Here is a 57,671-nt window from a genome sequence, read left to right on the forward strand (position 1 = left end):
CCAACTCCATCGAATCCTCAAGCTGTGCATAATAAGTCTCGCTAACAAGGTCGCCACCAAATGGATATCTTTTTTCTAATACATCATCTAACATTTCTAATACGTTAATCATAGCCTCATCATTAAAGGTGACATAATCTGAATAATTCCCTCGGGCTGGGTAGACTTGAGCAAAGCCTCCTGTTTCATATTGAAGCTTGAATAGGAAATCAAAGCCTTTCTCAATACTCTCTTTATAGCGCTCATCTTTTGTCTCTTGATAAATCTGGGCGAGGAGCAAAATTTCACTTATTGTCGCATCATTATCAATTGTTCCTAATTCTACACCATTGTTCACCCATTCCGAACGGGGTTCCTGACCATCCCATGGTCTCGTATAAATTTGTGGGAAGTTTTTTGTCCAACCTCCATGTTCCATCTGCCATGTTAATAGATTATCAGCTTCTTGAATCGCTCGGTTTAAATCACCTGAAAACCGCGTCTCTTCTAATTCTAACTCCATCTCACCATATTCATCCCATTCATCTAAGCTGTTTAACACTATTACTGTTTGACCAAATTGATTGACAGTTTGAGCTGCTTTATCGATATTTAGAGTTGTAAATCCAGGCGTTAATAAGGACCAGGTCCTTGTAGGAGCGACCACTTCAAGATCCTCTATTTGAAAGTCTTCCACATATCCATTCAAAGTAACAGCCATAAGGTGGGAATTAAGGACATGGACTCCAACAATTCCAAGCTGCTCAATATCTGATTGTTCAACCAAATCAATGAGCTCCTTCGCTTCACCTCGTGTTAAAATATTTCTATTTGTTGACGGAGTAATTTGATCGTCAAGTTTTGATAAAGCATGCTCTGCTTCTTGAATGGTTATTTGTTGAGTAGGCAGTATTTGACTGTTCACAACTAAATCATCCATATAACCTTGTTGCAATGCTGTAGCTGCCACATAATAGTACCAATCTTCCTCAGTAATCTCCCATGCTATCGAATCTAAGCTTAGATTCTTGAATTGCTCTTTCTTCACGAAGCCTAATTTTTCATTAACAAGAGCCATAAACTCTAGACGAGTTAGCTTTTTGGAATCATTGATAGAACCTTGTTCAGCAATCATCCCACTGTTTTGTAAATCCTTTAAGAGAGCTTCACTCAAGATTTCTTCAAGTAAAACTTTTTCAGACTCAATAGGTGTTTCACTATCACCTTCTTGTTGCTTATAAATTCTTAAATGGTCAACATTCGCACCACCACTCGGAGCATTTCCAACAGCCTTTATCGTGTTAGTTCCTTCTTTTAAAAACGAGCTCATTGTGGCATATTCCCAAATATTCCATGCCCCAGTAGGATCAAAAGCTAACTCTTCTTCCATTCTCTCTCCGTTAATGATTATTTCTTTTGGGCGTAAATCTGTTCCTCCATGGGCATAACGAAACCCTAGGAAATAATCGCCTTCAGCGGGAACTTCAACAGTCCACTCTATCCATCCTCCTGGAGCATTCGGTACATAATCGACAAAACCTGTTCCGGTATAGCCTGCATGTTTATTATCAATAATTGAGGTATCATTAAAATCTGCCTCTTCTGCTTCAAAAATTTGGTCAAAGCCAAAGTTAACTTTAAGATGGTCTACATTTGCACCACCACTTGGTGCTATTCCTATTGCTCGAACCGTATTTTCACCAGCTTCAAGATTAGCTGTCAAACTTGTATACGCCCAAATTGTAAATCCGCCTGTAGGCTCGAATGCTAAGCCTTCATCAACGACCTCACCATTAATGACAATTTCCTTCGGACGTAAATCGGTCCCTCCATGAGCATAACGAAAGTCAAGTTCATACTCACCAGCAACAGGTACATCAATGGTCCACTCTATCCATCCCCCTGGGGCATTTGGTACGTAATCGACAAAACCTGTCCCTGTAAAACCATTATGCTTATTGTCAACAATCGCGTGGTGGAGTTCTGCAAATTCCGCCTCATAAATGCCATTAACCCCATCCTCGATCGGAATTTCTGGCTCAGGAGGTTCTACCTCAGTTGGTATTTGCCCAGTCATTTTAAAATCATCAACATAATGTCCATGCATCGATGAATTCGGTGTGAAGGATTCAACAAAATTCAAATAAGACATCGGTTGATCAAACGCAGCTTCCTCCAGGACGATCTCATCATTAATCAAAATATCTAGTGTTTGTTTCTCGATATTGAGAAGAAGTTGAATATGGTACCATTCCCCTGCTTCTGCTTCGATTAAAGGTTGAAAGCCTGCTCCCGTTCGAAAATTGATAGCTCCTCCGTTTGTCTCAATCGTCGCAGCCGTTCCATCTCCTTTTACTCTCATAACCTTTGTGGCACTCGTATAAGTAGGTTGCATAAATCTCATTTCAACGGAAACATCACCTACAAGGCGAGGGGTTGATTTCGTTAAAGCCACATGGGTTTGTTCACTTGTATCATCCAAAAACACAAGTTGATTTTCTTCCTTACTGGGTTCTTGAACAATACGTACCGTTCCCCCTGCTTCACTCACATCCATATGAGAGGGCACCTCACCAAGCTGGTCAGATTCAAAATCTGTATGAAAGTCATAAAATTCTTCACGTTCTAGTTCCTCGGCACTAACTGTCATTGCTGCTCCAAGCGAACCAAATAAACTCGAAAACACAAGAATAAATACTAGAAATAAATGACTGCAAGCTTTAGTCTTTTTATTCATTCATTTTTCTCCCTTCTTTTATATGAAAGTTGATGCTGATGCTGATATGCGGAGCTTTGCTTGCCGCTACCGAAAATCATGATCCACGACAACCGCGTGGCGCTGAACTAACTGGCACACCAGTGGATTTCAGCCCGCCACTACGTCCCACGGGGGTCTCAACATGTTTTCGTCCGCTGGGTTACTACCGTCATGTACTCACCTCCCAATTAAAACGCAATATGTAAACGTTTACATTCGGAAGTGTAACATAAAGTTTTCTGAAAAATGTATCGAATTTATAATTACATGAGCGAATTCATCGTTTTCTACTAACTTCTAAGGAAATGATTATCACTGAAATGCATCGTTTTAACACAAGTAATTATCCAAAGAAATACTCAATATTACTCATGATTTGTTAAGGTATCTTCGTTTTTTTATATGATTCATTTATAAACTTTATATAATATTCCTACTTTCTTATAAATGGATGTATCATTTGAATAGGCTTACCTTTTTTATAGGTCTTTTTTGATAGTGTTAGTTTTTGTTCAAGACCAAAAAAGCCACAGGGATTTCCTGTTGCTTTTTTATGAAAGTTATTTAATGCTGATGTACGAATCTCAATAAAAGGAAAGTGCCTATTTCCATGTTTTGATAGTGTGAATTAAGCTCTGCCATGTGGGTTTACAGTAACACGTTCATGAAGTATTTATTCTCTATTACCTAAAACATACTGTTCGTACGATCGGTTGGATTTATTACTTGACCATACCTTGTACTCGCTACCTTTATCAGTTAACTAGTTATAAATTCATTTTGTGCTTATACATACTATCTTTTTACAGGCAGTCATTGCTTCGAACCGCTTACATTGTAATCCAAGTTACTTATTATGTGACTTCAATTGCTTCAAGATGCGAGACGGCATCATACAGATCGTTTACCGTAATAGTTGGTTTTATCGATACTGGATGAGTTTGTTTCGTTCGATTCACCCAAATCGTTTTCATTCCTATATCAATGGCTCCTGCAACATCAATGGTTAATGTATCGCCAATATAGACAACTTCTTCTTTTTTGCATTGAGTTAATTGAAGTGCTTCTTCATAGATTTTACCTTTTGGTTTATAAGAGAGCACATCTTCACTCGTCACGACACCATCTACTTCAAGTCCGTGGTAATCAAGAGCCTCCATAATTTCAACTCGATCAATGTTTGAGACAATAAATATGGGCAGCTTTACTTTATTTAGGAAATAAATAGCATCTTGATAAATGGCTGGCCTACGCCATTGTTCAAACATTTTTTCCCCTAAAGATTGTGCATCTAACGGAGCTTGAAAATGGATCAATGTTCTCCTTAACGATTCTATTTCAATTTCTCTTTGCGTCTGAAACTGGATACCCGTACACTTGTTAAATAAATGGTAGAATTGATTCCACCAATATAGAGACACTTCCTCAACACTTACTGATTGAATGGGAGTCGCGCTCTTAATTTCCAAGCTCACCTCATGAATAACTAAACCTACATCATGTACAATTGTACCGTAAAAATCAACTAAACACGCTTTAAGGTTCAAACATGATCCCCCTTCATAAAATCTTTTAAGTCATAATATAAGTTTTTTAATATTTCTTTGTCATAATTAATTCGTCACTTCTTCTATAAATCCTTTTATCATTTATCTTACATTTAAGATATTAGGTAATCAGCAGATCAAAAAATGACGAAGCAACAAGATGCTCCGTCATCTTAAAGGTAAACTATGCCCTTTTTATGAGAGCTTTTTTTACCTCCCTTATCTCCTCTGAGAAAGCTTCACCGCTTACTCTCAGATTCTATTACAATAAACTCATGTTTGACAGATCTATAATTCAGTAATTTCTGAATTTTGGAGCCGGTCATTCATCCTCAAAAACCGATGCTAAAACGTCGCAATCTAACGCATGTAAGACCTACTACATTAATCCCTTTTCCACCAGGTTCATCATGGGTTTTAAGTTGAATTTAAAAAAAATAGATTTAAGAGCATCGCAACGAAAAGTGATGCCTCATTTACTAAAAAAAGGAGTTGTATTAAACTCCTTTTTTCCTTTTACCTTTAAAACTATCTAATGTTTTCCTTGTGCGATCTAAAAATTGAATCGTTTCGTCATACTCTTTGGAGGCGTAGCACATAAACAGAATATCAATCATATGAAGCTGAGCAATTCTTGACGCTGTTGCTCCACTCCGAAACGTTGACTCATTACCTGCGGTTATATAAAGATTGATGTCAGCTAAGTTCGTGATCGAAGAATTACCATACTTTGAAATACTAATTGTTTGACAGTGGTTCTCTTTAGCAATTTCCAATAGTTTAGTAACCTCTTGTGTGTTTCCGGAAAACGAAATACCGACAATCACATCCTCAGGGCCTTTATTAGCAATGGCTGTGGCTGCAACATGAACATCAGAATAAGAATTGACTTGCTTATTAATTCGCATAAATTTTTGTTCGGCATCTTGTGCGGCAAGATTAGAAGCACCAAAACCAACAAATATGATGGACTTGGCATGAATTAATACCCTCACTGCTTCTTCTAATTGTTCAAACTTCATAATATCGACCGTTTCTTTTAGAGTTTGTAACGTATTTGCATTAACTTTTGATACGATATTTCTAAAATCCTCATCACGCTCGATATCCCGATTACCTTCCACCGAATCAACCTGTAGGTCACCAGCAATTCTTAATTTCAATTCTTGAAATCCACTAAATCCTAGTGACTTACATAATCGAATTACAGCGGCACTGCTAGTCTCACTTTTCTCCCCTAAGGTCATAGCTGTCATTAAAATGGACTCTTCCGGATTTTTAATTATAAACTGAGCTAGCCTCTGCTCAGATGGCGGTAGACCACTTAACGTATCCTTTAAAATAACTAATCCGCCTTTCATATGACTCATCACAATCCCCCTCATTTTAGCTTCGTCAATTCATATGCATTCGCTTCATAAGTTGTTATAACAATTATTTTATCATGAAATAAGGAGATAGTCCTATGATTGTCTTGATTAAATGCGGATATTATCAAATTTATAATAGTGATGTTTAATGCAGTGACAGTTACCCTAAAGGCGATGTGCGGAGCACTGCTCGTCGCTCTCGAAAATCATGCTCCTCACACTTTCTTCTTTGTTAGTGACGAAGTGTTCCGAGCTTCGCCATGTGGATTTTGTATGAAAGTGTAACTTAGGAACGTTGGGTTGTGCCTTTAAATTTGCTCGTCATTTTGCTTCCTTACGAATTCATTCGACTATTAGGTCATTTCGTTTTCAAAAATGGACCAAATACAAAGACCAAATAGTATATTCCCCTTGAGAAATGAGTTGCCCCATTGACTTTCACACAATACAGAACTCAGCACCTACCCTTTTATAGAACCTGAAGTTGCACTGTTAATAAAGTGCTTCTGCAAGAGAAGGAAGACAATTAAAATCGGAATAAGAGCAATAATCGATCCTGCCGCAACCTCTCGAGTGCTTGCCTCAAATGCTCCTTCTAACCGATACAACCCTAATGTCAAAGGATACATCGATTGATCCCTTAATATAATCAATGGCCATAAAAAGCTATTCCAAGCAGCAATGAAACTTAAAATGCCAAGAGTTGCCATCATTGGTTTGACCATCGGCAACAAAATGTTGAACCATATTTGAAAAACATGGGCTCCATCAATGACAGCAGATTCCTCGATTTCTCTTGGAATCGATAAAAACGCTTGTCTCATTAAAAATATACCAAAAGCATTCACGGCTGTCGGAAAAATAACCCCTGCAAATGTTCCGACTAAGTTCAGTTCATTAAGTATTAAATAAATAGGAATCATCGTCGCTTCAGTCGGAATCATCATTGTAGCAATGATGATAATAAAGACCAATTTCTTCCCTCTAAAATTCATTCGAGCCAATGGAAAACCAGCTAACGTAGCGATAACAATAGGTAACAATACACCAAATGATGTAATGATGACACTATTCCACAAATAAAGAGGAATCGGTAATGTAGTCCACACTTGTATGAAGTTATTAAATGTAAAGTCACTTGGAATAAAAGAAGGAGGCATCGTAAATAAAGACTCATTAGGTCCTTTAAATGCCGTCGAAACCGTCCATACAAATGGAATAATCGTAAACAACGCGATACAGGTTAATAAAAAATAAGACACAACATGACGTTTAAAATGTAACTTCTGATAAAATCTAGTTTTTTTATGAAGGTCTTTACTTAATTTTGGCTCCACTAAACTCGTCCCTCCCCTTTTTTGTCCTGAATTTTCATATTCACTAACGTGATTAGTAAAATAATCACAAACAATACCGTTGCAATCGCACTAGCATAACCGAAATTAATCTGCTCAAATGCTTCTTGGAAGACTAAATAAACAAGTGTCGTAGTCGCATTCACGGGTCCGCCTCCGGTCATAACAAGCATTAAAGTAAATTCCTTAAATGCTCCCATCGTTGAAATGACACTGACAAAAAAGATAATCGGTTTCATAGCTGGAATCGTAATACTCCACTGCTTCCTCCCAAAGCCCGCTCCGTCCATTTCTGCGGCCTCATATAACTCATTCGAAACAGATTGTAACCCAGCTAAATAAATCAACATGTAATACCCTAAGCCTTGCCAAACTGTAACGATAGCGACCGAAATCATTGCCATACTAGAGCTCGTTAACCAACTGACCGGTCCAACACCAATTAAGCTGAATAAAAAGTTAAAAATGCCATCTGTTGCAAACATCCACTTCCATAGTAGAGCCGTAATAACAACGGAAACAAGCACAGGGAAATAAAAAGAAAGCCGATAAAGTTTAATACCTACTAGTTTTTGATTAACAAGAACGGCTAAAAATAAAGAAAAAATCGTAATAGCCGGTGTTACTAATATCCAATATAAAAATGTATTTTTTAAAGCCGTCCAAAATTTACTATCACCAAATAGAGCTTGAAAATTTTCTATCCCTACCCATTGCGGTGGACTAAATACGTTATAATCAGTAAAGCCAAGATAGATGACCCAAAATATTGGAATAATACTAAATACAAGCAACAATAATAATGCAGGTAATAAAAATAGCCATGCATGCCATGCTCTGTAAATCATATTCGCACCTCAAATCCCCTAAAATATAGAAAAGGTCAGAGTATGCACAAGAGTATGCCTCATACTCTTATACATAGCCGACCTTTTCGCACTGATTTCATTAGTTTAAAATATCGTTCACACGTGCCTCAGCATCGTCTAATGCTTGTTGTGGGTCTTTACCGTTGATTAGCATTTCCACGTACTCTTCATTCAAAATCGTATTAATTTGATTCGCATTTTCAATCGGAGGTGCCATATCCACGGCTTGATCCATAGATAATGCCGATAAATAACGACCTTTTTCTTCTGGATCATCAGAATCCTCTCCCGCAAAGAAGAATTCATCTTCAGCTGCCTCAGCGTTACCAGGTAAAATCGCAGCTAACGTCGCAAATTCAAGTTGGTTTTTAGGATTTGTAATAAATTCAACAAAGGCTACCGCCACATCTTTGTGGTCACTCTGATTAGATATAACTAGATTTTGAATAGCTGAGTACATCGTTCCGGCATCACCTATAAATCCAGGTGCGGCTTCAGAAATCTCGTAAATGGCTGGGGCTGAATCCTCAATTTGACGATAAAGCTGAGGACCTGAAGACCACCAAGCTAATCGACCATCTGCATACCATTCACGAGCCAAACTATTATCTAATAAAATATCATCTGGGATTAATCCTTTTTCATGATAAGCTTTACGTTCTTCCAGTAACTCTAATGCACGAGGCGTGTTAAATGCAGCTTCACTACCGTCTTCTGTCACTAAATCGATACCCATGGTTGGAAATAGTATCCATAAATCTTGCCATGCAGTTGTTGTATAAGCCCCACCAATTGCTCCTGTTTTCTCATAAATAACTTCTGACATTTCCCAAGCCTCTTCTATCGTCGCCGGTGGTTCCTTAAAGCCAGCCTCAGCTAAGATTTCTTGATTGTACAAGACTCCACCAGAAGTATAATACCAAGGAACCGCATAGGAAGTGCCTAACACTTCACCAGAACTCCACAATCCTTCAGGATAAGTGCTTTTAAAATCAGCAGCTGCTTCATCCATGTCTAATAAAGCTCCGACTCCTGCTAATTTCTTCGTGAAGCGCGGATTTAAGTTCACGACATCAGCCATATTGCCACCAGATGCCTCCGTTAACGTTTTTTGTTCAATTTGGGCTGCTGGGACATCCTCCCATCTCACTGTTGCATGTGGGTGTTCCTTCTCAAATTCTTCAATCATCCCCATAATGTAATCGTCAAATGTTGGGCTTAGTTCCATCGTATTAAAGACGATCTCACCTGAGAGTTCTCCATCACTCCCCCCATCATCTGAACTATCGGTACTACAGGCTACCATTGCTGTAAATGAAATAAGTGTAACAAAACCAATTATTAGCTTTTTCACAGTAAAACCTCCTCCTAATCCCTAAAAAATAGTTTGTAAAAATTATGTAAATGTTCAAAATATAATTTCATCATATATATTAAAGTTTTAAAAATCAACACTATTGTAAAATTTTATTTCAACAAATTCAAAAAATATATTACTATCTTCTTGTCCATATAACGATATCAACAGTTACTTACATAATAAAATCTAAATTAATTAAAATAATATTTTAAAATGAACTGACCCATATTACTTCTTTATCTACTAAATATAAAGATTTTTCTTGTGATATAGTTATAATAAATCTTATAACAAGAAATGAGGAGATTGATATATGCCCCTATATTTTGCCTATGGAAGTTGCATGGATGTTCAAGATATCGCTCGAGATGTAGAGAAAGCTAGATTCGTAGGACCCGCCAAGTTAGAGAACTACCGACTTGCTTTTACAAAATATTCTAAAAATAGGCAAGGTGGTGTAGCCGATATCGTTAAATCTGAAGGTGGCTCTTTAGAGGGTGTTGTCTTTGAGGTTCCTAATTTTATCGCCCTTGACTACCGTGAAGGAGCTCCCACATTTTATGAGAGAATAAACGTTTCTGTCTTTCTTTATCAGGTAAAAAAATGGCTCAATGTCTCTACTTATACAGTCGTTCATAAAGAAGCAACTGAAATTAAACCGGGTGACTACTATGCTTCACTCATCTTAAACGGAGCTAAAGTTTTAACGTCCGAATACCAAAGACATCTCAAGAAACAGCTAGAATCATTCCATTAATCCCCCCATAAATCATACAATTTTATCCTTTCTTTACAATAAAACTACATTCTATTTACATTGCTCTTGTAAGCTTTTTATAGGCTAAAAGCATCAGGAGGAATGAAGGGTGAAATTAACATTACATACACGGTTATTGACTATTTTTTTATTACTTCTATTAATATCTACTTCGATTGTTGGGATAAGCTCTTATAAAAAAGCTGAAGATTTAGCTGTAACGATGGCTGAAAATCAGCTTTTACGAGAGGCTGATTTAATTCAATATATAGCACAGAATTTAAATTTTGTTTATATCAGTGACCATGACTATTTCACGCAGCAGCTTGAAATAAATATACGAAATCAACAAAACAAACTTACTGACAATCAACTACCAACTGAATTTGCCTATATGGTTGATGGGGTTATTAAACCATTTCAAGTTAGTGAACATACGCTACCTACTATACCTGAAGTCATAAAAGAACAAATAGAAACAGAACGTCAAGGGCTTTTGCACACATCTATTGATGGCCAAGATCTTACAATTACGTATAAGCAACTTCCTGAGATTGATGGGACATATATCATGCTCACTCAATCTGATTCTTATATGGAGCCTGTGTCTCAGATTGCAACGTTTTCTGTCATTATGATTATGATTAGTTTTCTCATCGCTGCTGTAACAGTTCATTTTTTTGTACGTTCTATGACGAAACCACTACTAAGTCTTCGCTCTGTTATGAAAAACGCCCGAACAGGTTATTTAGAACGTGTTCACTCGCAAGTGTCCAAGATTCCTGAGATACGTTCTTTACAAAATAGCTATAATGACATGATTGTCCAAATAAGCGAGCTGATTTCAGAGTTGACGAGTACGACAACTGAACTTGATGGTAATAGTCAACAGCTAAAGAAGTCAGCTAATGAAACATTATCATCCAGTCAGCAATTATTAGCAGCGATCCACACCGTCCAATCAGGTGCAGAACAAACGGCTATTAGCTCTCAAGAAAATGTCCACAGACTTCTCGATACGAAAACGAAGTTGCATAATATGGATGTGCAAATGAAACAAGTGGGAATGAGTTCTGTCGAAATGACTTTACAAGCGAACAGCGGCAATGAAAACATGTCCGAGCTTTTATTTTTTATTGAGGAATTGATGAAGGATTTCCAACAGTTTACCGAAACGATGTTAGACGTAAAGCAACATTCTAATTCGATCACATCCAATATTACGGTTATTGAAAAAATCACAGAGCAAACGAAATTACTCGCTCTTAATGCATCCATTGAAGCAGCACGCTCAAGTAAAGAGGGACATGGTTTTTCTGTCGTTGCTAAGGAAATACGAAGTCTTGCTGAACAATCAACGACTTCTACTCAACAGATCACCTCAATGACTGCTAATATGGAGAGAATAACAACCTTAGCTAGCGATCACTGTTACAACATTTTGAAAAAAGTAGAAACAAGCAAAACGAAGACGGTACAAACGCAAGGCTCTTTTTCAAAGCTCATTCATGAAATAAAACAAGTTAATGAGCAGCTCAGGCAAGCTGAAAATGCCTACGAGCAAATTCAACACGTATTACCAAAGCTAGAAGCACAAGCAGAGTCATTATCTTCAATTTCCCAAGAAACAAATGCAAGTGCTGAGGATATGTTAAAGATTAGCGAGCACTCGCTTGAATTAGCTAATACGAATAAACAAATTGGTTTTAAATTAGAAAAACAAGCACAATTACTTTTAAAATTAACAAAAAGCTACAAGCACCAATAATTATTGGTTGAATGTTGCATAAGTGCAGCGGGATTCACAGCAAAGTTTTGGCTCATAGCTTTTGTGCTATGAGCCAAAAAACGTAAGTGTTTATCATTTATTACTTCTTACCATCGTTTAACCGTCTTGCCTCTTCAGAGCTTGACATTTTTGTCGCCCCTTTATAACGCAAGCCAACATCGCGATCAGATTCAACTTTACCGCTTTCCCGTAACTTTTTTTCTTGTCGGTCTCTTCCCAATTTACACACCTCCTACTGTTAAGTTGAGGTTATGTCCATTGATTTATTCATATGATGAGTCTATAAGCTCAAGTACCACAAAAAGTTTGATACCCATCAAAATCCTTGCCCGGTGCTTTTGCATATTTAGCTGGAATAGAGGTAGAACTATAAGGTTTTTTTAGCACTTGAAGCAGCTCAAGTAATGGTTGCATTTGCCCTCTATCCACTGCCGCTTCTATAACCCCTTCAACGATGTGGTTCCTGGCTATGATTGCAGGATTATTTTCAAGCATTAGCTGTTTTATCATCTCTTCATTTTGCTCCTGCCTCATTAAACGTTTTTGCCAGATCTCATACCAACTCTTAAACTGGTCAGCTTGAAATAACTTACCTTCTTCAAGCGTTTTGAACGTTAAGGATCGAAATGTATTCGTATAATCTGCTTCAAATGTTTCCATTAACGTAAGTAATCCTTGGATAAGCTCCTTATCACCCTCTTCAAGAGTGAATAAGCCAAGCTTCTTCCCCATCCCCTGCAAGTATTCTGCTTCATATAGCGATCCAAATGTCGAGATAATCGATTGGGCTTGATTTAAGGCTTCTTCTTCATTTTCAGCCAACAAGGGTAGCATCGCTTCAGCTAATCTTGCTAAATTCCAAGCTGCCATATAGGGCTGATTACTGTATGAGTAGCGTCCTTGTCGATCAATTGAGCTAAACACGGTTGCTGGATTGTAGCTATCCATCATCGCACAAGGTCCATAATCAATGGTTTCCCCATTGATAGCCATATTATCAGTATTCATGACCCCATGTATAAAACCGACTAACTGCCATTTTGCTATTAATTGAACTTGTTTTCGAACCACTTCTTTCAGCCATGCAACATATTTTTGTTCATGATGTTCTAGCTGTGGATCATGTCTAGCTATTGTATAATCAGCTAACGCCTGAAGTTCCTTTTTGATTCCTTTTGCTGCGGCATATTGAAATGTTCCAACACGAATATGACTACTAGCAATTCTTGTTAAAATTGCTCCTTCTAGCACATTTTCTCGATAAACAGGCTCACCCGTAGTCACGACTGCCAAACTTCGCGTTGTTGGGATACCTAATCCATACATCGCTTCACTCATGATTAATTCACGAATCATTGGACCTAATGCCGCTCGACCATCTCCACCTCGTGAGAATACCGTTCTACCAGAGCCTTTAAGCTGAACATCAACTGTCTTTTCTCCTTCTATTACATGTTCACCGAGTAAAACCGCTCGACCATCCCCTAGCATCGTGAATTGTCCAAATTGATGGCCTGCATATGCTTGTGCTAATGGTTGAATTCCTTTAAATGCTTTATTTCCAGAAAAATAAGGTAAGCCTTCCTTATATAACTGCTCTATTTCTAAGCCTAACTCTTTTGCTAAGTCCTCGTTTACATATACAATCTGTGGGTCTTCTACAGATTGCAACTCTTGCTTGCTGTAAAATGTTTCTGGTAATGAAAGGTAGCTTTGTCTTAAGTGCCACCCTGCTTTATTTTGGTTTGTATTTGTCATAATTACTCCTTCCATGATCCCTTACTTAGAAAGAATACGACGAGTATTCCATTGCTTCTTCTTATAGCGTAACATAATTTTTTTTATATGAAAGTTACTTATGGGCGATAGTTTGTGCCGTGAATTGGGAGCCCTCCTGTTGTTTGCCAATCTTGTGCGGAAGTACTCATCGCCACTACAGATTCTTCATCAAAGGCAATTGAATGTTCTTGATATTGTATGGAAGTAACAGATAGTAATTGGTTCATAATGGGTTGATTAGAAAGAAATCTTTGCAAAGCCACTTGTTTGTTCGTGCCTAATTGTACACCTCTAATTATCAATTCATCACTTACTTGCACATCGTAAATTTTTTCTTCTTCAATGAGTTCTCCTTGTGAGCTCTGTTCGTGATAACTAAAAATAAGCACAACACTTATAATGATAAGTATAACGAAATGAAACTTCCTCAAATTCTTTCCTCTCCACTCTTTTAAAGCACTATTTCATTTAATAATAGGTAATACTACTCACAATATAATAATATTCAAAATTAATTTTCAATTTACTGCTTGTAAATGAAAAACCAGCCTTTTATTAGGCTGGCTTTTCATTATTCTGAAGGATTAATAACGACTTCAACACGTCGATTACGAGCTTTGCCATCTTCATTTTCATTAGAATCTATCGGTTTGAACATACCATATCCATACGCCGAAATATCTAAGTGCTGAATCGAGCTATGCTCTTTTATAAATGCCTCTACCGCTGCTGCTCGTGCTTCCGATAAAGCTTGATTATAATCAGCATCACCATCGCTATCCGTGTGGCCATCAATGTGAATGACGGTCCCCTCAGGAAGTTCCTCTAAAACCTTTATAACTTCGTCTAAAGTTTCAGATGCTTCCGCCTTTAACTCACTACTGTCAAATTCGAATAAAACCTCATCTGGCATCCCAACCTTTAATTCCTCTTCACTAGAAGTAAAATTCGTTTCCTCCGGTACTGCTAGTTGTGGTGGATCTGGTACGATTTCAAAAGCAATTTCTTTTGAACCATCATCAAGTTCTTCCACATATTCACCAGACATTCGTTCAAATTTTTCTCCATAAGTCTCCTTCTTTAGTTGGCTAAGTCTACTTATTAAACCTGATGTACTTTGAACTCTAATATACCCTTCTGGTGACTGAGATGTATAAGCGATTCTTAATTTGAAGCTTCCATCCGGTTCAACCATCGTTTGATTAAAATACCATGACTGTGGCGTATTCGTATGCTTAGAGGTAAAGTAGCCCCCTGCAATCGTAATACCTTCAATCAAATTGGTATTTCCTTCTATATAATAGAATTGATGGTCATTCGTTAACTCGTAGTCAATCCATATTTCGGTATCACCATAATCGGCTGGTTTATCGTCACGTTCAGGCTTAGGTAAATCCATTTCAAAGGGCTCTGCTTCAACAAACACATAAATTGGTAAAAATATTTTTTGATATAATTCTCCCAGTAATTCATCTTGATAAACCAATGGTCCAGTAAAATTCTCACCCTTCTCCCCGTAAATCTCCTCTAATTCTTTCGTTTGTGATGAAGGTGTTACTTGAAGAGCCACTTCTATAAATTTCCCTGTTTGATATTCCGATGGACTATCCATCTCTACAATAATTCGACCATCCTCCAATACTTCTGTATCGTCATTTGTTAACATACCCATCACAATTCGATTACGGAACGGTTCCATGTAACGATCGACCTTTACACGAGTTCCAGGTAATAGATTGGTAGTCGCTTCTATTCTCATTGAATCTTCATCAACAATGAACGTACCATCAATCACCACATCACTATCAAGTGTTGTTGTTACTTCGTATTCCTCGTCTAATTCCTCCTTTGACTTATTCACTTGGTCATTATCACCAACAATTCGTTCTTCTTCCATTTCATCAGTATGCTCAACTTTTTCTTGACTACATCCATTGATGAATAAGATACAAGATAGTATGAACGTGATCATATACATTGTTCTTTTCATATTGCTCTTCCCTTCAGTCATGATATGGTCGGTATAAATCACTTACAACAATTAGAACATTCAATATATTACCATATTCCGACCAGAATTTTACTTATTATATACGTGTAAACACTCAAAATGAAACCAATGTCACCCTTATATGTTTCTGCATATAGACCTTATCCCTATATAGGATGAATGAGTCATCTCTGTCTGTTACTCTCTATGTAAGCCTCAAAAAAAGGCGATCACTATTTGACTAGTGACCACCTCTGCTAAGTTATTTAAATGCTCGCGTTGCGGCAACCGCTTTCTTCCAGCCTTTATAAAGCTCATCACTAACGTCTTGAGCCATCGCCGGTTCAAATGATTGATCAATGGCCCACTGTTTGGCAATCTCTTCTTTACTTTCCCAATATCCTACCGCAAGTCCAGCTAAATACGCAGCACCTAAAGCGGTCGTCTCATTGACCTCTGGGCGCTCAACTGGCACATGTAAGAGATCACCTTGGAACTGCATCAAAAAGTCATTTTTAACAGCTCCACCGTCCACTCTTAGCGTTTTTAGTTCTATTCCTGAATCTGCCTCCATAGCCGATAATACATCCTTCGTCTGATACGCTAAAGATTCAAGAGTCGCTCGAACAAAATGTTCTTTTGTTGTCCCGCGTGTTATACCAAGAACAGCTCCTCTTGCGTCACTATCCCAGTATGGTGTTCCCAGCCCAACAAAAGCTGGAACTACATAGACCCCTTCTGTTGATTCAACTTTTTCAGCATATTGTTGACTGTCCTTGGCATCCTTAAACATACGAAGACCATCTCGCAACCATTGAATGGCCGAACCAGCAACAAAAATGCTTCCTTCTAACGCGTACTCAACCTTACCATCTAACCCCCAAGCAATCGTAGTTAATAGTCCATGATTAGATGGAACAGCTTTTGCTCCTGTATTCATTAGCATAAAACAACCGGTACCGTACGTATTTTTAGCCATACCTTCTTCAAAGCACGCTTGCCCAAATAAAGCAGCTTGCTGATCACCTGCCACACCAGCTATCGGAACTTCATGCCCAAAGAAGTGGAAATCAACCGTATGGGCATATACTTCTGAGGAAGGCTTGACCTCTGGAAGCATTGAACTTGGAACACCTAAAATGTCTAATAACTCCTCATCCCATTTCAAATCGTAAATATTAAACATTAAGGTTCTAGAAGCATTTGTATAATCGGTTACATGTGCCGCCCCACCCGAAAGCTTCCATATTAACCAAGTGTCCATCGTTCCAAATAACAACTGTCCATTCTCTGCTTTTTCCCTTGCACCATCCACATGGTCTAATATCCACTTAACTTTAGTTCCTGAGAAGTAGGCATCAATTAATAACCCCGTCTTTTCTCTAAAAAGGTCATTATGACCAGCCGCTTTTAGCTCTTCACAAATCCCACTAGTTTGTCTCGACTGCCAAACAATTGCATGATAAACGGGGACTCCTGTTTCTTTATCCCAAACCACGGCCGTTTCACGTTGATTCGTTATGCCAATTGCCTCTACTTGGTTTGGCTTCACCTCCGATTCAGACAAAACGCCAGCAATAACCGCTAAAACCGAACCCCAAATTTCATTGGCATTATGCTCGACCCAACCTGGTTTTGGAAAGATTTGCGTGAACTCCTTTTGGACGGTGTGGACAATTTGACCTTCCTTATTAAATAAAATGGCTCTTGAACTTGTTGTTCCTTGATCAATAGCTAAAATATACTTTTCCATTATCAAAAAACTCCTTCCTTAAGCTAATACACTCGCTTTTTTTCCAAAAATTAGCGTTAAGATTAATATGGCAGCCACTGCACCTAATATAACCCATGTGATAGTTGAGATCATACCTACGAAGAAAACTTGATAAAACACAGCTCCTAATGCTCCACCCATTAAAGGACCTACAATTGGAATCCAAGCATAGCTCCAGTTGGAAGAACCCTTTCCAGCAATAGGTAAAACAAAATGAGCAATTCGTGGCCCTAAATCCCTCGCTGGGTTAATCGCATATCCTGTTGTACCACCTAAAGACATACCAATCGCAACAATTAATAGTCCGACAGCGATAGGGTTAAGCCCTTCTGTAAAGCTATTGGCTCCGATAAATAATAAACCCAAGACTAATACAAAGGTACCTATCATCTCACTTAGTAAATTGGAGAAAGTATGTGGAATCGCAGGTCCTGTAGAGAAAACAGATAGCTTAGCTCCAGCGTCATCTGTAGCTTTCCAATGAGGTAAGTAATGCAAAAACACAATCACTCCCCCGATAAATGCTCCCAAAACTTGAGCAACCATATAAAGTGGAACATCTGCCCATGCAAAATCTCCTGTTACCGCCAAGCCAAGTGTTACGGCCGGATTTAAATGGGCTCCACTTATAGAACCAACAGCGAAAACCCCCATTGTCACCGCAAGTCCCCATGCCAGTGTAACGACGACCCAGCCTCCACTGTTGGAGAATGTCCTTTTTAAATTTGCACCAGCAACTACACCGCCACCAAAAATAATTAAAATCATTGTACCAATTACTTCACCTAGAAAAGCAGACATACGAATACCTCCATTCTTAGATGTTTGTTGTCATAACGTCATGTCCTCGTTTACTAATCCTAGAACTTTTCATGAGTAATAAAATGAATTCAACTATACGGAACTATGAATACGCTTTCAATAGAACTTCCATATATAAGTACCCAACTAACCTTCTGTTCCCCCTTTAATATATAGACAAACATCATGAATAATCTTTCATTCCCCCCTTTATCAGTCTCTTTCAATGCTGCTATAAGCCGACTTCCCGCTTATTTCCGCACCTTAATACAATGTATGAGTTTGCCCACTCTTTATGACAGGCACGTTCGTAATACCTATATTTCTTTTTGAAAAGATAGGTCGTATTTGTCTTTTTTAAAATTTTATCATTCTATGCATAAATACTTAATGAAGAGAAAAACTAATTAAATGGCTAATTTTGGACAAAGATTGTGAGGGGGAAGACATACCCATGCGGAAATTATATTGGTTTCCATTTCTTAGTAGTGTTAGTTTACTTTTCTTGCTAGTTTCAACTGTATCTGCAGAGGACTCGATGTTAGCGAAATCAACCTTTTATGTAGATGGCCAACCATTTGAAAGTCATTATTTAATGCGAGATGGCGAGGTGTATATTCCTTCATTATTCATTAAAGAAACAGGAGCTCAAGTCGACTGGAATGAAGAATATCAGACCGTTTTATTTAAAGGGAATGACCAAACATTTTCAATGCCTCTGGATAAGAAAACATTACTAACATTTAATGAACAGACAAAGAATTGGGAAGAAAAAAAGCTGAAGGCAGGAGCTATACTCTTTGATGACCAAACTTTTGTACCACTTAAAACGGTCATTGAAGAACTAGGCATGACGAGCCATTATGAGCCTCAATCTGCTAAGACCTTTATTCAATCAAATATTGACATACAGCCTAATTACTTTGCCCAAGGTTCAAGAAACAACCGCTTTATCGCTTTAACTTTTGATGATGGTCCAGATACCTATTACACGCCACTTATTCTCGACATTCTAAAAGAAAAAGGCGTACACGCTACCTTTTTTGTTGTTGGCAAGCAAGTTCAAAAGCATCCCGACATTTTGAAACGGATTGTCGAGGAAGGTCACGGCATTGGTAACCATACTTTTAATCACCCCAACTTAACTAAAACCTGGTCAGAGCAAGTTCAACTAGAAATTGAAAAAACACAATCACTGATTCAAGATACAGTAGGCCGCAAACCATCACTTATTCGACCTCCATATGGAGCTTTTACGAAAGCTGATATCGGTCTCTTTAATGACAAAGGGCTTGTTAATGTAATGTGGTCGGTTGATACGTTAGACTGGAGCGGATTACCGGCTGAGGATATTTTGGAAACCGTTTTGACAAACGCTTTTCCAGGTTCTATTGTGCTTCAACATAATTTCCAAGCAGAGGAGCATCAATTAGATGGTTCGCTCGAGGCCCTTCCACAAATGATTGATGAGTTAAAAAAGAGAGGTTACACATTTGTGACGGTGCAGACATTAATGGATTCAGATTAACCACATAAAAAGAAGCACATATTGTCGGACAATATGTGCTTCTTTAGGGTACAATGTACGTGATAGCTACCCTTCAAGGATAAAACACCATTCTGATTCTTAATGGTGGCGAAGATGTGCCTGTTCTTGCTTGGCATTGATGCCTCTTACTCTGGCTTCATTGCCTCGTATTTATATTTGCCTCGCATTGCTCACCATTTTCACAGCTTCAGCGACGTATTTCGATTTACACAGCATTGACTCCTCTGTTTCCTCTCATTGCCGCGTATTTCGGTTTACTCCGCATTGATTCCTCTTTTTTCTGATTCATTGACTGCGTATCCCATTTTACTCAGCATTGGACCCCACTTCTCACAGTTTCATTGCCGCGTTATTCAATTTACTCCGCATTGATCACCATTTTCACGGCTTCATTGAAGCATACCTCGATTCCTTCTACAATTCGCACTTTATCCAGATCATGACCGACATTTATGCTACTGGTTATTCATCTCGTGCTAGTATTTCACCACTTTGAGCATCAACTTTGAATTCGATATCTGAACCATCTTCCAAGCGTAGTTCCACTTCATAAATGTCGACATTATCCTCTTTTTTCAACGTCCAACCCTCTATTTGTCCTTGCTGTTCATCTATAACAACCTGCATAGCCTCATCCGCTTGAATAACAGAGTCTAAGTTTAAGAATTCTGCTTGCACTTCATTCCAATCATTTTGATCGAGTACTTCCTGCTCTTCTTTTAAAACCTCTTCTGTTCGTGCATCTATTTCTAATTCAAACTCATTGGAGGAATTAGCTCCTTTAATCGTATAATATAACGATGTACGATCATTATCTAACTCAATTTCAGTAATACCATCAGGCGAGTATTGCTCATTAAAAATCTCAATAGCTCGCTCCATTGAAACATCAATTTCTTCTGTAAGTAAATCGGGCTTTTCATGAACATCGCTAATACCATCCGTTTCAACATTATCAGTTGGCGTGCGCAAAACTTCATCTTCTGGGTTTGAACAAGCAACTAACATACCACTTACTATCATAAGTAACATAACTTTTTTCATTATTATAAAACCCCTTTTTTCTTTTTAGTCTTCCACACAAACCTAAAATCAAAACATCATAAATACCCATTGATCATAAATTTCTCAATGGGTTTGAAGGGACTTTATAAAAAATATCATTAATGTGTTAGTCTCTTTGTGTAATCATTTCTCCTGTTAATGCATCGATATATTGAATACGATGCCCGGATTTCCGCTCGTATGCTTCATAGACTAGTTTAAATGACTGTTGATTATCTTCTCCGTAATCCAATCTCCACTTTAACTCTACATCTAAATGTTCCATCCATATTTCTTTTGCCTGCTCTTTAGAGATCGTAGGCTGCCTTGGTAAACTCAATAGCTCATCAAGATCAATAGTAGGACTCATATAATGCTCTACTTGACCATTCTTACGATTAATCGAGACCAACATTTCGGAAAGCTCAACAGGAATTTCCGTACCGTTATGCAAAGAAAATAAAAATGTAGCTACTGTTTCCTCATCAACGGATAACAGTTCCTCATCTCGTTCCTTATATAAAAGATAAGGTGTGTATTCTGGGGCATAAAGTTCAATGAATTCAATGGCTTTTTCTAGACACCTCTGCTTATCTAAACACAAGTCCCCTTCTCGTTCTTTAAACCAGACAAAGCTACGTAATCTATCCGTTTTTGGATCCATTATCGCTTTCACCGTTTCTTCTGAACGATTCCTAAAAAAGGTATCAAAACTTTTCGGCTCCTTCACCGGCTGCCATTCTTTATCGCGCCATACGATTCCTTTTCCATCTGCATGGTCGACTTCACGAATGACTTCCATCTCCTCTAAGGAAATACCGACAATCTCTTCTATCGTGACATCCGTCTTTCTCTTCTTTTTGGACCAAACAATGTTCTTTAACTTCTCTTCTCCCTCATCCTCTGACTCTTCCCACCATGACAATTCTGAATGATCCGCATAGATACTAATCGGATATTTTGAAAAACGATAAAGAAGACGTAATGAATCATTGTCGACATGATGCAAGATCGCATATAGTGGAGATATCACTGGTTTTAAAACCACCGAACGAGAAATTTCCTCTAGAACGATTTCCTTATCTACTATATGACTTGGTTTGTCTGGGTAACTGCTCATTTGATTATAAACAAAGCTAACCATTTCACCATCACGAGCTAATTCAATCACAACACCACAGGATTCCAATAAAATGTCATAAGCATATCGTTCATACTCAAATCTAATTCGATCCTCTCTCCACTTTTGACTTGTAAATGTTAGTTCAATGAGGGCTGACGGGTAATGTGTAAGTAATAAAGATTGAGCACGCTCCATTAGCTCCTGCTCATTTAATTGAACCGTAGAGAGAGTTCTTATATCGTTGGACACCCGTAATAGATGACCCTGCCTATCTAACTTAACAATAACGCCATTTTCTTCATGCTCATCCATCCAAATAAAACAAGCCTCATCTAACACATTCTCCACTGTTGGCACTTCTTCAATTAATAATTGATATGAATCTGGAATCTTTATGATAGATTGAGCTTTTTGTAAATAATCGTCATAACTCAACATCTTATGTATCCCCACTCTCACTTTTAAACATTTGGAAGGTTTTATTTTCGAATTGTTTTTCGATAAAATCACCTTTTGTATGTTCAGCAATTACCTTTCTCCAAAATCGTTGTGCTGGTTGATTCGTATTAATTTGGAAAACTTCCCAATCGCCTTCAAACTTTTGAAATAGCTCTAGTGCAACAGCCTTCCCGTACCCTAGATGTCGATATTTTTTCATCATAAAAAATTCGGCTACCGTATAAGTTTTTCGCTCTTTTATATATCGAATCAAAGCAAAACCGATCAAATTACCCTTAGAAGAACTAATTTTAAAAGGGTATCTACCTTCTTCCTGCCAATAGACATGAAGCGGATATTCGGAAAAAAAGCCACTGCTCTCAACGTCTAAATCCATAAATTCCGAAAAATCGTAGAAGTAAAACTGCATTAAATGCTGAAGCATCTCTTCATCTGTTTTTTTTGCTACTTCCAATATATACCCCATTGTCATCCCCTCTTAAATCTTTTGCTTTCATTTTATCATAGCCTTTCATTCATTCTCCTCCTTCATCAACCATAATTATCAAATAATATGTATTTTGATCCTCTTGCTTCATTATTAATTATTTGCTCTTCCTCCCCTACATTAAATTGAATGCCTATTGACGTCTAAAATTGACAGTTGTATGATTCTTCTTAACACATGTCAATTATTGGTGGATATTTAGAAGGGATAAACAAATGAAAAAAAAACAATTTCTTGTCATTGGTTTAGGTCGGTTTGGAACTAGTTTGACAAAAACACTAATTGAAAATAAACATGAGGTATTAGCCATTGATCGGGATATGAACTTAGTTGAAGATATGGCTTCAATCGCCACTCAAGCCTTACAAGGTGATAGCACAGATGAAGATGTTCTTAATGAATTGCAGGTCCAAGAGTTTCACCATGCAATCGTTGCTATTGGTGACAATTTACAAGATAGTATTTTAACGACCCTTTTATTAAAAGAAATGGGCGTACCCAAAATTACCGTAAAGGCTAACTCCGAGATTCATGGGAAAGTATTAACTAAAATTGGAGCGGATCATGTCGTTTATCCTGAAAGGGATATGGCCATTCGCTTAGCTAGACAATTAAGCTCGGATACTTTAGTGGACTATATCGAACTATCACCCGACTATAATGTCTTTGAATTGACAGCTCACTCATCGATGAGAGGGAAAACAATAAGTGAATTAAATATTAGAGCTAAGTATGGATTAACTATTTTGGCAATTAAAAGCGGAAATTCAATGAATGTCTCCCCTAAGGCAGATAACACGATTCAAGATGGTGATATTCTCCTAATGCTTGGAAGTAACCAGGATATCCAACATATGGAGGAGAAATATGGGCGAAAGCGTTAAGTACAAAAAGCATATAAGTCCACCTAGGCTCATTCTGCTTGCTTTTGTACTTTTTATAGCAGTCGGTACACTTTTGCTAAAATTACCTATTTCAGCAGCTGGGGAATCTATAAGCTGGCTCGATGCCTTATTTACAGCAACCTCCGCTGTCTGTGTGAATGGCTTGGCTGTTATCGATACTGGCAGCTCTTTTTCTACCTTTGGGCAAGTGGTTATTATGATTCTCATGCAAATTGGTGGGCTTGGATTTATGACCTTAGGTGTCGTGATTGCTTTATTACTCGGAAAGAAAATCCGATTACGTCAGCAAATTGTTTTACAGCATACAACCCAAGCTACATCTAGAAGAGGACTCTTGCAGCTTAGCTTATACATTTTTTTCATCTCCTTTATTTTTGAATTGATTGCAACGATCATTTTAACCATAAGATGGTCTGCCGATATGGGTTTAGCTCAAGCTAGCTTTTATGCCCTCTTTCATTCTGTATCCGCCTTTAATAATGCTGGTTTCGCATTATGGTCTGACAGCTTAAGCGGTTATATGAGTGACCCTGTCATTAATATGACGATCATGACTTTATTTATTTTCGGTGGTTTAGGTTATATTGTCATTGTTGAGCTTTTTCAGAAGCGTTCATGGAAAAAGTTCTCCTTACATACCAAAATTGTTTTAGCTACATCAGCTGCACTCATTGTGATTGGTTTTGTCTTGCTTTTAGTTCTTGAAAGTTTGAATCCTGAAACATTTCAGAATTTAACTTGGGGAGAACGAATAGCAGCAGCACTTTTTCAAAGTACGACACCACGAAGTGCTGGTTTTAACACGATCGATATTCATAGTATGCTTTCTGCTTCACAACTGATTTTAATTTTTCTCATGTTTATTGGCGCATCTTCTGGGGGAACAGGTGGAGGAATCAAAACGAATACCTTCGTTGTCCTTATATTAGCTACCATTAATACATTCCGGGGTGGTGGACAAATCCACGTATTTCAACGAAAGATTGCCAATGAAACCGTCATGCGTGCACTTGCAGTCGTCATGAGCTCACTCGCCTGCGTTCTTTTTGTAGCCCTATTATTAACGATTACAGAAGGTATGCTAGAAGAGCATTTCCTCGAAGTTCTTTTCGAGGCAACCTCCGCCTTCAGTACTACTGGATTATCGATGGGCTTAACGACTGAGTTATCACCAATTGGCAAAGTAATTGTCTCGATAACGATGTTTGTAGGGCGTCTCGGACCACTAACACTTGCTTATGCATTAGCAACTAAGAAAAAGTCTAATAAAGTTGGTTATCCTGAGGATCATGTATTAATTGGTTAAGCTTTCAAGCTTGCATCATTACCGTTACGTTCAATTTAAAAACCACTGTCTGAGACATCATTGTACAGGCAGTGGTTTTCGTTATTCAATCTCCTTTATTCCATAGGCAGAAATTTGACCTGGGAACGACTCTCGTAAATAATCACCGTAAACTCGAATTGGCTGATTCACACTCAAACTCCTTAAACTACCACTACCTTCAAAGTGCTCATGCTTTGTGACAATAATCGTTGAACTCCCATAGTTTCCTTTAAGAAACCCAGCTACTCGCTTGAAAAAGGGAACAGGCTCCTCACTTATCCACACAGAACTGAATCTTTTCGCCACAACATAACCATTTATTACCAAGGCGTCTTCAGGAATAGCTTCTTCCTTAAACTCTAGTTCACCTTTAAAAAAGAAAGTATCGAAAATAATCATGATACTAACAATACCAACAATCATATAGAACCCCTTTTTGCGAATCAATGATGGCTCACCTCTTCTATTAACTTTTCCATAGTATTCTCTTATTGGCGAACAAATTCCTGCCAGTACAATATTTTTTGGCTACGGACAAGCGCCGTTACTCTGTTGTCCTGCTCCGAATAGTTTAATAGAAAAAGGGGATTTTTCAAATGATTCAATATGTAGCAATTGGCGATTCACTTACCGTAGGAATCGGTTCCTCCCGTAATCGGAATGGTGACTACTTAGGATTTGTAAGACCTTATTCTCAATTTGTTGCAGAAACACTCAATCGACCTGTTCAAATATGTATGATTGCTAAGACAGGCTCGACCACTCAACAACTTTTTAAAATGATTAACTGTAACAAAATGTACGAAAAACAAATATATCAAGCAGACATCATCACTATTACGGCAGGTAGTCGCGACTTTTTAGATGCATTTGAAAAAGCTCAAATCTTTGGTTCATTGGCACCTCTACAGAGTGTGAGCCAACAAGTATTCCACTGTTTACAAGCAATCATTTCCACCATCACTAAAATAAAAAAAATGTGCCCGAAACCTTATATGATCCGAATATTTAATCTATATAACCCTTATGAAAATGTGGCCATTTTTGACTCTATTATCCAAAAATTCAACAAAAGCTTGTATGCGCTTGAATTAAATAAACAAGTACAAATCGTTGATACTTATTCTCTCTTTAAGAGTTATTTACACAACTATCTATCCTGTGATGGTCAGCACCCAAACGATTGTGGCTATCAAGCCATGGCAGAGGCTCTGTTTCTAACAGGCTTCTCCCCATTCTTACCAAGCAAATGTTCATACAAATATTTCATCAAATAAAAAACACATTTCCATGTGGGCAATCTAACACTATTCATTTAATGAACAAAAACTAATTGAATGACGTGCCAACAGTTAAAGTTCCAAACACCACTTTCATCTTTGTTGGTGGTGGAGCAGTTTTGGCTCCACCATGCAGGTTTTTGTATAAAGTTCATTGAGTGATGAACTAAATCTCGCCAAGTTCACTTCCAGTTTTACAGGTTACGACTAATCATTAAGCTCAAGAGCTCATTGTGACATCATGCCCTTCGAGTAACTGACATGTTCAGCCTTTTTGTGTAGTTACTCCAAAGTTTGACATCAGTATCTGCACATTAAACGCCCCTTTATGCTTATTGTACGTGGTTCCGCCTCAGTATCTGCACATTAAACACCTACGTGTCAGTTACTCAAGGAAACCGATGACCAGGCTAACTTCAAGGCACGAACTATCGCCCTAAGTAACTCTCATATAGAATTAGCTAGTCACGCCCATACATCAATCAGTACTAGAGTTTATCATTTGTATCATCTCAACCCGATTACCAAATGGATCTCTAAATTCAAAACGTTTATAGCCAGGAATAGGAATTGAATCTAGCATGTCAATTTTCTTCTTCTTTAAACACGTTTTCCAATACTCGATATCCTCTACCAAATAAGCAATATGTGCTTTGGTATCTAACCTTTCAACACCGTCCTCGGTACCAACATGAACCTCTTGATGACCAGCACTTAGCCAGAATCCCCCTCTACCTTGTAAAGATTCTGGTTTCTCCTTTTCCACTAAGCCTAATACATCACAATAAAAAGCCCGAGCCATTTCCTCTGTTCCTTTTGGTATCGTAATCTGAACATGATGTAGTCCTAGAATCACAATAACTCTCCCTCCTTTTCCAAGCTCTGCTGATAATGACGTTCCAGTACCCTACCCCAATTCGCTCGATTTCCGTACTTTCTTTTCAGCATCGATTTTTCCTCCTAACGTCACCACAATTCAAACCTTAAACATCTTCATTAGGATTGATTGCCCTTGAAATGATTCAATTTGATCGCTATCATCATCTCTGACCAAGAATTTCTTTTTCACTTCTCCTGATGCTTTCAAGAATATATTAGTTAATTCCTTTTTCTTATCAACAGAAACAGACATCTTTTCACACCACGTCTCAAAATGAAAATCCTTTTCAAAACGATGCATTTCCCTTAATTCAAATCCAACTTCCTCTGTCATCCTCAACCATTCCGATTTTTTGTAAGCTCTTTGATGACTATAGTCACGTGCTTTTTCAACCCAGTTGTAAAAGTGATCAAAGTCGTCTTGTTCTGGTGCAACATTATCAATTAATAAAAAAATTCCGCCAGGCTTCAGCACTCGATAAGCTTCTTTTAAAAAGGAGTGGACCTCAGGGAAATGGTGCGCGGCAATTCGGCACGTTATCATATCGAAGACAGCTTCATCAAATGGCAATTCATCTGCACTACCTTCTATAAAACTAACATTCTTAATACCATTACTAGTAATAAAAGACTCAGCAGCTTTTAAAATTTCTTTCGTTAAATCAAGCGCCGTTACATGTTTAACAAGTGGGGCTAAAGCATTGGCTACATGACCACCACCTGTTGCAATATCAAGTACACTCATGTTACTCTTGCACTCGCTAATTTCTAATAACTTACCCAAATCCTTTCCTTTTGCGTGTGATTGACTCGTTACATAGTTTTGAGCATTCTTACCGAATTGTTCCTGCACATCTTTTTTGATTTGTTCGTTATTCATAATCATACTCCTTTCATTTCCACCAACTCTTCCTAGTGTTATTGTACGAAACATGAGAGAATAAGAATAATACAAATTTTCAATACAATACAATAAGAAAAACTTATACAGAAAGGAAATCACCATGAAAATTGATGATTATCGCCTGCTCGTTGCCCTTGAAGAAGCCAAAACCGTACGAGGAGCATCCAAACTTCTGCTTGTTTCACAACCAGCTGTAAGCCAACGTCTTAAAAATATCGAGCAGGAATGGGGAAAAACATTATTCATAAGAACTTCCCAACAACTCCTTATAACTCCAAGTGGAGAAAAGGTTTTACAGTTCGCCCGAAGCGTTGTCGATCAAGAAAAAAAGGTCGCCCTTTCACTCGCTTCAGAATCAGATGAAGTTGGAGGCACGTTGTCTTTAGGTGTCTCCTCCACTGTAGCTCAACATCTATTACCCGTTCTTTTACAGCGATTCTTCCACTCTTATCCCAAGGTACAACTAGAGCTCATGAGTGGTCATTCTAGCGATATTATCCATTCCGTTCACCATTTCCATCTTCAAATCATCCGTGGAGAAAAACCACCTATAGGGGATAGCTTTCTATTACTTAAGGACCCTTTATTTTTAATTGAAAAAAAGTCAAAACCTGAATCGCCAAAACCAATGATAGAATTTCAAACGGACTCTAGCTTTCATTTAATCGTTCAAGAATGGTTAATCAAAAATCCACAATACCTCTCTAAAGCAAAAATAAAAGTCGATCAAATGGAAACCTCCAAGCAGCTCCTTATTAATGGAATTGGTAAAACTGTCCTGCCCGGACTGGCGATGACAGGTCTAAATGAAGAGGAGTATACGTTTATTCCTTTAGAAAAAAAAGGGGAAACGATCTACCGCGAGACATGGGTTTCATATGATGAACATTCCTTACAACTTCCACAAGTTCAAGCATTCTTAACGATGCTGCAAACGTATAAAAAAGAAGGCTTGAGTTTTGAGCAAGTTTGAACCATTTCAAGTAAATATCTGATAAACACCTGAGAAAAAACGCCTGGAAAAATCCTAAGCGTTTTTTCTGCGAATACAGTATTGATGAAAGTATGGCTACTTTTGAGAAAGAGGAAGACTATCAGTTAGAATTTTTTCCTTAATCAAATTCACTTGCTCAATCATATGACCTATGTTACCTTCACCAGCATAGACGGACATATCGAAAAAGTCTTGATTCAAATCAGACCAGTATAATATCTGTTCATCACCTGAAACCGTTACTTCATTATTTAAACGTCCAACATAAACTTCGACATAACATTGATGAAAATAGTATCTAAAATCCATTAAATGATGGAGGGTGATATTTGTTTTAGATATACCTGTTTCCTCAAAGAGTTCCCGGTAAGCAGCTTCTAATCCATCCTCTCCATGTTCAATTTTCCCACCAACTAGATTACTCAAGCCTTTATATGGATTCTTTATTCGCTGCACATTAACAATTCCGTCATACCCTTGTTGCAAACCATTAAAACGTTATACCCTTGCACTCCTTTACCCCTTCTTTCTCCCATTATTCCTTAGGTAATATAGACATCGTGCACCGTGAAACACAGACTAATCGCTCTTGCTCATCTGTTATCTTAATATCCCAAACCATCGTTGATCGACCTTTATGTAGAGGAATTGCCGTTGCTGTTACGATTCCATCCTTTTTACTTCTGAGATGATTCGCATTGATTTCAAGTCCAACGGGATTAAATTTCGTTAAATCAATTTGGATAGCCGTTGCCACACTGGCCGCTGTTTCCGCCAAAGCAACCGAAGCTCCTCCATGTAAAATCCCTGCCGGTTGGTGTGTTTTAGGTCCTACGGGCATCGTCATCACTAAGCGATCAAAGCTAATTTCTGTGAAAGACATTTCAAGTACTTGAGCTAATGTCTCTTTTTTAAGCTGATACATAAATGCAAGAAAACCCTCTTCACTTGATAAGCCATGGAAATCTAGTACCTCTTGTGCAATTTTCAAACAAACCCCTCCTTATTGATGTGGTATTTATGAATTCCCTATTGCAACAGGATTTCCTCTTTTTGTGTGAAAGTTACCCTAAAGGCGATGTGCTCTTCTCCGAAGATCGCTCCGGAATGGGGGCACTCTTTCCGCAGGCGGGCGCTGAGCTAACTTGCTTACGCAAGTTAGCTCAGCCTGCCCTTTCCTCCTGCAGGAGTCGGCCCCCATTCCCTCCGCTAGGGTTCGTACTTACCCATTAATTAGAGCACTTCTCACACAAAAAATCGTATGAAAAGAACAAGAATCAAAATCAAATCGAGAGTATAGTTCCAATTAGGATGCCTAATTTCAAATTGCATGAAGAGCCACCTGTTAAAGAGCAAAACCCTACTTTTTGGTATAAATAAAACTGGGAAAAAAGCCTCTTAAGGACAGTCTATATGACTTATATGAATGAGCATGAGCACGTGGAATTTTTATGAACAAACCAAATCCCTAACTGAATTCAATTAAAAAACCGGATAAATCAAGGTTTATCACGGCTACTTTTATTATTTTATTAAAGGTTTTGTACGTGCTTGCTCTGCGACATTCGAACTTCATCTTTTGTAGGAGAATGAGAAAGGTTCGATGTTGCCAAATATGGACTAAGTAGGAAATTAAGAAAAGTGACGCGAATCGGAATACAAACGCACCAGCTAATCCATAAAATAAAGCTTTTTTCCTTTGTTTATCTGGTAAATGTTTCACAATTGTCGTAATAACTAAAGCATGATCGGCTGCTAAAATACCTTCAAGAGCAACAAGAATTAACAACACCCAATATCAATTAGTAGATTTCTAGTTTTTCCAAAATTATATGAATACATGGTGAACATAGGAAAACTTGGGCACTGTGACTGACTCCGCTTATTTCCCGACAAACTTTGGTTGACGTTTCTCTATAAATGCCTGAATGCCTTCTCGGTGATCCATTGTCCCTCTCATAAGCATTTGCGTCGCATTTTCTTTTTGTATGACCTCATCAAAAGAAGCATCGAAGGACTCATGGATAAGCTGTTTTGAATAAGTAAAGGCTTGCGTTGGTCCATTTGAAATCTCTAAAGCTAATTCAAAAGCACGTTCAAACATTTGCTCTTGCTTCAAGACCTCACTGACAAGCCCTTCCTTTTTTGCCTCTTCAGCATTCAAGTTTACACCTCTTATCATCCACTCTTTTGCCTTAAGTTCTCCGACAATTCTAGGCAAATGATAATGCAACCCTAAATCAGGTACTAAGGCGATATTTTTAAATGATAAGACAAAACGACTTTTTTCCTCAGCTAAAATCAAGTCAGATGCTAAAGCCAAACTAATCCCCGCTCCCGCTATATAACCATGAACAACAGCGATGATAACTTTTTTCATTTTTCTCATGTAAGAAACAATGCCGGTGAAATCATCAATAAGTTGTTTCGTCTCAAGTGGACTCAAGCTATCGTTGGCCATCATTTTGATATCACCACCTGCACAAAATGAGTTCCCTTTTCCTGCTAATACAATGACTTTTATTGAGTCGTCTTCTTCTAGTTCTTTGAACGTATTGGTTAACCCCTTTATTAATTGATGACCAATTGCATTCAGAGATTTTGGCTCGTTTAAATATACAATAGCAATCGCTTCTTTTCTTTCTACAATTACACTCTCACTCATGATATATCCCCCATTTCTTTTCTATCCGACCCAACAGACAGAACGGTCTTTTTAATAGTTTCAACATTTATTATAGAAATTCCTGCTTTTTTGTATGGAAGTTGCTTAGGGATGATAGTTTGTGCCTTGAAGTTAGTTGGGTATCCATCTTAACAGGACAATGCCCCTTTATGAGCGTGCGACTCTGGTGATGGAGTTGCAACAGTGCCAGATTTTTAAATAGTCGCTACTACTTTCATATTTGTTCATGGCGTTGAGGGATTAAGCTCTATAATATTCGTTTTGAAAAAAAGTGACTTATGGGCGATATTATGCAGGAAAATAAAAAATAACAAGGAATACTATGATTTGTATGCATACAGGGAGGTGCGAATTTTTTGAGTAAAGTCGGTCTATATTTAATTTTATTAGTTTTCTTATCATTTTTAATTTTTATGATAATAGGAACATATTTTGATACTAATGATACATATCTTTCATTTATTCTAACAGTCATTGCTATACACTTTATCGTGAGCTATGTATTAGATAATAATAAGAAATAAAATAATCTATTCTCACATCACAGAAAACTTTAGGTAAGAGCTTACTATTTAGGTTAGCATTTTTCAATTATCATTCTTCCTCACTTCCATACGAGTTGTAACATTAGCAAGAAATCGTTATGCTTTGAGAGAAGTTAATTGAACAATAAAGAAAGGGGCATTAAAATGTATAAGCCAAAAACAAAAGAAACAGACCGTAGTGTTGTTGAGTTTATTGAATCTGTTGAGAGCCCTAAAAAACAAGCGGATGCATTTAAGTTACTAGAAATGTATGAAGAAGTATCTGGTTTTGAAGCGAAAATGTGGGGGCCGAGTATTATCGGTTTTGGTTCTTATCACTACCGCTATGAATCAGGCCATGAGGGCGATGCTCCTCTTGCTGGTTTCTCACCTAGAAAAGCCAAGATTAGTCTTTACTTTGCACCCGATGATCCAAATCGAGAGCCTTTATTGGCAGAATTAGGAAAACATACAACAGGAAAATCATGTGTATATATTAATAAACTAGCAGACGTAAATCCTGATGTTATCAAAAAACTCATTTCATCTACAATAGAACACATGAAAAAAAAGTATCCTAATTAACGATTCTCACTTTGTTTCTACTCATTATCTCTTCAAGGTAATTTCATAGGCATGAAACCAGACAATTCAACGAACACTATGTATAATAACCACTATCTTGTTTTTTAGGAGTTGACGTTATGCAAGACTTACGAGGTAAAACAGCCCTTATAACTGGTGCTGGAAGAGGAATTGGACGAGCAACAGCTCTCGCACTTGCTGCTGAAGGTATTCATATTGGACTTATTGGACGAACTATGGAAAAACTTGAGAAAGTGGCAGAAGAGCTTAATCAATATGACATTAACGTATCTGCAGCTGCTGCAGATGTTAGCGATTTAGCAGCTATGGAAGCTGCTTTCAGCCATATTAGAAATGACCTAGGTACAATTGATATTTTAATTAATAATGCCGGAATTGCTAAATTCGGAGGTTTCTTAGACCTATCTCCTGAAGAATGGCAGAGCATTATCGATGTTAACTTAAAAGGGGTTTATAATGCGACTCGACTCGCTTTACCAGAAATGCTCGATAAAAAATCTGGCGATATTATTAACATTAGTTCAACGGCTGGTACAAAGGGAGCTCCTGTAACAAGTGCGTACAGTGCTTCTAAGTTTGCTGTAATGGGTTTAACGGAATCATTAATGCTAGAAGTTCGTAAACATAATGTACGAGTCTCTGCACTAACCCCAAGTACTGTCTCAACAGATTTAGCCTTTGAAAATAACCTAACAGACGGTAACCCAGAAAAAGCCATGCAACCTGAAGACTTAGCCGAGTTAATCGTAGCTCAATTAAAGCTTCATCCACGCGTATTCCTGAAAACCGCTGGATTGTGGGCGACGAATCCATAATAAAGTACTAAAATCCTAGCCTGACTCTCTAAGATGGAGGATCAGGCTTTTTCATGAGCGTGACACTACTTGACCTACTCGTTTAAGGATTCATTCAGGACTTTGACCGATTTAACGACCATTTAAGCTCTTCCATACTTATTTTCTTTGTCCTCATACACTTTTGACTACAACTCCCTCCCTCACTTCACAACACCTTATGTTGTTGCCTTCACACTCCTTTAACTACTAATCCCCATACTTGACACCTCTCCTCTTATACCCTTCGCCTTTCTTTGTTCAACTAATAATCAACATTATTCCCCGTCATAGATAATTTTGTAAAATAACAAAATGTCGAACAATTCTATTTACTTCGCTCTCCGAAATGTTTATGATGTTTTTATCCTATAATAAAATATCTAAGGAGGCTTTATCATGTCAAAACGCCCTATCACTATTGAAGATTTATGTAAACTGACCTTTGTAGGAAATCCAGTAGTTTCTCCCAAAAAAGATAAAATCGTCTATGTGCGCACAGTCGTTGACCAAGAAAAAGACGGCTATGCTTCCTCGCTCTATTTAGTAGACTTAGAAGGGAACGAGATCCCATTAACTACATATTTTTCAAAAGATACCTTAATTAAAGATACGAGTCCAAAGTGGTCTCCAGATGGGCAATCAGTGGCTTTCCTCTCTAATCGTACGGGCAAGAATCAAGTATGGAAAATTTCCACTTTAGGCGGTGAAGCCATTGCTTTAACCGATGTTGACCAAGGTATATCTAACTTTGAGTTCTCACCAGATGGACAATCACTCGCTTTAACGATTTCTGGGGAGTGGCCAAATGAGGACAAAAAGGAAGATCAGAAAGAAGAAAGTGACGTCAAAGTCATTACAAGACTTCGTTATAAAGCGGATGGAGTAGGCATCCTTAGTGATAAGCGGAATCACATTTATCTCTATGACCTCAAACAAAATAGCTATACAAAACTAACAGAAGGTGAGTATGACTTTTCACAGCCACGTTTCTCTAGTAATGGTACTGGCTTGTTTTATGTGGCTACAAAAGCGGCAGATAAAGAGTGGGGTTACCTCCCTTCTATTTGGTATTATGATCTATCAACGAAAACAGAAAAAAATCTATATGAAGGTAAAGGAACAACAGCTGCCCCTTCTGTTTCACCAGACGGGAAGTGGCTAGCTTTTATTGGTCATACTCGTGGTGAGAGAAGCCAAGGTAACAATGAAGTTCTTCTCCTTTCATTAGAAACTGGTAAACTATCAAGGTTAACAAAAGACTTTGATTATACGGTAGGTAATCTTGTCGGCATTGATGCCCGTTATGACTCGGGGGACTTCCGATTAATTTGGGATGAAACAAGTGAAGGTATATATTTTAGTGCAACGATTGGTGGCGACTGTTTATTATTTAAAGTCGATTTACACGGGCACGTATCTAAACCACTTACTCCAGCACCAGCTTCTATCACCTCGTTTGATCTTATCAATCAAAAAATAGCAATTGCTGTTATCGAGACGCCGACTGAGACTGGTAAACTTGTAAAAATCAACCTTGAATCGCAAACCCTTGAACAAAATTTGAGCCATTGGAATCAAACATTTTTTGAAGAAGTATTTATAAGCGAACCAGAACCATTCACTTATCAAAGTACAGATGAAAAGGAAATAGAGGGGTGGCTTCTTAAACCGTATGGATTTAAGGCAGGAAAAAAATACCCTCTCATCTTACAGATACATGGTGGTCCAGCAACAGCATATGGTAACGGTTTACATCATGAGATGCAAGTCATGGCAGCAAAAGGGTATCTCGTCCTTTATACAAATCCTCGTGGTAGTCAAGGCTACGGCCATGACTTCGTTAATGCCGTTATTGGTGATTACGGCGGTATGGACTATGCTGATATTATCGCTGGACTTGATTATGCCCTCGAACATTACAATTTTATTGATAAAGAACAATTATTCGTAACTGGAGGAAGCTATGGAGGTTATATGACTAATGTCATCGTGACACGTACGAATCGTTTCAAAGCGGCTGTTACCCAACGTAGTATTTGTAACTGGCATAGCTTTTACGGAACAAGTGACATCGGTTTCTTCTTTACTGAATGGCAGCATGGACATGCCGACCTATGGAATGATTATGAACGTTTAATAAAATTATCGCCGCTCCATTATGCTCGTAATGTCAAAACACCGATACTCATTTTACACAGCGAACAAGATTTACGCTGTCCAATGGAACAGGCGGAGCAGTGGTATATTGCCTTAAAACGACTTGGTGTCGAAACGAAATTTGTCCGCTTTCCAGATGAAAACCATGACTTATCTCGCTCCGGCAAACCGAAACACCGTTTAAAAAGGTTAGAACACTTGATTGGGTGGTTTTTGGACCGCACGGCTAACTAAGCAAAAAAACCGCTAATTTTAAAGCAACATTCAAAATTAGCGGTTTTTATACTATTAATAAAAGCGCCAAAAACTTGTTAGCAAAAGTGAACCTATTATGACTAACAAAAATAATAATCTACATAATGTAAAGAGAGCTTCATTCCGATTAGACGTATATCTCCACTCGATCCGTGCTCTGAAACCTTCAATGACAATAATAAAGAGAGCAAAAATGAACAAAGGCTCAACCGTCCACATTTGCTCATCCTCTCCCAATGAAATGTTTAGAACTAATACAAAAAGCATGGAGATTATAAAAAATACTCTAATTCTAGATTCAATCTTCTTATGTTTTTCATTCACATGCTTCTCAGAAAAAAAGCCTCTCTCTACTCTGAGCCATTTCTTCATAAGCCAATGAAAAACATACATTAATACGAGCGATCCCACGATTACGATAAAAAGCTCTGTCAAAAACATGAATTCTTCCTTCATTCCATCCACCGAAATCCTTATATATTAACATGATGATATAATTATCTTCTTATATCGTTCAAAGCTTTCATTCTACAATATCCACCAACATGTAATTTAACTAAATTGTTCCAATTGCAAGAAATGTTCACCTGCAACAATTCCCGCTCCAAGAACGACACCCTTTTGTTTTAAAGTTGAGTATTTTAAAATTTGATTTTCTTCTTGGTGACAATATTGGCTCAATTTAAGCTCAAATTCTAATTTTAATTTTGGGAAATACTCAAAAAAGTGACCGGCTATCACGACGATTTTAGGATCATACGTTGTAAAGATATTACCTATTCCAATCGCTAAATAGGTAATCGCTTGGTTCATAATCGATCTTGCTAATGGATGTTTCTCTTCATAACGGATAACTAAATCTTCTACAGTTGCTACATCCATACCCATCTTTGCCTGTTGTATAAGTGACCGTTCAGAAATATAAGAAGCTAGACATCCTACCTTTCCACATTTACAAATATGACCATTTGGATTAACTATACTATGGCCAATCTCTCCTGCCTTATTTGAACTTCCACGATAAATGTCACCGTTAATAAAAACAGATGACCCAATACCAGACCCAATACCAACCAGAATCATCGTATCCCCATCATCCATTTGCTCCACATTCTTTTCAGCCATTACCTGCATCTTTAATTCATTGTCTACAACCGTAGGTAAACCTGTTTTTTCATAGAGGAATTTAGTCATTTCTATATGATCCCACAAAAGTTGATCAGAATGGACGACACGACCATTTTTTTCGTCAATATAACCAGGCAAGCCAACCCCTATACCTAGCACCCTCTTTTTATCAATATTATTTTCTATTAAAATTGACTCAATCAATTGAATAGTTACGTTTAAGGCACCAGCTGAATTCTCTCTCACTTGATAAGGGTGCTCCTTTAAATGTTCTAGTTCACCCTTTAAATTAATCATACCAATTCGAATGATCTTCATATCATATTCAATTCCGATCGAATAGCGGGCCAAACGATTAATTTGCAAAAAAACTGCATTTCTACCAACGGTTTTAGTTGCATTTTCCCGCTCGTAAATCAAATCTTCTGATATTAATTCATTCACAATCCGATTAATTGATGTCGCACTCATTTTCGTTATTTTAACAATATCAGGCTTGGTAATTGGTTCTTTTGTTTTGATAATCTCATATACCCAGTGTTTGTTCTGATGCTTAATATATAATTGATCATGCTTCAACATCCTTACTCTCCTTCATTCCATATTATCTCTATTTATTATATAGGAAATAAATCCCTAAATATAGTAAAAGGTACATGCCTTTATAGGTCATGTACCTCCATGTCAACTATGATTTTACTTCGTCTTTTTGTCCCACTCCTTGATAAATACCTTCAATCATTTTCATCAATTCTACACCATCCTCAATCGGGGCTGGTGAAGGTCCATTTGATTGAATCGCTCCAATGAAGGCATTAATTTGATTTTGGAAAGCTCCATCAAAATCAAATGTTGATTGATTAATTTGTGGATCAATATTAATGATCGTATTATTCTCTTCCGTTACGAGTGTTAAATGAGGCTCGAGCTCTGCTCCCCCTTTTGTACCAAAAAGCTGTAAAGCAATTTGGTCCTTCTTAAGATGTAAGGAATAAGAGGTATCAACCATTAATGAACTGCCATTTTCAAAGGTAATCAAGGCGTTCGCTAAGTCTTCCACTGAGTTGACGGATGCATCATAGTCAGCCGTTTTATAAAAGTCTAAGTTCTGGATGTTTGAACGGTTTCCGATCGATGAATATACGTGACCCGTGACTGATTTCACCTTTGGTCTGCCCATCAAATACCAGCAAGCATCAATAATGTGAACGCCTAAATCAATTAATGGACCACCACCAGAACGCTCTTTATCCGCAAACCACCCACCCGGGTTACCAATTCTTCTTAATAAAGAAGCTTTTGCATAATAAATATCTCCTAATTTACCTTGATCTATAAAAGCTTTAAGTACCTGTGCATTTTCTGCAAATCTTCTGACGTAGCCGACTTGTAACATTACGTTACTGTTATCCACAGCCGCTTTAATTTCTTCTGCTTCTTTTACCGTCATCGCTACCGGTTTTTCTACAAGCACATGTTTCCCAGCTCTGATAGCAGCTATCGCTAATTCAGCGTGTGTATGATTCCACGTACAAATACTAACTGCCTCAACATTCGGATCGGCAAACACTTCGTCTGCATTCATATACACTTTTTGAATCTTATATTTCGTTGCGACCGTATGAGCTCTTTCTTTATTCACATCACATACACCGTAAAGCTCAGCCTCTGGATTGGCTATATAGGATTTAGCATGCATATCCGAAATCGTACCTAGACCAATAATCACTACCTTTATCATCAATTACTTCACTCCTTGAATAACTGTTTTCCAACCTTCGACGGTTACTTCATCCCAAAGTCTTTTCACATTATTCATCCCTATACGAGAACCAACAAAACAATCTTCCATCCCTTCAAATTCAACAACGATGTAACCGTCATAGTTATTCTCTTTTAAAAGTCGAATAATTTCTCGTATCGGTAACTCACCGTGTCCAACGATAGCCCCTCGTAAATAATTATCATTGACAGTACGGAACCATTCACCTTCGCCTGGATTTTCATAATAAGGCCTAATATAAAAATCTTTAAAATGAACCGTCGCAGCATCCGAAAGGTTTTTCTTCACCCCTACTAATGGATCCTCATCTGCACAAAGGAAATTACCGATATCTAATGTCGTTTTAAAATTCTCTCGTTGAACAGCACGTAAAACACGTTGAACACGATCGCTTGATTGTACATTAAAACCGTGATTCTCTATCGTTGTCACCATCCCGTATTGCTGTGCATAATCAGCAACTAACTGACTGCCTCTTACAATTTCATCAAAATGGTCATCAAAATAGTGAACCGTCGTGTGTTCTTTTGGTAAAGTAAAGGCTGTGACATCATGACGTAAAACTTTAATTCCCATATGATTTACGACATCAATATGACCTTTAATGCGAGCTACTTCTTCTTGAAATTCCTCCTCCGTCGCCTGAATAAAATTCGCAGGCATACAATAAGCAGAAAGTTCAATGCCAACACTTGCCGCTTTTTCTTTAATTTGTGTCGCTAATTCCCAATTATCAACCACCGTATATCCATAAGGGACAAGCTCCATATGCTCTCCACCATTATCAGCCACCCATTGAATAGCCTCTAAAATCGTCAAATCCCCTGCATTGATTGCTTTTACTAAACTATAAGAGCTTAAACCTACTTTCATTTCTTACACTCTCCTTTTTCCTTGTATTTATCTATCAATAACTTCTAACAATTAGTTATGACAACTGATTGTTAGGGTAAAAACCTTTGATAAATGGCTGATCTAAAGTTTAATTTTTTTATAGCCCAACCTAATCAAATAAATGACAGGATACCTTTTGTTGGACTTCACTCAAGTGAGGTGACTTGCTTTTACAAACATCCATCACATATGGACATCTTGTATGAAATGTACAACCTGATGGTGGATTTACAGGACTAGGTAAATCACCTCTTAATACAATTCTCTCTCTTTTTTTAGAACGGTCACCAATAACAGGAACAGCAGACAATAAGGCTTTTGTGTATGGGTGCTTCGGGTTTTGAAATACTTCCTCCTTTAAACCCATTTCTACGATCTTACCTAGGTACATAACTGCTACTCGATCACTTATATGCTCCACAACACTTAAATCATGTGAGATAAACAAATAAGCCAACTGAAATTCTGACTGCAACTCTTTAAAGAGGTTTAATATTTGTGATTGAATGGATACATCTAATGCAGATACTGGTTCATCGGCAATAATAAGATCTGGCTTTAAGATTAATGCTCTAGCAATGCCAATTCTTTGTCGTTGCCCTCCGCTAAATTGATGCGGATATTTATAAGCAGAAAGTTTACTTAAACCAACGATATCTAGTATGTCAAAAATCATTTTTTCCTTTTCTTTTCTCGATAACTTCATATGCACATCTACCGGTTCAGCCAGAATATCCATGACCTTCATGCGTGGATTTAAGGATGCATACGGGTCCTGAAACACCATTTGAACTCTTCGATTAAAAGGCTTTAATTGCTTTTTATTTAAGTCGGACAACTTCTGATTTTCTAACCAGACTTCACCTGTATCCGGCGTTATCAATTGGCTTAATAATCGACCGGTTGTTGATTTACCACATCCACTTTCCCCTACTAAGCTAAAAGTCTCTCCTTTATAAATCGTTAAAGAAATATCAGAAACTGCTTGTAGTAATGCTTTTTTCTTAAGAGGACCTCGATTTAATTCAAACGTTTTACTTATAGATTTAACCTCTAATAATCGTTCAGTCATCTTGGTCCTCCTCATATAACCAGCAGCTGCAACGTCCGCCTTTCTCATCAGTCATTAGTGGAGGTTCCTTTTCACTACATATCGACATCACCTTGTGACATCTCGGAGCAAACTTACAGCCTTTTGGCATCTGAGAAGGCGGCGGGACTTGACCAGGAATACTAAACAGACTATCAATTTTTTCTCCTAATTGTGGAATTGACCGAATCAGACCTTGTGTGTATGGATGCTTAGGATTGTCAAATAATGCATCTACTTGAGCCTCCTCCACAATACGACCTGCATACATAACAATGACACGGTCACACATTTCTGATACAACACCTAAATCATGGGTAATGAGCAAAATCGACATGCCCAAATCCGTCTGTATTTCCTTCATTAACTCTAAAATTTGAGCTTGGATTGTCACATCTAATGCCGTTGTTGGTTCATCGGCAATAAGAAGCTCTGGATTGCAAGCCAATGCGATTGAAATCATAACCCGCTGACGCATGCCCCCAGATAGTTGATGTGGGTACTCATTCAACACTTCCTCTGCTCTTGAAATCCCTACTTTCTTTAACATCGTAACGGCATGTTTTTTTGCTTCTTTTTTACCATGTGAAGTATGTAATCGAATGACCTCTGTAATTTGTTCCCCTATTTTCATCACTGGATTAAGTGACGTCATTGGTTCTTGAAAAATCATCGAAATTTGTTTACCACGTAGTTTTCTCAGTTTTGCTTCATTATAGTTTGAAATCACTTCATTTTTATATTTAATTGAGCCAGAACGAATCGAACCTGTTGTCCCCTTAAATAATTTCATAATCGATAAAGAAGTAACACTTTTTCCACTGCCACTTTCACCAACTAACCCAACGATCTCCCCTTTTTGAACATGGAAGCTAATATCGTGAATGACTGTGAGGGGTTGATCATTTTGTATAAATTGAGCTGTGACATGCTCCACTTCTAACAAATTCTCCATCTCCACTCCCCCTTAAGAAGACTTCGGGTCAAATACATCCCGTAAACCATCTCCCACAAGATTAAATGCAAGCACTGTTAAAAACAAAATTAATCCTGGGAACAAAACAACATGTGAAGCACTACTAATATAATCCCTACCCATACTAAGCATCGCTCCCCAATCTGGCGTTTCCGGACTTGCTCCTAGACCTAAAAAGCTTAAGGTTGCAGCTGCTAGAATCGCATTTCCCATTCTCATCGAGCAAAACACAAGTAATTCACCCATACTACTAGGTAAAATATGCTTCCAAATAATTCGATAACTTGATGCACCAATTGACTGTGCTGCTTCAACGTATTCTGCTTGCTTCGCTTCAAGTGCAGCTCCTCGTACTAATCTAGCAAAGCTTGGTACAGAAAAGATAGAAAGAGCAATGACGACATTTATTAATCCTGGTCCTAAAATCGCGATGATTGCAATCGCCAGTAAAATATCAGGAAATGCAAACATAATGTCACTCCCTCGCATGATGAACCTATCTAATCTGCCCCCAAAATAGCCACTGATTAGACCAAGAAACGTTCCAATAATTCCACCTGCAAGAATCGAGATTAACCCTACACCAAGTGAAATTTTAGTACCAACGATCAAACGACTAAATATATCCCGTCCATATTCATCTGTCCCGGCAAAGTTTTCCGTAGTTGGACCACTTAAAATATTGCTATAGTTTGGCTCATATGGATCATGTGGCGCTAACCAATTCCCCAAAATAGCTACAAATACTAATAATAAAATAAATAAACTCGCTATAAATGCAACCCTTTGCTTACACCATTTTTTCCAAAACTGTTTTAAAGGTGAATACGAAGGGGATTCTTGATAGGATACGTTTGAATGGTTTGGCTCCATTTGTATTTGACTCATTCTTAACCCCCTCCTTATGTAGCATATTTTATTTTTGGATTAAGCAAGCTATACAATAAATCGACCACTAAATTCACCATGATAAAATAGAAAGAAAACAATAATAATAAAGCTTGAATGGTCGGATAATCTCTAAATCCAATTGAATCAATGAGAAGACGCCCCATTCCAGGAAAATTAAATACGGTTTCCACAACAACAGATCCACCTAATAAAAATCCAAATTGTAAACCTGTAATCGTCACAACTGGAATCATTGAATTACGTAAGGCATGCTTAGGAATAAGGATCGATTCCTTTAATCCCTTTGCCCTTGCAGTTCGAATAAAGTCAGCCTTTAATGTATCTAGTAATGCCGAGCGTGTAAACCTGGCAACCATAGCCATAATTCCAGCTCCTAATGCTATTGATGGAAGAACATACCCTTGCCAAGTATTTAATCCACCTGTTGGTAACCATCCCAACTGCACAGAGAATAGCTGAATAAGTAATAACCCTAACCAAAAATTTGGTAGCGATAAACCTGAAACAGCCGTTATCATACCGACATAATCTGGCCATTTATTTTTAAAAACTGCTGACACCGTTCCAATGATTAAACCAAATAGCAAAGCCCAGCCCATACTAGCAATCGTTAAATATAAGGATGGTAAAAATCGTGTACTTATCATGGAAGAAACTTCGTGGCCTGTCACTAATGATTGCCCTAAATCTCCTCGAAAGAGGCCTCCCATATAATCCCCATATTGCTTCCAAACTGGTTGATCCAATCCAAGATTTGCTCTAATCTGAGCGACTTCTTCTAAAGAAGCATCCGGACCAGCTACTAATCTAGCTGGGTCTCCCGGAATTAGATGCGTAAAGAAGAAGATGATGATGGAGACAACAAAAAGGATTGGAATAGTTTCTAATAATCTTTTACCTATATAAGCAAGCACTGTCCCATTCCCCCTTGTTGATTTGGCATTTTTTATTTTTTGATTTCTGCTTCACGTACTTCAACCGCACCTGATGATAAATTATATATACCGTCCACTTCCGCTCGTTTTCCTCCACTTACTACACCCTCAGCTAAGAAAATCCATGGAGCATCTTCGTATATTTGCTTTTGAATCTTTGAATATAATTCCTTCTGCTCTTCTGGGTCAGCAGAGGTTCGAGCCGCATTAATCCATTCAGTTACTTCTTCATTGACATAATAAGCAGAATTAGCACCCGCTGGAGGAAACATTTGACTTGAGAATAAGGGACGAATCGCATGATCAGTATCGTTAGGAGAAGCCGCCCAGGTTACATACCACATGTCTACTTCTGCATCGTCTGGATTTTCTGCCCCATAAATCTTCTCCGAAAGTGTTCCTTCTTCCATTGACATCACTTCAACCTCAATACCAACAGCACCAAGCTGTTGTTGGATAAATTGCATCGCCCTCATATTATCTGAAGAAGTATTTCCCCAAATCGTCGTGTTAAATCCATCTGCATAACCAGCTTCTGCAAGCAATTCTTTTGCTTTTTCTGGATTAAATTCATATAGACCTTGAGACTCATAATGTTTCGTTTGTTTCGTAATAATCGAGTCCAATGGATTTCCTAACCCTGATTTAACGACATTAATAAACGCCTCATTATCAATGGCATGATTAATTGCCTGCCTTACCTTAGGGTTATTAAAAGGTTCTTTATTAGTGTTCATCGTCACATAATTTTGTATAGTTGATGGAGTAAGCTCCACAGTAAAGTCATCTGTGCTATCAGCTTCTGACATGTTTTGTTCTGGATATGGAAATATAAAATCTGCCTCACCCGTTTTTAATAAAGCTAATCGAGTTCCATTTTCAGGTGTCGGCCGATACTCAACACCTGCAACCTTTGGTAAACCTTCTTCCCAATAATTATCATAAGCTTCAACAACTAATGAACTTCCTTGATCCCAAGAAACAAACTTAAAGGGACCTGTTCCAATTGGATTCTTAGAAATTTCATCATCGGATAACTTAAGCGATTCACTACTAATCATTTGTGAAGTAGCAAACTTATCTAACATTGAACTATATGGATTCTTTAAAATAACTTTAATTTCATAATCTCCTGTAACAATCGTTTCATCCACAAATTCAAAACTTCGATTTGCTCGAATTCCATTGTCTTGGTTAGTCATCCGGTCAATATTTGCCTTTGCAACTTCTGCATTAAAGTCAGTTCCATCGTGGAAAGTCACACCTTCCCGCAATTGGAATGTATACTCTAAACCATCCTCACTTATCGAATGGTCAGTTGCTAACACATGGATAATGCCTCCATCTTTATCAAGCCCTAATAACCCTTCAAACATCGAACGCTGTGCTGTTCTAGAATTGGCATCACCCGTATTTTGAGGGTCCATTGATAAAAAGTTCTGTGCAACGGCTACGACGATATTTCGTTCAGAACTTGTCGTTGCTTTGTCATCACTACTATCTCCTTCTGAATGTGAATCACCGCTCGACTCATCAGTACCACCACATGAAGCTAAAAATAAGATCAATACAAAGCTAAGTAATCCTAAATACCACTTGCCCTTCATCAAAAATCCCCCTTTTTCGACTAATTATTAATTCCAGTGAAAAAAATATTTAATGAATAAGGCGATGAATCACCTCAAAACTTAACTTAATAACAATATTATTCAGAAAATAAAGATAAGTCAAGCGAGATTTTTAACTTGCTGTTAAAAATCTTTAATAAAAATACTAGTCCTAATGCTAAGAAACTCTCACATCTGAAAATTGAACTGTCCTAATGAAACCCAACCTTTTACAACAGCCATATATTTTATACAATAACAAATGCTCAATAATTTACCTCCTGTTATGTTTTTAATTTGTTATAAAGCGTTGCTACCGAAATTCCTAATCTCTTGGCGGCCATTCTTTTCCCTTCCATATCGTTAGGATAATCTTTTAAAATTTCTGATATAATGTCTCTTTCCATCTTTTTCATCATTTTCGGCAAAGACTCTATTTGTTGAAACGATGAATATGTTTGGAGAGATTTCTGGTGAAGGTGCTGTGGTAAATGTTCCTTTTTTAAAATCCTCCCTTCCATCATACTAATAACGTACTGTGCTGTATTTTTTAACTCTCTTACATTACCTGGCCAATTATATTCAAGCAGAATAGCTAATACCTCATCCGTCATCTCAATATCATTTTCCATGTCAACAACTGAATTTAAGAGAAAGTGCTTAAATAACAAAGGAATATCCTCTTTTCTTTGTCTCAAAGAAGGAATGTTTAACTGAATGACACAAAACCGATAAAATAAATCATCACGAAATAATCCTTTTTTTATTAAATCACGCAAGTTTTGATTCGTTGCTGCAATAATTCGTGTATCAATAGAACGTTCTCTCACCGAGCCTAATTTCCGAATTTTGCCTTCCTGTAATACTCGTAATAATTTGCTTTGAAGTGATAATGGCAGTTCACCTATTTCATCAAGAAATAAGGTACCTTGGTGAGCGATTTCGAATAATCCCATTTTCCCTTCGTTTTTTGCACTTGTAAAAGCTCCTTTTTCATAACCAAAAAGTTCGCTTTCCACTAAATCCTTCGGAATCGTTGCACAATTAATGGGGACAAATGGCTGCTTAGCTCTCTCACTCGCCTTATGAATCGCCTGTGCAAATAACTCTTTTCCGGTACCGCTTTCACCCGTTATTAATACAGAAAATGGGACACTTGCTGCTTTTTTGGCGCTCTCCACCATTTCAGTTAATCCACGGTCAAATCCTATTATGGATTCAAAATGATGATGAACCTGATAACTTGAATGCACCTTTCTCTCTAACTGCTCAATTTTTATTCTTTGCGAGGTTATTTCCTTTTGTAACTCATTTACCTCTTCTTTCCCTTTGCACACAGAAACAGCACCAATTACCTTTCCATCTTCGTAAATCGGTGCCATATCAACAAAATACTCTCTATTGCCAACCTGTCGATAAACGCCAATTCTTACTTGCTCATCATTTAATGTCCTAACTAATTTCGCTTGTGGACGGACATCTATTAAATACTTTCCAATGATTTCGTTCTTTTTAACACCTGTAATCGCTTCATATTCCTTATTTACCATTACGACTATACCTCGATTATCAATAACCAAAATACCATCCTGTATAGAATTAAAGATATTTTTAAGCTCCATTTACACTACCTCATTTCTAAAAGCTTTTTTCATTATAAACCCATTTCAAAATTATTAGAATTTAATTCTAAATATTTAGAAATTTTAAGACTCCTTCTAACTCCTCCGTGTCTTCACGTATTTTTTAGTTGGCGCAATTTTTGCATTTATAATGACAACAACAAACAAAGAGGTGAAACCATGAAAAGTATTCGTATCGGTACCGGGGCCGGTTATGCAGGTGATCGAATAGATGCAGCTATTCATTTAATTAAGAAAGGGGAACTAGACTATTTAGTGCTTGAGTGTTTAGCTGAACGAACAACTGCATTAGCAAACCTGAAAAGGAAAGCGGATTCATCAAAAGGATACGGGCCATTTTTACATGAAAGAATGGTACAATTATTACCTTTATGTCAACAATACGGCGTTACACTTATTACTAATATTGGAGCAGCTAACCCAGAGGCAGCAGTACATGAAACAAATAAAATTGCTTCTGACCTGTCTTTATCTGGGCTCAAAATAGTTGGCGTATCTGGTTCAAACGTACTTGAACAGATCATAAAAGAAAATGTTGATATTTGGGAAACAGGTTCGAAAGTTTCTGAAGTGGAAGCAGAAATTGTTTCAGCAGATGCTTATTTAGGAGTAGAGGCGATTATTCCCGCTTTGGAGCAACTAGCAAATGTCATTATTACAGGGCGAGTAGCTGATCCTTCCTTGTTTTTAGCACCTATGATACATGAATTGAAGTGGGCACATGATGATTGGCATCTGTTAGGTCAAGGTACTATATGTGCACACCTACTAGAGTGTGGTGCTCAAGTAACTGGTGGATATTATGCCGATGGTTACAAAAAACAAATACAAAATCTCTCAAAGGTAGGGATGCCAATTGTTGAAATGTTCGAAGACGGCACAGGGATTATTTCTAAAACCCCAGACAGTGGTGGTGAGGTTTCGGTTTCCACATGTAAAGAACAACTCCTTTACGAAGTAATGAATCCAGCGGAATATATAACCCCGGATGTCATTGCTGACTTTTCAGAAGTCGAATTTTTAGAGCTTGCAAAAGATCAAATCCAAGTATTAGGAGGCACAGGGAAACCAAAAACCGACACTCTGAAAGTGACTATTGGCGTTGACAAAGGTTTTATTGGTGAAAGCTTTATCGCATATGGTGGTCACCATGCTCTAGAAAGAGCCGAAATAGCGAAGCAAATAATTGAGGAACGATTACACGCACATCCCGATGATTATCTGGAATTGAAGTTTGACTTTATAGGCTGTAATTCACTTTACCATCAGGGTACTTATAACATCCCATATGAATTACTGCTTCGTGTTTCAGGTAGAACGAAAACAATCAAAGCAGCAAGTAAAATTGGTGAAGAGGTGGAGGCTCTATGGCTTAATGGTCCAGGTGGACCAGGTGGCGTTCGTTCCTTTACTCGTCCGATTATTTCTGCGTATTCAGCCTTGTTGCACCGCTCATTCATACAATCAAAAACTTTTATACTAGAGGTGAAATAAATGGTACAGAGTGTTCCATTATTTGAAATCGCTCACGCACGATCTGGAGATAAGGGCGAACTAACAACTTTAACTCTTTTTGCTTATCAAGATCAGGACTATAAATTACTCCAAGAACAAGTGACAGAAGAAATGATAAAAAAGCATTTTACATCAATTGGTATTCAAAAAATAGAGAGATATGAATTACCAAAAATAGTAGCGCTCCATTTTGTTTTACACAAAACAAGACCAAATGGAGTTGCTGCGACCTTAGAGTTTGATGCACATGGAAAATCCTTGTCTTGGTATGCATTAGAACTAGAAATTGAACTTTCAGAATAAAAAAAACTCATAAAATAAACTTGGAGGAGGTAGAGTTATGATAGCTTTATTAGGATTTTTAACGATTGGTATATTTCTATATACCATTCTCTTAAAAAAGTTATCCGTTATTGTAGCCTTAGTATTTATCCCTACTATTTTTGGTTTAATTGGTGGGTTCGGTGCTAATATAGGTACTTATATGTTAGAAGGTTTGATGCTTGTAGCACCTACTGGTATTATGCTTGGCTTTGCGATTCTGTACTTTGGTGTTATGAATAGTGCTGGAATGTTTGATCCTATTCTTTCTAGAATCCTTAAGGTAGTAAAAGGCGATCCTCTAAAAGTGGTGATTGGCACATTAATTTTTGCTGTAATTGCTCAGCTTGACGGTTCTGGAGCATCAACATTTCTTATCGTTATACCCGCACTATTGCCACTTTATGATAAGTTAGGGATGAGTCGCCTTGTCTTAGCTGGAGTCGTTGGACTTGGTGCAGGACTAATGAATATTATGCCTTGGGGTGGCCCTACTGCTCGGGCTGGAAGTGCATTAGGCATTGACCCTAGTGAAATTTTCATTCCATTACTTCCTTCTATAGGTGTAGGTTTAATTTGGTTATTTTTTGTTGCCTACTGGATTGGAAAAAAAGAAAGGAAAAGGGTTGGTATTCAATCTGTTAAATATAGTATTGATTCAGATTTAACGGAAGAACAAAAAAGATTAAAGCGGCCCAAATTATTTATTCCTAACGTTCTCCTAACCATCATTACGTTAGTTACACTTGTTATGCAGTGGCTTCCACTTCCTGTAATCTTTATTATTTCATTTGTCCTAGCTTTACTTTTGAATTACCCAAATGTTAAGGACCAAATGTATCAAGTTGAACTCCAAGCGAAGGGTATGATTTCAGTCATAACTATCATCTTCTCAGCTGGAATTTTCACAGGCATTCTCACTGGTACAGGTATGATTGAAGCCATGGCTGTAACACTTGTGTCTATTATTCCTGATCAAATCGGTGGTTCTCTCCCTGGATTAATTGCTCTTATTAGTATGCCATTAAGCCTTGTTTTTACACCGGATGCTTATTACTATGGGGTCATGCCAATATTAGCTCACTCTGCAGATTTATATGGAGTACCACCAATAGAAGTGGCTCAAGCATCAGTTTTAGGACAAATGACGGTCGGCTTTCCCCTTAGTCCCTTAACTGCTTCTACTTTCCTATTAATTGGGTTAGCACAGGTTGAATTAGGTGACCATCAGAAATTTATGTTTAAGTGGGCTTTTCTAACTACGATTGTAATGGCAATTTTTGCGATTTTGACAGGGGTTATTTCAGCTTGGTAACAGACATAAAAGTGTACGAGAACCTATATCTTGTACACTTTCTTTAATTATTATTATTAAAATAAGAACCCACACACCTTTATTTGGTACTTTAATATTTGAGGGCTTATGTATATCGGCACCGATGTTTTCCTCTCCCGCACTCCGTGTCCATATTCTTTATTTTACGATAACTTAATAAAAAAAGAGTGATTATTACTTTTCATTTTTCAAAGTGAGGGAACAGTTTCACAATGGAAGAAGCAATCAATCGTTTAGTTAAACCAAAGAGCATTCATACTTATGAATGGCTCTTTGCTCTTGATGAAGTTAATCAAAGTATACTTTTAGTGTCTTTTATTCTTTCACACAACTCCCTGCTCCCTCAATCTCTCAATGACAGACTTCAATCCACTACTCTCTCGATTTAAGCATTGCTTAATCCGATAAATTAAATTAGAACGAGCATTATGTTCAATGTTAATTGTTTCATATGAGTCGCCATCATACACTCGAATTGCGACACGAAACCGCTGCACGTAGGATTCAATTTCCCTCGGTGTACATATGTCCTCAAAGAAATCCATACACTCTTCGACGGTATTAAGTGAAAGTATTGCCTTATAAAGCTGTTCCTTATTTCGTTTGTGCATATTGTCTTTATCGATAAGGTTTTTATCCATAAGACTCTCCCCCAGCCGGAAATTAACTAAATTTTTATTGTTGTTGCAACGAACTCTGGCTTCCATCCTTTACTTTTTCGCTATAGCGAATCGAAATTCCTGTATAACCATAAAAAATCGCAAGTAGAGATGCGCTCATACACATACGCTTACATAAATAAAGTAATAAAGCACATATGAAAGAGGAGCGTAAGGTGTGCTTCCTTACGCTCTATTTCACGATGTATAACCATTAATCTTTCTTATCTATCCAGCTATATTTATACGCAGTTTGCTCGTAATAATGGGCTTTTTTGACAACTTTTAATGGCCTAAATGTATCGACCATAACCGCTAGCTCAAGCGTCTCTTTTTTGCCAATACTGCCTTCCGCTTTTCCAGGATGTGGACCATGTGGAATGCCTGAAGGATGTAGCGTCACCGAGCCTTCACTGACACCTTTGCGACTCATAAAGTTCCCTTTTACATAATAAAGAACTTCGTCACTATCAACATTGCTATGATAATAGGGTGCAGGGATCGCCTCTGGGTGATAGTCATACATTCTTGGAACAAAAGAACAAATGACAAAGTTATTCGCTTCAAATGTTTGATGAATCGGCGGCGGCATATGAACTCTTCCTGTAATTGGTTCAAAATCTGCTACATTAAATGTATAAGGAAACAAATAACCATCCCAGCCGATAACATCTAATGGATGATGATCGAACTGATGTGAATGCATATAACCTCGCGACTTCGTTCGCACCTCAAAATGCCCTTTTTCAAGATGGGTCTCTAACTTCTCCGGTCCGTGGAAATCACGCTCACAAAATGGACTATGCTCCAGCAATTGACCATGTGCATTTCGATAACGTTTCGGTGTCGTAATCCAACTATTCGTTTCAATGACTAAGAATTTCTGCTCTTCATCATTTGGTACAACACGATAAATCGTACCAATTGGCAACACAATGTAATCACCTGGCTTATACGGCAAAGTTCCGAATGTCGTTTCTACTTTCCCTGACCCATAATGGACAAAAAGAACTTCATCCCCATCACCATTCCGATAAAAATAATCCATGTCTTTACTTGGATTCACAACACCAATGAGCACATCTTCATTACCGAGTAAATACTCTCTCCCCATCACCGCATCGCTTTTTTCTTGATATTGATGTGAGTAGAGATGACGCGGGGATAGCACTTGCTGTTCTTCATATTCAATTGCACAACTCCCGATCAATTCGGCCTCTGTCATTGCCGTTGGTGAATTATGGTGGTAAAGAATAGACTGAATACCAGAAAATCCCTTAGTACCCATCACTTGCTCCCGAAAAAGTTCTCCATTCTCCTGACGAAAAACGGTATGTCTTTTTGCTGGTATTTTCCCCATTTGTTTGTAAAAAGGCATTGGAACGCTCCTTTCTTATCACTTTCATTTTAAAATTCTTTACATTTCTAAAGCTGGTGCTATTTTCGCTCTAACTTCTCCAAAACCGACACGGTAACCATTTCCTTGGCAATATCCTGTCATGACGACTTCATCATCATCTTCAAGCCAGACTCGTTTATCACCATTTGAAAATGTAATCGGCTCTTCACCACGCCAAGTCCGTTCTAATAAACAACCACGCTCAGACTTTTCTGGTCCGCTTATTGTTCCAGAAGCCAAGAGATCTCCTGCTCTTAAGTTACAGCCATTAATGGTGTGATGACTCATTTGCTGAGCCATACTCCAGTACATATACTTGAAATTGGTCGAAATAAACGTTTCTATTGATTCCATCGTGCTCCCTTTTAAAGAAACATCTAACTGAATATCAAAGGCTGCCGCCTTCTTATGCTCTAAATATGATAAAGGGGTAGGTTCCTGCTTTGGGCCTTGAACTCGAAAAGGCTCTAACGCATCCATTGGTACAACCCATGGAGAAATTGATGTAGCGAAGCTTTTTGCTAAAAATGGACCTAACGGCTGATACTCCCATGCCTGTATATCACGAGCACTCCAATCATTGACAAGCACCAAACCAAATATTTTTTCTTCCGCTTCTTCTAATCGAATTGGCTCACCCGAAACATTTCCATGACCAACAAACCAACCAAGCTCTAACTCAAAATCAAGTTGTTTAGATGGACCAAAAATGGGGAACTCGTGTCCAGGGGGTTTCATTTGCCCGTTAGGTCTTCGTACTTCCGTACCACTAACAACGACAGAGCTTGCTCGCCCATGATAACCAACAGGCAGATGTGTCCAATTAGGCATTAATGCCTGATCTTTCCCACGAAACATCGACCCTACATTGGTCGCGTGTTCCTTAGAAGCATAGAAATCAGTATAATCGCCGATTTCAACGGGTAACAAAAGTTCGACGGCATCTATTTTGGTAAAAGCTCTTTCTCTTAGCTCCATATCATCACGTAAGCTAGCTTCTCCCTCATCCAATAGTTGCTGAAGCTGCTTTCGTATCGCTTTCCAAACAGTCGAACCTGCTTCCATCATTGCATTTAAATAACGTTGTCTAAAAATCGAGCTATCATCTTGTTCACCTTCTATTTTTAATAGCCCCGACTCATGTAAAACGGCTAAATCTAGAACATAATCTCCAATTGCTACACCAACTCGAGGCTCCTCATCCTTTTGTTTACGAAAAATTCCATAAGGTAAATTTTGAATCGGAAAATGACTCCCCTTTTCCACTTGGATAAATGATTTTTGCACCAAATAACCTCCTATTCTATAAGATTTTTAAATCTTGAAGGTCAATACGAGGTTCATCAAAACTACATGTTCCAAATGAAAAAATATCCCGCTCGCGTAAAACCTTCATCTCTTCTACCGTTAAAAAATAATCCTTCCAGCTTACATGTTCTTGATCAAATGTAAAATGTGCTGGATCCTCATCAGCGATGATTTGCTCAAGCTCAAAAGGTGTCAAATTGAACTTTCGAACGAGCAAGCTCCCAATAAAAACATTAAGGAAACCATGCATCTTAGCATCTACCTCATCCCTATACATACGAATTGGATGATGCAGACCTGCCGTAAATTTCTGTGGCACCCGATACTGCTTTGCTAATGTAAGCACACTTGAAACTTGTTCGACAGTAGGAAAATCTGCTTTATTTAGACCACCCATTCGAAACTTCAAACCTAGTTCCTTTTCCACCGATTTGTTTGACTGAGCTATCAAAGAAACGGTTTCTGTCAAACTTTGCAGCCATGTTGGGCCAAACGGAACTGTGGGTTCACAAAAAAGCTGGATATGATATTGACTAGAAAGTGAGGCTAACCGTTTGACAAATGCTTTACTTGGAACAGCTGGGGGTAAGGGTTGCTCTAACACGCCTACTTGGATGACACCATTACTTTGATTCACATAATCAAAACATTGATGTACATGCTCAAGTAATTGTGATAAGCTTTCCTCTTCCGTGTTGGCTCGTTGCCCTGTTACAGCTATTCTTAATGGTATTCCTTTAGAAAAACCATTAAGAAAGGGGGTGAGCTCTCCTACCCTTTGAATGGGAATGATAAACCGACTTAGCATCCATTCATCCTTCTCATCAACATACTGCTTATAATTTTGTAACGCCTGCCAAAGAGAAAGATTTGCCGGCGGAAAAAGGCCGGCATAATCCATTATTTGTTGTAAAAATACTTGTACACTAGATGGGTACTCTAACTTTTTACGTGTCATAGATCGATTCCCTAATCAAATATTGCCACGGCGTTCTTGCTCTCGTTCAATGGATTCAAATAACGCCTTAAAGTTCCCCTCACCGAAACCTCTTGCCCCTTTTCTTTGAATGATTTCAATAAATAGGGTTGGACGATCAACAATTGGTTTCGTAAATATTTGTAAGAGATAACCTTCATCATCTCGGTCGACCAGAATATTTAGTTCACGAAGCTTTTTAACATCCTCGTCGATATCACCAACTCGAGCAATGAGATCCTCATAATACGTATCAGGCGTTTGTAAAAACTCCACTCCGTTGTCGCGAAGGTGACGAACGGTCGTAATAATATCATTGGTTAATACAGCTAAATGTTGGACGCCTGGTCCATTATAAAAATCTAAGTACTCCTCAATTTGTGATTTACGTTTTCCTTCTGCTGGTTCATTAATCGGGAATTTTATTCTACCAGTCCCATTCATCATCACTTTTGACATTAACGCAGAGTATTCAGTTGAAATATCTTCATCATCAAAGTGCTTAAGAACATTAAATCCAAAAACTTTCTCATAATAATTCGTCCATTCTTCCATACGCTCAACATTTCCAACGACATGATCGATTCCAACAATACCCGTTGATGCAGAAAAGTTAGGTCCGTCATAAGGCTCATAGCCAGGCAAGAAGAAACCCTTATACTCTTCACATTCCACTAACGTATGAATCGTATCCCCATAAGTACCAATAACCGCTTTTTTCACGTAACCGCTTTCATCTTTTTCTACCCAAGGTTCTGCGATTGGGATTCCTCCACGTTCAATCGCTCCAAAGTAAGCTTTATCGACATCCGTTACTTTCAAGCTGATATCTTTTACCCCTTCACCATGTTTCTTCACAAAATGAGCAACCATTGTATCTTCAGATAATGTGCCTGTAATGATGAGTCGAATAGCTCCTTGTTCTAATACATAGGACACGGTTTCACGACTTCCTGTTTCCAAACCACGGTACCCTTTAATTTCAAATCCAAATGCCTGACAAAAATAATAGGCGGATTGCTTTGCATTACCTACAAATAGCTCTAAATGATGGAAGCTTTCAACTGGAAAGATATCCTCCGTCATTTGATCAGCAGCCGTTACCTTTTCTTTTTCCATTTTTTATTCCTCCTTCTATCATTTAACTTACTCAAAATATAATAGCTGGAAAAAATCGATGCAAACACCTCCTTTTAAGCTTCTCTCCTTTAATGGAGGAAGGTATGGCCTTCCCTTCACTCTAGGCGCTTTTCCTACCTTAATATAAAGTGAGTGCCGACAAGATTTCGACTGTCACCACCCATGTACGGTAAATCAATAATGCGTTTAAGCTTTCAAATTGATCCTTGCAACACTTTCTACTCAACTACTATACTCATTTCAAAATCACCTACTATAAAGGAGGCGTAATCATTGGAAGTCAAAATTTGTCCAAACAATACAGCCTCTAAATCAACTTGGTTAAAAGACCAATTGAGTCAACATTCAGAGCTGACTATTACAAACCGTCGCTGCCTTAATTACTGCGGACAATGTATCGTCGAAGTCTTTTGTATCATTAATCAACAAAACATCGCCAGTGACAGTAGCGAAAATCTATACCCCAAAATAAGAAATATGTTGAAAGCTACCAAGGATAACGACCGAAAAGACCAAAAAACAAGTTAATTGTCAAAAAAGTATGAAAGCAGAATCACGCTTTTTGAGGAGGATTTAATATGGATAAAACTTATACATCAGAGGTACAACCAAAAGATTTAGACGTTTCCTTTGACTTATTCAAAAAAATGCAAGCACACGAACAAGTTGTTTTTTGTAACGACCCAAAAACAGGACTGAAAGCGATTATTGCCATCCATAACACGACTCTTGGACCCGCTTTAGGCGGAACAAGAATGCGAAATTACTCAACGTTTGAAGAAGCTTTGGAAGATGTTTTACGTTTATCCGAAGGGATGACCTATAAATGTGCCGCAGCAGATGTAGACTTCGGAGGCGGTAAAGCGGTCATTATTGGTGACCCCGAAAAAGACAAAACACCTGAGCTCTTTCGTGCCTACGGTCAATTCGTCGAATCATTAAATGGACGTTTTTACACGGGAACCGATATGGGGACAACATTAGACGATTTTGTACATTCCTATAAAGAAACAACGTGTATTGCCGGATTACCTGAAGAATATGATGGTGGCGGCGAGACTTCGATTCCTACTGCTTTCGGTGTATTATGTAGTATCAGAGCAGCCGCTCAAATGATGTGGCAAGATGAGTCATTAGTAGGTCGCCGCTTTGCCATTCAAGGCTTAGGAAAGGTTGGTTTTAAAGTGGCCGAACATCTTTTACATGAAGGGGCAGATATTATCGTAGCTGATGTGAGTTCAGAGCGAAAATTGGAAATTCAAGCACTCGCCTTACAATTAGGGAAGTCCATTCAAATCGTTGAAAATGAGGAAATTTATAACGTAGATGCGGATATGTTTGTTCCATGTGCCATTGGTGGCATTATTAACGAACAAACGATTGAGCAGCTCCAAGTAAAAGCGATTGTAGGAGCAGCCAATAATCAACTATTACACATTGATTTGGCCACAATCTTAAAAGAAAAAGGGATCCTTTATGCTCCAGACTATGCTGTAAGCTGTGGAGGCATTATTCAAGTAACCGATGAATTATATGGACCTAACAAAAAAAGAGTAGCCGCCAAAACGAAAGAAATCTACTCCCTCCTATTAAATATCTTTTTAGAAGCGGAAAAACAAAACATAACCACCGTTGAAGCTGCAAATCAAATTTGTGTCGAACGTATCGAAGCAAGAAAAGAGCGAAATAGCTTCTTTTCACCACGCAAGCGAAGAAAATGGCAAATTAGACATTAACATTTACATCATCACGAAAATAAGATGTCACCTACTTACGAGTGGAGACATCTTTTTATTGTTAATCGGCCATTTATAGCTGACGTCGATATTTTAATACGACATCTATAGGCTCCTCATTGTTTTTTTCTGACGGTATTTCAGTTTGAAACTCAAATCCACGCCTTATA

The 57,671-nt window shown here is 37.9% G+C and carries 51 protein-coding genes and 1 pseudogene (1 of these 52 only partly in view); 15 read left to right on the forward strand and 37 right to left on the reverse strand.

All coding sequences use genetic code 11. From position 1 onward, the window contains the following. From pelA to PQ479_RS08835, 6 genes are all read right to left on the reverse strand, one after another. Window positions 1-2,716 carry the 5' portion of a pectate lyase gene (pelA, locus tag PQ479_RS08810; protein WP_053070473.1) on the reverse strand. It extends 914 nt beyond the left edge of the window, so 2,716 of the gene's 3,630 nt are visible here — the first part of the coding sequence; it begins with the start codon at window positions 2,714-2,716; its stop codon lies off the left edge, out of view. An 875-nt stretch (window positions 2,717-3,591) separates the two neighbouring features. Further along, complete coding sequence (locus tag PQ479_RS08815) at window positions 3,592-4,284, reverse strand: HAD family hydrolase (RefSeq protein ID WP_053070474.1); 693 nt, start codon at window positions 4,282-4,284, stop codon at window positions 3,592-3,594. Between the two features lie 497 nt (window positions 4,285-4,781). Continuing rightward, the gene (locus tag PQ479_RS08820; protein WP_047989852.1) at window positions 4,782-5,654 is read right to left on the reverse strand and encodes a MurR/RpiR family transcriptional regulator; all 873 of its coding nucleotides are present in this window, start codon (window positions 5,652-5,654) and stop codon (window positions 4,782-4,784) included. A 461-nt stretch (window positions 5,655-6,115) separates the two neighbouring features. Beyond that, window positions 6,116-6,991 carry a carbohydrate ABC transporter permease gene (locus PQ479_RS08825; protein WP_047989853.1) on the reverse strand — a complete coding sequence of 292 codons (876 nt, stop codon included), beginning with the start codon at window positions 6,989-6,991 and terminating at the stop codon, window positions 6,116-6,118. Continuing rightward, complete coding sequence (locus PQ479_RS08830) at window positions 6,991-7,857, reverse strand: carbohydrate ABC transporter permease (RefSeq protein WP_047989854.1); 867 nt, start codon at window positions 7,855-7,857, stop codon at window positions 6,991-6,993. The genes PQ479_RS08825 and PQ479_RS08830 overlap by 1 nt, the downstream gene beginning before the upstream one ends. A gap of 100 nt (window positions 7,858-7,957) precedes the next feature. Continuing rightward, on the reverse strand, window positions 7,958-9,232 hold the full coding sequence (locus tag PQ479_RS08835; RefSeq protein WP_053070475.1) for an ABC transporter substrate-binding protein: 1,275 nt from the start codon (window positions 9,230-9,232) through the stop codon (window positions 7,958-7,960). A 319-nt stretch (window positions 9,233-9,551) separates the two neighbouring features. Here PQ479_RS08835 and PQ479_RS08840 point away from each other — a divergent pair, with 319 nt between their 5' ends. Together PQ479_RS08840 and PQ479_RS08845 are read left to right on the forward strand one after the other, a co-directional pair. Continuing rightward, on the forward strand, window positions 9,552-9,995 hold the full coding sequence (locus PQ479_RS08840) for a gamma-glutamylcyclotransferase family protein (protein WP_047989855.1): 444 nt from the start codon (window positions 9,552-9,554) through the stop codon (window positions 9,993-9,995). Window positions 9,996-10,104: 109 nt separating this feature from the next. Then, window positions 10,105-11,763: a methyl-accepting chemotaxis protein gene (locus tag PQ479_RS08845; protein WP_047989856.1), complete on the forward strand. Its 1,659-nt coding sequence runs from the start codon at window positions 10,105-10,107 to the stop codon at window positions 11,761-11,763. 100 nt (window positions 11,764-11,863) lie between these two features. Here the strand turns inward: PQ479_RS08845 and PQ479_RS08850 are convergent, their stop codons facing one another. The 6 genes from PQ479_RS08850 to PQ479_RS08875 form a co-directional block, all read right to left on the reverse strand. After that, complete coding sequence (locus tag PQ479_RS08850) at window positions 11,864-12,004, reverse strand: YpzI family protein (RefSeq protein ID WP_069187727.1); 141 nt, start codon at window positions 12,002-12,004, stop codon at window positions 11,864-11,866. Window positions 12,005-12,072: 68 nt separating this feature from the next. Further along, window positions 12,073-13,542 (reverse strand): protein adenylyltransferase SelO, encoded by a 1,470-nt coding sequence (locus PQ479_RS08855; RefSeq protein ID WP_047989857.1) that lies wholly within the window; start codon window positions 13,540-13,542, stop codon window positions 12,073-12,075. Window positions 13,543-13,640: 98 nt separating this feature from the next. Next, window positions 13,641-13,994: a hypothetical protein gene (locus tag PQ479_RS08860; protein WP_047989858.1), complete on the reverse strand. Its 354-nt coding sequence runs from the start codon at window positions 13,992-13,994 to the stop codon at window positions 13,641-13,643. 140 nt (window positions 13,995-14,134) lie between these two features. Then, on the reverse strand, window positions 14,135-15,553 hold the full coding sequence (locus PQ479_RS08865) for an OmpA family protein (RefSeq protein ID WP_053070476.1): 1,419 nt from the start codon (window positions 15,551-15,553) through the stop codon (window positions 14,135-14,137). A gap of 262 nt (window positions 15,554-15,815) precedes the next feature. After that, window positions 15,816-17,306, reverse strand: a complete 1,491-nt coding sequence (glpK, locus tag PQ479_RS08870; protein WP_047989859.1) for a glycerol kinase GlpK — start codon at window positions 17,304-17,306, stop codon at window positions 15,816-15,818. A gap of 18 nt (window positions 17,307-17,324) precedes the next feature. Continuing rightward, the gene (locus PQ479_RS08875; RefSeq protein ID WP_047989860.1) at window positions 17,325-18,128 is read right to left on the reverse strand and encodes an MIP/aquaporin family protein; all 804 of its coding nucleotides are present in this window, start codon (window positions 18,126-18,128) and stop codon (window positions 17,325-17,327) included. A gap of 454 nt (window positions 18,129-18,582) precedes the next feature. Here PQ479_RS08875 and PQ479_RS08880 point away from each other — a divergent pair, with 454 nt between their 5' ends. Then, on the forward strand, window positions 18,583-19,656 hold the full coding sequence (locus PQ479_RS08880) for a polysaccharide deacetylase family protein (protein WP_047989861.1): 1,074 nt from the start codon (window positions 18,583-18,585) through the stop codon (window positions 19,654-19,656). A gap of 483 nt (window positions 19,657-20,139) precedes the next feature. On the opposite strand, the gene PQ479_RS08885 is transcribed toward PQ479_RS08880, so the two are convergent. The 3 genes from PQ479_RS08885 to PQ479_RS08895 form a co-directional block, all read right to left on the reverse strand. Further along, window positions 20,140-20,721: a PepSY domain-containing protein gene (locus tag PQ479_RS08885; RefSeq protein WP_047989862.1), complete on the reverse strand. Its 582-nt coding sequence runs from the start codon at window positions 20,719-20,721 to the stop codon at window positions 20,140-20,142. 127 nt (window positions 20,722-20,848) lie between these two features. Beyond that, entirely contained in the window at window positions 20,849-22,282 is a 1,434-nt protein-coding gene (locus PQ479_RS08890) for a YcdB/YcdC domain-containing protein (RefSeq protein ID WP_047989863.1), read from the reverse strand. Between the two features lies 1 nt (window position 22,283). Continuing rightward, window positions 22,284-22,769 (reverse strand): GNAT family N-acetyltransferase, encoded by a 486-nt coding sequence (locus tag PQ479_RS08895; protein WP_047989864.1) that lies wholly within the window; start codon window positions 22,767-22,769, stop codon window positions 22,284-22,286. Between the two features lie 236 nt (window positions 22,770-23,005). Between PQ479_RS08895 and PQ479_RS08900 the strand changes: the two genes are divergently transcribed. Next, a complete protein-coding gene (locus PQ479_RS08900) occupies window positions 23,006-23,674 on the forward strand; it encodes a potassium channel family protein (protein ID WP_047989865.1) in 669 nt (222 codons plus the stop codon). Continuing rightward, complete coding sequence (locus PQ479_RS08905) at window positions 23,658-25,001, forward strand: TrkH family potassium uptake protein (protein ID WP_047989866.1); 1,344 nt, start codon at window positions 23,658-23,660, stop codon at window positions 24,999-25,001. The genes PQ479_RS08900 and PQ479_RS08905 overlap by 17 nt, the downstream gene beginning before the upstream one ends. Before the next feature lie 81 nt (window positions 25,002-25,082). Here PQ479_RS08905 and PQ479_RS08910 read toward each other — a convergent pair whose 3' ends face one another. Beyond that, window positions 25,083-25,469, reverse strand: a complete 387-nt coding sequence (locus PQ479_RS08910; protein WP_273716938.1) for a hypothetical protein — start codon at window positions 25,467-25,469, stop codon at window positions 25,083-25,085. A gap of 149 nt (window positions 25,470-25,618) precedes the next feature. On the opposite strand from PQ479_RS08910, the gene PQ479_RS08915 reads away from it, so the two are divergent. Continuing rightward, on the forward strand, window positions 25,619-26,299 hold the full coding sequence (locus PQ479_RS08915; RefSeq protein ID WP_047989868.1) for an SGNH/GDSL hydrolase family protein: 681 nt from the start codon (window positions 25,619-25,621) through the stop codon (window positions 26,297-26,299). 481 nt (window positions 26,300-26,780) lie between these two features. On the opposite strand, the gene PQ479_RS08920 is transcribed toward PQ479_RS08915, so the two are convergent. Together PQ479_RS08920 and PQ479_RS08925 are read right to left on the reverse strand one after the other, a co-directional pair. Further along, on the reverse strand, window positions 26,781-27,158 hold the full coding sequence (locus PQ479_RS08920) for a VOC family protein (protein WP_047989869.1): 378 nt from the start codon (window positions 27,156-27,158) through the stop codon (window positions 26,781-26,783). A gap of 120 nt (window positions 27,159-27,278) precedes the next feature. After that, window positions 27,279-28,061, reverse strand: a complete 783-nt coding sequence (locus PQ479_RS08925) for a class I SAM-dependent methyltransferase (RefSeq protein ID WP_273716939.1) — start codon at window positions 28,059-28,061, stop codon at window positions 27,279-27,281. Window positions 28,062-28,185: 124 nt separating this feature from the next. Between PQ479_RS08925 and PQ479_RS08930 the strand changes: the two genes are divergently transcribed. Further along, window positions 28,186-29,058 carry a LysR family transcriptional regulator gene (locus tag PQ479_RS08930; protein WP_047989871.1) on the forward strand — a complete coding sequence of 291 codons (873 nt, stop codon included), beginning with the start codon at window positions 28,186-28,188 and terminating at the stop codon, window positions 29,056-29,058. Between the two features lie 96 nt (window positions 29,059-29,154). Here PQ479_RS08930 and PQ479_RS08935 read toward each other — a convergent pair whose 3' ends face one another. From PQ479_RS08935 to PQ479_RS08950, 4 genes and pseudogenes are all read right to left on the reverse strand, one after another. Next, window positions 29,155-29,535 (reverse strand): NUDIX hydrolase, encoded by a 381-nt coding sequence (locus tag PQ479_RS08935; protein ID WP_273716940.1) that lies wholly within the window; start codon window positions 29,533-29,535, stop codon window positions 29,155-29,157. A 79-nt stretch (window positions 29,536-29,614) separates the two neighbouring features. After that, window positions 29,615-30,004 carry a PaaI family thioesterase gene (locus PQ479_RS08940; RefSeq protein ID WP_047990100.1) on the reverse strand — a complete coding sequence of 130 codons (390 nt, stop codon included), beginning with the start codon at window positions 30,002-30,004 and terminating at the stop codon, window positions 29,615-29,617. 681 nt (window positions 30,005-30,685) lie between these two features. Further along, window positions 30,686-30,871 (reverse strand): annotated as a pseudogene (locus tag PQ479_RS08945) (TerC family protein); the annotation flags it as partial. Window positions 30,872-30,961: 90 nt separating this feature from the next. After that, window positions 30,962-31,744, reverse strand: a complete 783-nt coding sequence (locus tag PQ479_RS08950) for an enoyl-CoA hydratase/isomerase family protein (RefSeq protein ID WP_047989873.1) — start codon at window positions 31,742-31,744, stop codon at window positions 30,962-30,964. A 710-nt stretch (window positions 31,745-32,454) separates the two neighbouring features. Between PQ479_RS08950 and PQ479_RS08955 the strand changes: the two genes are divergently transcribed. From PQ479_RS08955 to PQ479_RS08965, 3 genes are all read left to right on the forward strand, one after another. Continuing rightward, a complete protein-coding gene (locus PQ479_RS08955) occupies window positions 32,455-32,874 on the forward strand; it encodes a DUF1801 domain-containing protein (RefSeq protein WP_047989874.1) in 420 nt (139 codons plus the stop codon). 119 nt (window positions 32,875-32,993) lie between these two features. After that, window positions 32,994-33,710, forward strand: a complete 717-nt coding sequence (locus tag PQ479_RS08960; RefSeq protein ID WP_047989875.1) for a 3-ketoacyl-ACP reductase — start codon at window positions 32,994-32,996, stop codon at window positions 33,708-33,710. Between the two features lie 417 nt (window positions 33,711-34,127). After that, the gene (locus PQ479_RS08965; RefSeq protein ID WP_047989876.1) at window positions 34,128-36,122 is read left to right on the forward strand and encodes a S9 family peptidase; all 1,995 of its coding nucleotides are present in this window, start codon (window positions 34,128-34,130) and stop codon (window positions 36,120-36,122) included. A gap of 54 nt (window positions 36,123-36,176) precedes the next feature. Here PQ479_RS08965 and PQ479_RS08970 read toward each other — a convergent pair whose 3' ends face one another. The 10 genes from PQ479_RS08970 to PQ479_RS09015 form a co-directional block, all read right to left on the reverse strand. After that, window positions 36,177-36,599, reverse strand: a complete 423-nt coding sequence (locus tag PQ479_RS08970; RefSeq protein ID WP_047989877.1) for a DUF4181 domain-containing protein — start codon at window positions 36,597-36,599, stop codon at window positions 36,177-36,179. 96 nt (window positions 36,600-36,695) lie between these two features. Beyond that, the gene (locus PQ479_RS08975) at window positions 36,696-37,853 is read right to left on the reverse strand and encodes an ROK family transcriptional regulator (RefSeq protein WP_047989878.1); all 1,158 of its coding nucleotides are present in this window, start codon (window positions 37,851-37,853) and stop codon (window positions 36,696-36,698) included. A 106-nt stretch (window positions 37,854-37,959) separates the two neighbouring features. Continuing rightward, window positions 37,960-39,012 (reverse strand): Gfo/Idh/MocA family protein, encoded by a 1,053-nt coding sequence (locus PQ479_RS08980; protein WP_047990101.1) that lies wholly within the window; start codon window positions 39,010-39,012, stop codon window positions 37,960-37,962. Between the two features lie 3 nt (window positions 39,013-39,015). Beyond that, a complete protein-coding gene (locus PQ479_RS08985) occupies window positions 39,016-39,927 on the reverse strand; it encodes a sugar phosphate isomerase/epimerase family protein (RefSeq protein ID WP_047989879.1) in 912 nt (303 codons plus the stop codon). Between the two features lie 130 nt (window positions 39,928-40,057). Next, window positions 40,058-41,020, reverse strand: coding sequence for an ABC transporter ATP-binding protein (locus PQ479_RS08990; RefSeq protein ID WP_273716941.1), 963 nt, complete (start codon window positions 41,018-41,020; stop codon window positions 40,058-40,060). Next, window positions 41,013-41,993: an ABC transporter ATP-binding protein gene (locus tag PQ479_RS08995; RefSeq protein WP_047989881.1), complete on the reverse strand. Its 981-nt coding sequence runs from the start codon at window positions 41,991-41,993 to the stop codon at window positions 41,013-41,015. The genes PQ479_RS08990 and PQ479_RS08995 overlap by 8 nt, the downstream gene beginning before the upstream one ends. Window positions 41,994-42,005: 12 nt before the next feature. Next, on the reverse strand, window positions 42,006-42,902 hold the full coding sequence (locus PQ479_RS09000) for an ABC transporter permease (protein WP_083991322.1): 897 nt from the start codon (window positions 42,900-42,902) through the stop codon (window positions 42,006-42,008). A gap of 14 nt (window positions 42,903-42,916) precedes the next feature. Then, window positions 42,917-43,840, reverse strand: a complete 924-nt coding sequence (locus PQ479_RS09005) for an ABC transporter permease subunit (protein WP_047989882.1) — start codon at window positions 43,838-43,840, stop codon at window positions 42,917-42,919. Between the two features lie 32 nt (window positions 43,841-43,872). Next, a complete protein-coding gene (locus PQ479_RS09010; RefSeq protein ID WP_047989883.1) occupies window positions 43,873-45,468 on the reverse strand; it encodes a glutathione ABC transporter substrate-binding protein in 1,596 nt (531 codons plus the stop codon). Window positions 45,469-45,752: 284 nt separating this feature from the next. Continuing rightward, window positions 45,753-47,090 (reverse strand): sigma-54 interaction domain-containing protein, encoded by a 1,338-nt coding sequence (locus PQ479_RS09015; RefSeq protein WP_047989884.1) that lies wholly within the window; start codon window positions 47,088-47,090, stop codon window positions 45,753-45,755. 180 nt (window positions 47,091-47,270) lie between these two features. Between PQ479_RS09015 and PQ479_RS09020 the strand changes: the two genes are divergently transcribed. The 3 genes from PQ479_RS09020 to PQ479_RS09030 are packed head-to-tail and all read left to right on the forward strand — an operon-like array spanning window position 47,271 to window position 50,262. Then, window positions 47,271-48,605: an acyclic terpene utilization AtuA family protein gene (locus PQ479_RS09020; protein WP_047989885.1), complete on the forward strand. Its 1,335-nt coding sequence runs from the start codon at window positions 47,271-47,273 to the stop codon at window positions 48,603-48,605. After that, on the forward strand, window positions 48,606-48,929 hold the full coding sequence (locus tag PQ479_RS09025) for an AtuA-related protein (RefSeq protein WP_047989886.1): 324 nt from the start codon (window positions 48,606-48,608) through the stop codon (window positions 48,927-48,929). It begins immediately after the preceding gene. A 37-nt stretch (window positions 48,930-48,966) separates the two neighbouring features. Beyond that, window positions 48,967-50,262, forward strand: coding sequence for a CitMHS family transporter (locus PQ479_RS09030; RefSeq protein WP_047989887.1), 1,296 nt, complete (start codon window positions 48,967-48,969; stop codon window positions 50,260-50,262). Between the two features lie 344 nt (window positions 50,263-50,606). Here PQ479_RS09030 and PQ479_RS09035 read toward each other — a convergent pair whose 3' ends face one another. The 5 genes from PQ479_RS09035 to hppD form a co-directional block, all read right to left on the reverse strand. Further along, window positions 50,607-50,924 (reverse strand): YerC/YecD family TrpR-related protein, encoded by a 318-nt coding sequence (locus tag PQ479_RS09035; RefSeq protein ID WP_273716942.1) that lies wholly within the window; start codon window positions 50,922-50,924, stop codon window positions 50,607-50,609. Between the two features lie 232 nt (window positions 50,925-51,156). Next, the gene (locus PQ479_RS09040; RefSeq protein ID WP_047989888.1) at window positions 51,157-52,320 is read right to left on the reverse strand and encodes a homogentisate 1,2-dioxygenase; all 1,164 of its coding nucleotides are present in this window, start codon (window positions 52,318-52,320) and stop codon (window positions 51,157-51,159) included. Window positions 52,321-52,359: 39 nt separating this feature from the next. Beyond that, window positions 52,360-53,628, reverse strand: coding sequence for a fumarylacetoacetase (gene fahA, locus PQ479_RS09045; RefSeq protein ID WP_047989889.1), 1,269 nt, complete (start codon window positions 53,626-53,628; stop codon window positions 52,360-52,362). 16 nt (window positions 53,629-53,644) lie between these two features. Next, window positions 53,645-54,607: a hypothetical protein gene (locus PQ479_RS09050; protein WP_047989890.1), complete on the reverse strand. Its 963-nt coding sequence runs from the start codon at window positions 54,605-54,607 to the stop codon at window positions 53,645-53,647. 15 nt (window positions 54,608-54,622) lie between these two features. Next, a complete protein-coding gene (gene hppD, locus PQ479_RS09055; RefSeq protein WP_047989891.1) occupies window positions 54,623-55,744 on the reverse strand; it encodes a 4-hydroxyphenylpyruvate dioxygenase in 1,122 nt (373 codons plus the stop codon). A gap of 294 nt (window positions 55,745-56,038) precedes the next feature. On the opposite strand from hppD, the gene PQ479_RS09060 reads away from it, so the two are divergent. Beyond that, a complete protein-coding gene (locus tag PQ479_RS09060; protein ID WP_047989892.1) occupies window positions 56,039-56,293 on the forward strand; it encodes a DUF1450 domain-containing protein in 255 nt (84 codons plus the stop codon). Window positions 56,294-56,343: 50 nt separating this feature from the next. Next, on the forward strand, window positions 56,344-57,501 hold the full coding sequence (locus PQ479_RS09065) for a Leu/Phe/Val dehydrogenase (RefSeq protein ID WP_047989893.1): 1,158 nt from the start codon (window positions 56,344-56,346) through the stop codon (window positions 57,499-57,501). Window positions 57,502-57,671: the final 170 nt, after the last annotated feature.

The sequence above is a fragment of the Alkalihalobacillus pseudalcaliphilus genome (genome assembly GCF_028610675.1).
GTDB lineage: Bacteria > Bacillota > Bacilli > Bacillales > Bacillaceae_D > Alkalihalobacillus > Alkalihalobacillus pseudalcaliphilus.

What these genes read in the sequence shown, in the direction of transcription:
- PQ479_RS08915 (WP_047989868.1), top strand. Translation starts at nt 25,619, where the DNA reads ATGATTCAATATGTAGCAATTGGCGATTCACTTACCGTAGGAATCGGT.
- PQ479_RS09040 (WP_047989888.1), bottom strand. Translation starts at nt 52,320, where the DNA reads ATGCCTTTTTACAAACAAATGGGGAAAATACCAGCAAAAAGACATACC.
- PQ479_RS08900 (WP_047989865.1), top strand. Translation starts at nt 23,006, where the DNA reads ATGAAAAAAAAACAATTTCTTGTCATTGGTTTAGGTCGGTTTGGAACT.
- PQ479_RS08875 (WP_047989860.1), bottom strand. Translation starts at nt 18,128, where the DNA reads ATGTCTGCTTTTCTAGGTGAAGTAATTGGTACAATGATTTTAATTATT.
- PQ479_RS09020 (WP_047989885.1), top strand. Translation starts at nt 47,271, where the DNA reads ATGAAAAGTATTCGTATCGGTACCGGGGCCGGTTATGCAGGTGATCGA.
- PQ479_RS08940 (WP_047990100.1), bottom strand. Translation starts at nt 30,004, where the DNA reads ATGTATCAGCTTAAAAAAGAGACATTAGCTCAAGTACTTGAAATGTCT.
- hppD (WP_047989891.1), bottom strand. Translation starts at nt 55,744, where the DNA reads ATGGAAAAAGAAAAGGTAACGGCTGCTGATCAAATGACGGAGGATATC.
- PQ479_RS08890 (WP_047989863.1), bottom strand. Translation starts at nt 22,282, where the DNA reads ATGTTGAGTTATGACGATTATTTACAAAAAGCTCAATCTATCATAAAG.
- PQ479_RS08960 (WP_047989875.1), top strand. Translation starts at nt 32,994, where the DNA reads ATGCAAGACTTACGAGGTAAAACAGCCCTTATAACTGGTGCTGGAAGA.
- PQ479_RS08985 (WP_047989879.1), bottom strand. Translation starts at nt 39,927, where the DNA reads ATGAAAGTAGGTTTAAGCTCTTATAGTTTAGTAAAAGCAATCAATGCA.
- PQ479_RS08820 (WP_047989852.1), bottom strand. Translation starts at nt 5,654, where the DNA reads ATGAGTCATATGAAAGGCGGATTAGTTATTTTAAAGGATACGTTAAGT.
- PQ479_RS09035 (WP_273716942.1), bottom strand. Translation starts at nt 50,924, where the DNA reads ATGGATAAAAACCTTATCGATAAAGACAATATGCACAAACGAAATAAG.
- PQ479_RS08990 (WP_273716941.1), bottom strand. Translation starts at nt 41,020, where the DNA reads ATGACTGAACGATTATTAGAGGTTAAATCTATAAGTAAAACGTTTGAA.
- PQ479_RS08895 (WP_047989864.1), bottom strand. Translation starts at nt 22,769, where the DNA reads ATGGGGTATATATTGGAAGTAGCAAAAAAAACAGATGAAGAGATGCTT.
- PQ479_RS08905 (WP_047989866.1), top strand. Translation starts at nt 23,658, where the DNA reads ATGGGCGAAAGCGTTAAGTACAAAAAGCATATAAGTCCACCTAGGCTC.
- PQ479_RS08925 (WP_273716939.1), bottom strand. Translation starts at nt 28,061, where the DNA reads ATGAATAACGAACAAATCAAAAAAGATGTGCAGGAACAATTCGGTAAG.
- PQ479_RS09010 (WP_047989883.1), bottom strand. Translation starts at nt 45,468, where the DNA reads ATGAAGGGCAAGTGGTATTTAGGATTACTTAGCTTTGTATTGATCTTA.
- PQ479_RS08885 (WP_047989862.1), bottom strand. Translation starts at nt 20,721, where the DNA reads ATGAAAAAAGTTATGTTACTTATGATAGTAAGTGGTATGTTAGTTGCT.
- PQ479_RS08865 (WP_053070476.1), bottom strand. Translation starts at nt 15,553, where the DNA reads ATGAAAAGAACAATGTATATGATCACGTTCATACTATCTTGTATCTTA.
- PQ479_RS09065 (WP_047989893.1), top strand. Translation starts at nt 56,344, where the DNA reads ATGGATAAAACTTATACATCAGAGGTACAACCAAAAGATTTAGACGTT.
- PQ479_RS09000 (WP_083991322.1), bottom strand. Translation starts at nt 42,902, where the DNA reads ATGAGTCAAATACAAATGGAGCCAAACCATTCAAACGTATCCTATCAA.
- PQ479_RS09030 (WP_047989887.1), top strand. Translation starts at nt 48,967, where the DNA reads ATGATAGCTTTATTAGGATTTTTAACGATTGGTATATTTCTATATACC.
- PQ479_RS08950 (WP_047989873.1), bottom strand. Translation starts at nt 31,744, where the DNA reads ATGAGTGAGAGTGTAATTGTAGAAAGAAAAGAAGCGATTGCTATTGTA.
- PQ479_RS08830 (WP_047989854.1), bottom strand. Translation starts at nt 7,857, where the DNA reads ATGATTTACAGAGCATGGCATGCATGGCTATTTTTATTACCTGCATTA.
- PQ479_RS08965 (WP_047989876.1), top strand. Translation starts at nt 34,128, where the DNA reads ATGTCAAAACGCCCTATCACTATTGAAGATTTATGTAAACTGACCTTT.
- PQ479_RS08975 (WP_047989878.1), bottom strand. Translation starts at nt 37,853, where the DNA reads ATGTTGAAGCATGATCAATTATATATTAAGCATCAGAACAAACACTGG.
- PQ479_RS08970 (WP_047989877.1), bottom strand. Translation starts at nt 36,599, where the DNA reads ATGAAGGAAGAATTCATGTTTTTGACAGAGCTTTTTATCGTAATCGTG.
- PQ479_RS09025 (WP_047989886.1), top strand. Translation starts at nt 48,606, where the DNA reads ATGGTACAGAGTGTTCCATTATTTGAAATCGCTCACGCACGATCTGGA.
- PQ479_RS09050 (WP_047989890.1), bottom strand. Translation starts at nt 54,607, where the DNA reads ATGACACGTAAAAAGTTAGAGTACCCATCTAGTGTACAAGTATTTTTA.
- PQ479_RS08955 (WP_047989874.1), top strand. Translation starts at nt 32,455, where the DNA reads ATGTATAAGCCAAAAACAAAAGAAACAGACCGTAGTGTTGTTGAGTTT.
- PQ479_RS09015 (WP_047989884.1), bottom strand. Translation starts at nt 47,090, where the DNA reads ATGGAGCTTAAAAATATCTTTAATTCTATACAGGATGGTATTTTGGTT.
- glpK (WP_047989859.1), bottom strand. Translation starts at nt 17,306, where the DNA reads ATGGAAAAGTATATTTTAGCTATTGATCAAGGAACAACAAGTTCAAGA.
- PQ479_RS08840 (WP_047989855.1), top strand. Translation starts at nt 9,552, where the DNA reads ATGCCCCTATATTTTGCCTATGGAAGTTGCATGGATGTTCAAGATATC.
- PQ479_RS08980 (WP_047990101.1), bottom strand. Translation starts at nt 39,012, where the DNA reads ATGATAAAGGTAGTGATTATTGGTCTAGGTACGATTTCGGATATGCAT.
- PQ479_RS08855 (WP_047989857.1), bottom strand. Translation starts at nt 13,542, where the DNA reads ATGACAAATACAAACCAAAATAAAGCAGGGTGGCACTTAAGACAAAGC.
- PQ479_RS08995 (WP_047989881.1), bottom strand. Translation starts at nt 41,993, where the DNA reads ATGGAGAATTTGTTAGAAGTGGAGCATGTCACAGCTCAATTTATACAA.
- PQ479_RS08880 (WP_047989861.1), top strand. Translation starts at nt 18,583, where the DNA reads ATGCGGAAATTATATTGGTTTCCATTTCTTAGTAGTGTTAGTTTACTT.
- PQ479_RS08930 (WP_047989871.1), top strand. Translation starts at nt 28,186, where the DNA reads ATGAAAATTGATGATTATCGCCTGCTCGTTGCCCTTGAAGAAGCCAAA.